Raw genomic sequence first — 54091 nt, 5'->3', positions numbered from 1 at the left:
CTCCAGCAGGGACACCAGCGAGGGGGACCCGGACTCCTCTTCGCCCTCGACGAACACCGTGACGCCGACCGGCGGATTCGCGTCATGGGCACGAAATGCGGCCAGGTGAGCGGCCAGGCCGGCCTTGTCATCGGCTGCGCCGCGCGCGTAGAGACGGTCGCCACGGCGGGTCGGCTCGAACGGGGGAGAGGTCCACAGGTTCGGGTCACCCGTCGGCTGCACGTCGTGGTGGGCGTACAGCAGCACGGTCGGCGCGCCGGGCGGTGCCGGGTGGTGGGCAATCACGGCGGGAGCGCCGCCGGCTTCCACGATCGACGTCTGCGCGAAACCTGCTTCGCGGAGCAACCGCTCGACCTCGCGTGCGCTGTGGTGCACGTCGTCGTGGTGCTCGGGCTGCGCCCACACCGACGGGATCCGCACCAGCTGCTCGAGATCGTCCAGCAGCGCGGGCATCAGGGCACGAACACGAGCAGCGAGGTCGTCGGAGCGGGTCGATTCAGCCATGGCCCCACTGTGCCCCAGCCCCGAGCCCGCTGAGGAGTCACGTAGGCCCGGTGACGAGTCACGGAGGACCATCGACGAGTCACGGAGAACCGGTGACGAGTCGTCGAAGTGACTCCTCGCCGGGTCTCCGTGACTCGTCAGCGAACCTCCGTGACTCGTCAGCGGTCAGGCGACGACCAGCCGAGCCGATCACCGGTCCGCCTCGCCCCACCTTCGAGGAACCGGCGGGGATCGAAGTCGTCCCAGCCCAGCCCCTTGATGTAGGCCGCGTGTGCGGTCAGTGACGCCACGCCCTGATCAAAGGTCTCAGTGACGTCGACGCCGTGAGTGGAGTGCGGTGAGGCGAAGGCCAGCACCGCGCCGACGCCTCCCCATGGCTGGAGGCCCTGCTCAGGATCAGAGCTCAGCTGCTCGGGGAAGACCCAGCGATTTCCGGCGTCGCGAACTGCATCGAGCACGGCCCGACCTGTGGCGATGTGATCGGCCTGGTTCAGGTTCTCGCCGTCCCAGGTGTCGCGGAAGTTGCCGGTGACGACGACATCGGGTCGGAAGCGGCGCACCGCCTCGGCGATGACGGCCCGCAGCGGTACGCCGTACTCCAGGACCCCGTCGCGCTCGCCGAGGAACTCCACGTGATCCACCCCCACGAGGTGGGCCGAGGTGATCTGCTCGGCCTCACGCAAGGGCCGGCACTCCTCGGGCGGGATGCCGTCGATGCCGGCCTCGCCGCTGGTGACCATGACGTAGCCGACGGTCTTGCCCTGGCCGGTCCATCGGGCCACCGCTGCCGCGGCGCCGAACTCCAGGTCGTCGGGGTGCGCCACGACGCACAGGACACGCTCGAAGTTCTCGGACAGAGGCTGCAGTGGCGTCGGCTCCATGACCTCATCATCGCCGCACACGACGAGACCCACATACCCGGTGGGCATGTGGGTCTCGGTGCACACTGGCGACCTCGACGGGACTCGAACCCGCGACCTCCGCCGTGACAGGGCGGCGCGCTAACCAACTGCGCCACGAGGCCAGATGTGCTGCGGCGAACCGCTGTGCAACTCTAGCGCACGCCTGCCGCCGGCGACAAAACGGCTCCCGGAAGACGCGCCCGCCGCACCCGGACACGTTGCCGATGTCGTAGGGGCGGGGCAGAATGTCCGAAGCCCTTGGGGCGACCCGAACTGACTGCCTACCTCACGCCTGTCTCCACGATCCACGAGGACCGCATGATCGAGTACCGCTCCATCGCCAAGACTTTTCCCGACGGCACCCAGGCCGTCGAAGACTTTTCCCTGCTGCTTCCGTCACGGTCCACCACCGTGTTCGTGGGCTCGTCGGGCTGCGGCAAGACGACGCTGCTGCGCATGGTCAACCGCATGGTCGACCCCACCGGCGGGCAGGTGCTGATCGACGATGTCGACATCGCCACCAAGAACAGGGTCGAGCTGCGCCGCAGCATCGGCTACGTCATGCAGCACGCCGGTCTGCTCCCGCACCGCACCGTGCTGGAGAACATCGGCACGGTGCTGCGCCTCAACGGCCTGTCCAAGAGCGAGGCGCGCGAGCGATCGCTCGCCATCCTCCCGACGGTCGGGCTGACCGAGAGCCAGGCCGACCGCTTCCCCGCCCAGCTGTCGGGCGGACAGCAGCAGCGCGTCGGGGTGGCCCGTGGTCTGGTGACCGACCCCAACATCTTGCTGATGGACGAGCCGTTCGGCGCCGTCGACCCGATCGTGCGCGACGAGCTGCAGCAGGAGCTGCTGCGCCTGCAGCGCGAGCTCGACAAGACCATCGTGTTCGTCACCCACGACATCGACGAGGCCTTCCTGCTCGGCGACCAGGTCGTGATCCTCAAGACCGGCGGCGAGGTCGCTCAGGTGGGGTCCCCGGCCGAGATCATGTCAGCTCCCGCCGACGACTTCGTGCGCAGCTTCGTCGGGCTCGAGAAGGGGGCCCGGTCCCTGCACGTCGAAGATCGTGACGGAGTCCAGGTCGTCATCGACGGCACCGGCAAGGCCGCTGGAGTCCTCGAGTCATGACCTGGTTCCTCGACAACCTCGACACGGTCGGTGAGCTGTTCTGGCGGCACGCGTGGATCAGTGTGGTCTCGATCCTCATCGGCTTCGTCGTCTCCCTGCCGATCGGTTGGTACGCCAACGAGCACCCGCGCCTGCGCGGGATCGCGGTGACTGCGGTCGGTGTGCTCTACACAGTTCCCTCGCTGGCCATCTTCGTGCTGCTGCCCGGCCTCCTCGGCACCGGTTTCCTCAGTGTCATCAACGTGGTGATCGCGCTGTCGACCTACGCGGCCGCAGTCATGGTGCGCACCACGGCCGACGCGTTCGGATCGGTGTCGCCCGCCGTGCTGGACGCGGCATCGGCGGCCGGCTTCTCGCGAGGCCAGCGGGTCTTTCGCGTCGAGCTCCCGCTGGCCGGGCCCGTGCTCCTGGCGGGCCTGCGCGTCGTGTCGGTCAGCACCGTCAGCATGTTGAGCGTCGCGACGCTCGTGGGCGTCAGCAACCTCGGGTCGCTGTTCACCGATGGCTTCCGCCGCGACTTCCAGACCGAGATCATCGTCGGCATCCTCGCCATCGTGGTGCTCGCCCTGCTGCTGGACCTGCTGCTGGTGCTGGCGGGCCGACTGTTGATGCCGTGGTCGAGAGCCCAGCAGGCACCGCGGCGCACCGGGCGGAAGGTCGCGGCATGAGCACCAGAGCGACGTCAGGAGCGCGCCGATGAGCGTCGTCTCGGACACCTACGACTTCCTGACCGCCGCCGACAACTACTCCGGCAGCGGCGCCATCCCCACCCGCATGCTCGAGCACGTCACCTACACCGCCGAGACGATCGCGATCGCCGGGGTCATCGCCATCCCGCTGGGCCTGTGGATCGGCCACACCGGACGCTTCCGCAGCGTCGCGGTGGCCCTCACCGGAGCGCTGCGCGCGCTGCCCACGCTCGGTCTGCTGACCGCGCTCGCCCTGGTGGTGGGCATCGGACTCACCGCGCCGCTGATCTCGCTGGTCATCCTGGCCGTCCCGCCGCTGCTCGCCGGCGCGTACTCCGGAGTCGAGTCCGTCGATCGCCAGACCGTCGACGCGGCCCGTGCCATGGGCATGACCGAGATGCAGATCCTGCGCAAGGTCGAGATCCCGCTCGCCCTGCCGATCATCGTGGGCGGCATCCGCTCCGGCGTCCTGCAGGTCGTGGCCACGGCCACCGTCGCCGCGTTCGTCGGCCTGGGTGGACTCGGCCGGTTCATCATCAACGGCCAGGCCATCAGCGACTACGCCCAGATGGCAGCGGGCTCCGTGCTCGTCGTCGTGCTGGCCCTCGTCCTCGATGGCATCTTCGCCGGCCTGCAGCAGTTGGCCACCGGACGCCGCCCCGCCCCCCAACCGTCCACCGCCTGAACCGATCACCTGACAAAGGACCAACCATGACCCCCACACGTACCGGCAAGAAGCTCGCGGCGATCGCCGCCGCCACGACGCTCGGGCTCGGCCTCGCCGCCTGCGGCGGAGACCCCACCGAGACGACCGGCGCCCCCGACAGCCAGTCCGGCGACGGCACCATCACGGTCGGATCGGCGGCCTTCCCCGAGAACCAGATCCTCGCCGAGATCTACGCCCAGGCCCTCGAGGCCACGGGCGTCACGGTCGAGAAGAAGCTCAACATCGGTGCCCGTGAGGTCTACGTCAAGGCGCTGCAGAACGGCGAGATCGACCTCGTGCCGGAGTACACGGGCAACCTGCTGACCTACTTCGACGCCGAGGCCACCGCCACGTCGGCCGAGGAGGTCGAGGACGCCCTCGACGACGCCCTGCCCGAGGGACTGGAGGTGCTGGACGCCGCTGCGGCCGAGGACAAGGACTCGCTGAACGTCACGAGCGATTTCGCGGAGGCCAACGACCTGACCACGATCGGTGACCTGGCCGACCTCGACACCGTCAAGCTCGGCGCCAACCCCGAGTTCGAGAGCCGCGCCTACGGCGTCCCCGGCATGGAGGAGGTCTACGGCATCGACGGCATCGAGTTCACCGCGATCAGCGACGGTGGCGGACCGGCGACGCTCAAGGCGCTGCTCGACGGCGACGTCGACGTGGCCGACATCTACTCCACGACCCCGTCGATCGTCGAGAACGACCTGGTCACCCTCGAGGACCCCGAGAACATGATCGCGGCCCAGCAGGTGGTGCCCCTCATCAACGAGGCGAAGGCCACCGACGAGGTCGAGGACGTGCTCGACGCGATCGCTGCGGAGCTGACCACCGAGGACCTCCTGGAGCTCAACGGCAAGAACCAGGGCGATGACAAGACCGATCCGGCGGTGCTGGCCGAGGAGTGGCTGACCGAGAAGGGCCTGATCTAATGTCCCTGGTCGCGGTCGACGGCGCGTCCATCCACGTGGAGGACACCGGGCCCCCGCCCGACGTCCCCGACGCGACGACGATCGTGTTCGGACACGGGCTGCTGTTCAGCGGCGAGATGTTCGCCGCCCAGGTCGCTCGCCTGCGGTCGCGGTACCGGTGCGTGACGATCGACTGGCGCGGCCAGGGTCGCTCCCCGGCCGCCGCGGACGGCTACGACATGGACACCCTGACCCGCGATGCGGTTGCTGTCATCACCGGCTTGGGGGTGGGGCCGGTGCACTACGTCGGCCTCTCGATGGGTGGCTTCGTCGGCATGCGGCTGGGTGCCCGCCACGGCGAGCTGCTCCGCTCGCTGACCCTGCTGGACACCAGTGCCGGCCCGGAGGACCCCGACAAGGTCGCGAAGTACCGGCTGCTGGCCAAGGTCTACCGGGTGGTGGGCATGGGTCCGGTGCGTTCGCAGGTGCTGCCGATCATGTTCGGCCCCACGTTTCTCGCCGACCCGACGGGCAAGCCGGCCATCGACGCCTTCCTCGCGCGGCTCAAGCAGGTCGACCGCGCCGGGATGAAGAACGCCATCTACGGCGTGGCCGACCGTGTGGCCGTCGTCGATCTGCTGCCGCAGATCGGCACCCCGACACTCGTGGTCGTGGGTGCCGACGACGCCGCCACCCCCGTCGCGAAGTCCGAGGCCATCGTGGCTGGAATCGCCGGGGCGAGGTTGGAGATCGTGTCGGACGCGGGCCACTCCAGCACCATCGAGCAACCCGAGGTCCTGTCAGACCTGATCGAGGGCTTCGTGAGCGCGAACTAGACGCTCAGGTGGTCGGCGGGGTGAATACCCATGGAGCTCGCGGCACGTCAGAAGGATCGAAGGCTGCGAGCATCTCGGCCAGGGTGTCGCCCGGGAGACCGAGCGAGGACGTGATGGCAGTCATCGCGTCCTGCCCGGTGTCGGCCAGGTCGCGCAGCGTCACCGCGCCGTCGCGCTTGGCGAGCCTCTGTCCGTCGGTGTTCAGCACCAGCGGCACGTGCGCGTAGACCGGCGGTGCGAGGTCCAGCAGGGTCGCCAGATACGCCTGTCTGGGAGAGGAGCCCAGCAGGTCGTCACCGCGCACCACCTGGTCCACGCCCAGGTCGGCGTCGTCGACGACGACGGCCAGGTTGTAGGCGATGATGCCGTCGCCACGGCGCAGCACCACGTCGTCGACAGGCCCGGTGAAGGCACCGTGCAGCTGGTCGTCGATGGTGAAGTCGCCGACGTCGGCGCGCAGACGCAGCGCGGCCGGACGGCCTCCCCGGCGTTCAGAGCGCTGGACCGCCGAGAGGTCTCGGCACGTGCCGGGGTACAGCCCGGGGGTCTGGTGCGGCGCCGAGGTCGCCTCTCGGATCTCCCGGCGCGTGCAGAAGCACTCGTAGACGAGCCCGAGCGCCCGCAGGTCGGCCAGGGCGTCGGCATACAGGTCGGACCGCTGGGACTGCCGCACGACCGGACCGTCCCAGTCGAGGCCGATCGCGGCCAGGTCGGCCAGCTGTCGCTCCTCGGAGCCGACCTTGACGCGGTCGAGATCCTCGATGCGCATCAGGAACCGGCGGCCCGTGCTGCGGGCGAACAGCCACGCCAGCGCGGCCGTGCGCAGATTTCCGATGTGCAGGTCACCGGACGGGGACGGGGCGTACCGGCCGGCGGTCATGGCGCGTCCACGTCACACCACCCAGATGAAGCCGACGACGGGTGCGATGGCTGCGATCGCGATCCAGGGCGACACGAGCCGGCCACCCAGGATGAGGCGCATGACGACATAGGTGATGGCCGAGACGATGGTGGCCATCACCAGCAGGCCGATCGCGTCGCCGCGGCGCCCGGGCTCGTCGACGATGATCGAGGCGGCCACGATCAGGCCGATGATGCCGTGCTCGGCCACCGCGAAGAACCCGATGGCCGCGACACGTCGTTGCACCCGGTTGAGAGCGAGGAGCTTCGTCGTTGAATCGGTCGACGTGGTCGGACCAGCAGATGACGCGTTCACGATGGCTCCGGAACCTCAGGGGAAGGAGGCTCCAGTGTCTCACTCAGGCGATGGGCGGATCAGTCGTCCTTGGGATCGGGGACGTCGGAGGCTGACGCCACGAGATCCACACCCTCGAGGTCGTCGGCGTCGTTCGTGGAGCCGGTGACCTTGCCGGCCGCGGTGCCGGCCTTCTCCCCGACCCTGTGGGCGGCGGTGCTGGCCTTCTCGGAGGCCGAGTCGGCCGCTGAGCGGGCCTTGTCCTTGACCACCGGCGCCTGCTGGGCCGCGTAGTCCTGCGCGTCCCCGGCGGCCTGCTGGACGCGGGGGTCGCGCCACACCTTGGTGGCCTGCGTCTTGATCTCCTCGTACCGTTCGCGGCCAGCGCGTGCTCCGAGCACGTAGCCTGCGGCTGCGGCGGCGAGGTAGGTGGCCTTCTTGATCATGTGAGCTCCCAGTGCGAGGTGGTGAAAACCTTGGTGTACCCGAGCCGCGGTGCGGCAAACCGGGTCAGTCGTGCTCGTCGAGGCGCTCGAGGTCGCGCAGCGCATCGCGCGCCCGGCTCAGGCGCGCATTCTGCTCGTCGTCCCACCATCGGATCCCGCGTTCTCCCAGGCCGTGCTTCGCGAGATCGACGCGCCGTCTCGCTCGTGTGACCGCTTCCTCGTCCTCGCGGCGCTTCGCCGAGCCCACACCCGAGCGGCCACGACCGAGGTGAGAGGTCAGCGCTTCGACCAGCTCGGTCGGAAGACATGGGTCGGTCTTGCGCCAGCGGCGCCCACCGATGACCATCCAGTGGTCGTCCTCGGTCGGGGGTGTGTCAGCCATGAGTGCATGGCACACCGACTCGCGCGGGATCGCAACTGGAGAGAACGTTCGGCGGGACATGACGCGCGAAGTGTAGGAGTACCCCCAACGGGATTCGAACCCGTGCTACCGCCGTGAAAGGGCGGCGTCCTAGGCCGCTAGACGATGGGGGCCGGGAACCCGATCATCATACGGGGTGCCATGGGGGAGGCCCGGGCGGAGGCCCATGAGGGAGGATGGCGGCATGGTCGAGGTCAGCGAGGATCGCTTCGCCGAGCTGGTCGAGAATGCCTTCGACGCAGTGCCCGACGAGCTGGTCGCCCTGCTCGACAACGTGGTCCTGTTCATCGAGGACGACGCGCCGCCGGAGGAGCCTGATCTGCTCGGTCTGTATGACGGCATCCCTCTCACCGAGCGCGACTCCATGTATGGCGGCGCGATGCCCGACCGGATCATGGTGTTTCGCAACCCGATCCTGGCCATGTGCGAGTCGGAGGCCGAGGTGACCGAGGAGATCGCCATCACCGTGGTGCACGAGATCGCCCACCACTTCGGCATCGACGACGACCGACTGCACGAGCTCGGCTATGCCTGAGCAGGGAGACGACCGGGTGATCGTCCGCTTTGCCGACCGGTACCTGACCGACGGCGACGACCTCACCACCCGGCACAGCTTTTCCTACGGCGCCCACTACGACCCCGCGAACGTCGGCTTCGGCCCGATCCTCGCGATCAACACCGAACGTCTCGCCCCTGGTGCCGGGTACGGCACGCACCGGCACAGCGATGTCGAGATCGTCACCTGGGTCGTCGAGGGCGCACTGCGTCACGCCGACTCGGCTGGTGGTGGCGGAGTGATCCGGCCCGGTACCGCCCAGCGGCTGAGCGCGGGAACCGGCGTCGAGCACACCGAGGTCAACGAATCGACCGAGTCGCCGTTGGAGTTCGTGCAGATGATGCTGGCCAGCACGCACGACGCGGCGCCGGAGTACGAGCAGGTCGAGGTCGCGGATGAGGCCGGCCGCCTGCTCGAGACGGTCACGGTTCGTGCGGGCGCGCGACTGTACGTGACGAGGCTCGAACCGGGCGATGTCGTCACGGTGCCGTCCGCGCCGCGCAGCCTGGTCCACGTGACGCGAGGCGTCGTTCGGCTCGACGACACCGTCCTGCTGGCCGGCGATGAGGCGCGACTGGGCTCCGTCGGCCCGTACGATCTGAGTGCCGTCTCCGGCAGTGCCAGTGTCGGGGGCGAAGCACTCGTCTGGCAGCTGGAGACCTGATGACCGTCCTCGTCCTGAACGGACCCAACCTCGGCCGCCTCGGTGTGCGCGAGCCCGATGTCTACGGCACCGCCACCTACGCCGACCTCGTGGCGCGGTGCGAGGACGTGGCAGCCGAGGTGGGACTCGAGGTCGAGGTGCGCCAGAGCGACGACGAGGCCGAGATGATCCGGTGGCTGCACGAGGCGGCCGATGCCGGCTCGTCGGTCGTGCTCAACGCCGGCGCGTGGACCCACACCTCGGTGGCGGTGCGCGATGCCGCCACCCAGCTGGCAGGGCCCCTGGTCGAAGTGCACCTGTCCAACGTGCACGCGCGTGAGCCGTTTCGGCACACGTCGTACCTGAGTGACATCGCCGCGGCGGTCGTGGTCGGCATGGGCCTGGAGGGCTACGCCGCCGCGCTTCGTTTCATCGCCCGGTCCTGACTCGTCCCCTCTGCTGGTGGAGGCGACAGGTGCTCTCCGGCGGCGGCATTTTCCCTCATGTCGCGACTGGACGCTGCGAACGGTTGCGAATTGCAACCGAGCCCGTGGCGTTGTGACCGCCGATACAGGGCTAACCTGAATTCGATGTTTACAGGTTGGGAAGCACACCGCGCGGCGGTCGACACGTTGGTGCAGTCGTATCGGGCGATCCCGCGAGGTGATCGGGTCCGATTGGCGAAGAAGACCTCCAACCTGTTCCGTCCACGAGCTGCATCGACCGGACCGGGGCTCGACGTCACCGGTCTCGACGGCGTGATCGCCATCGACATCGACGCGCGCACCGCTGACGTGCAGGGCGTCTGCACGTACGAGGACCTGGTCGACGCGGTCCTCCCGCACGATCTCATCCCGTACGTGGTGCCGCAGCTGCGCACCATCACCCTCGGGGGCGCGGTCACGGGTCTGGGCATCGAGTCGACGTCGTTCCGCAACGGCCTGCCCCACGAGTCGGTCCTCGAGATGGACATCCTCACCGGCGACGGCCAGATCGTGACCGCGACGCCGGACGGCCCCCACGCGGACCTGTTCGAGGCCTTCCCCAACTCCTACGGCAGCCTCGGGTACGCGACACGCCTGCGCATCAAGCTGGAGCACGTGCCGCAGCTGGTCACGCTCCGCCATGTCCAGATGGCCGACGCCGCTGCCGCCGTCGCGGCGATCGAGCAGATCTGCGAGACCGGCGAGTACCTGGGGCAGCGCGTCGACGGTCTCGACGGCACGGCCTTCACCCCCGACGAGATCTACCTGACGCTCGCGCACTTCACCGACGAGCCGCAGCACGTCAGCGACTACACGGGTCAGCAGGTCTACTACCGCTCGATCGCGCAGCGCGAGACCGACGCCCTCACGATGTACGACTACCTGTGGCGCTGGGACACCGACTGGTTCTGGTGCTCGGGTGCCTTCGGAGCCCAGCAGCCGCTGATCCGCCGCCTGTGGCCGAGGCGCTGGCGACGCAGCGACGTCTTCCACCAGATCGTCGGGCTCGACGAGCGCTTCGGCATCATCGCCACGCTCGACCGGCTCAAGAAGGTGCCCGGCCGCGAGCGCGTCATCCAGGACATCGAGGTCCCGGCTGACCGCCTGCCGGAGTTCCTGGAGTGGTTCGACGCGGAGATCGGCATGCGGCCGGTGTGGCTGTGCCCGCTGCGCACCACGGGCTCGTGGCCGGCCTATCCGTTGGCCACCGGCGAGACGTACATCAACGTCGGATTCTGGGGCACCGTCGTGGTTCCGGCCGACGCCCCGCCCGGGCTCGTCAACCGCAAGGTCGAGCAGGTCGTCTCGGGCCTCGGCGGGCACAAGTCCCTGTACTCCGAAGCCTTCTACGACCACGAGACCTTCGAGACCATGTACGGCGGCAAGGCGCTCGAGGACGTGCGTCGCCGCTACGACCCCGATGCTCGACTGAGCACCCTGTACGAGAAAGCTGTGAGGAACTCATGACCACCGATGTCGCGACCAAGTTGAACATCGCTCAAGCGCTCGAGCGTCTGATGAAGGACGGCTTGCCGTTCCGCTTCGAGGCGTTCGACGGCAGCACGGCCGGGCCCGAAGGTGCGCCGCTGACCCTGCGCCTCAAGAACGAGCGCGGCCTGGCCTACCTGATGACCGCTCCGGGCGATCTGGGCTTCGCTCGCGCCTACGTCTCGGGCGACCTCGAGGTCGAGGGCATCCACCCCGGCGACCCCTACGACGCCATGGTCCTGATCATGAGCCAGCTGCGCTTCAAGGTGCCCTCGGCCGCCGAGATGCTGCAGATCGTCCGCAGCCTCGGCTTCGGCAACCTCAAGCCGCCGACCCCGCCGGTCGAGGAGCACCTGCCACGCTGGCGCCGCGCCTTCGAAGGCCTGCGACACAACAAGAAGCGTGACGCCGAGGCCATCCAGCACCACTACGACGTCTCGAATCGCTTCTACGAGCTGGTCCTGGGTGAGTCCATGACCTACACCTGCGCGGTCTACCCCAGCCTCGAGGCCAGCCTGGAGGAGGCGCAGTTCGAGAAGTACGACCTGATCTGCCGCAAGCTCGACCTCAAGCCGGGGCAGCGTCTGCTCGACATCGGCTGCGGCTGGGGTGGCATGGTCCGTCACGCCGCCAAGCACTACGGCGTCAAGGTCATCGGCGTCACGCTCTCCCGCGAGCAGGCCGCGTGGGCCGCCGAGGAGATCAAGCGTCAGGGCCTCGAGCACCTGGCCGAGGCTCGCCACGGCGACTACCGCGACGTCCTGGAGACCGGTTTCGACGCGGTCAGCTCGATCGGTCTGACCGAGCACATCGGAGTGCGCAGCTACCCGTCGTACTTCGCCTTCATCGAGTCCAAGCTGAAGCCCGGCGGCCGGATGCTGAACCACTGCATCACCCGGCCCAACAACAAGACCACCACGACCGGTGCCTTCATCGACCGCTACGTGTTCCCCGACGGCGAGCTCACCGGAGTCGGCCGCATCACGGTCGCGGCGCAGGAGACTGGCCTGGAGGTGCGCCACGTCGAGAACCTGCGGGAGCACTACGCGATGACCTTGGCCGGCTGGTGCCGCAACCTCGTCGAGAACTGGGACGCGTGTCTCGAGGAGGTCACCGAGGGACGCGCCAAGGTGTGGGGCATCTACATGGCCGGATCGCGGCTGGCCTTCGAGCGCAACGAGATCGAGCTGCACCACGTGCTGGCCGTCAAGCCCGGCGCCGGCGGCGACGCCGCGTGGCCCCTGCGCCCGACCTGGCTCAGCTGAGGTCGAGGACGACGGGCGCGTGGTCGCTGGCGCCCTTGCCCTTGCGTTCTTCGCGGTCGATCCAGGCCCCGTCGACCCGCCGCGCGAGCGCGGGGGAGGACAGCGCGAAGTCGATGCGCATGCCTTCCTTCTTCGGGAAGCGCAGGCGCTGGTAGTCCCAGTACGTGTAGGTTCCGGGGCCCGGTGTGTGTGGGCGCACGACGTCGGCGTAGCCCTCCTCGACGATGGCGTGGAAGGCGGTGCGCTCCGGCTCGGACACGTGGGTGTGACCCTCGAAGGCAGCCATGTCCCACACGTCGTCGTCGGTGGGTGCCACGTTCCAGTCGCCGGTGAGGGTGATCTGGGCGTCGGGATCGTCGGCCAGCCACTGACGTGCTGAGCGACGCAGCGACTCCAGCCAGGCCAGCTTGTAGTCGTAGTGCGGGTCGCCGACCTCACGCCCGTTGGGCACGTAGAGACTCCACACCCGGACCCCGCCACACGTGGCGCCGATGGCTCGCGGCTCGAGGATCTCCGGATCGCCGAACAACGGCTGGTCCTCGGCGAACGAGGTGGCGACGTCGGCCAGGCCCACGCGCGAGACGAGGGCCACGCCGTTCCACTGGTTGACGCCGAAGTGGGCCACCTCGTAGCCCATCGCGTCGAGCTCCATCGTGGGGAACTGATCCTCGCGACACTTGGTCTCCTGAATCGCGAGGACGTCGACGTCGTGGCGCTCCAGAAAGCCGGTGACCCGGTCGATCCGGCTGCGGACGGAGTTGACGTTCCAGGTCGCGATACGCATCCGACGAATCTAGCCGATCGCCGACCTGCGCCAGGGCGCTGCCCCGGACACGGTGCAGATCCCGAGCCCCCGCTGTCATAGGTCGGCTTTCCGGGGTGATGGTTCCCCAGGTTACGTAGGTTTCCCCTCACTTCACCGGGCAAATTTGCCATGAGGAGTGATGCGTTCCCTACGTAACCTGGGGAACCATCACCCCGCGCCCAAGAAGCCTTGCACCCACGTGCCTGAGGCCGCGACACCTCGGCACCCGAGTGTTGTCCCGCTCGTTGTCGGTGTCGACGCCTACCGTGGTCCTGACCAGCGACGACGAAGTGAGGGTCCGTGAGAACCAACCAGCTCGAGGGCGCCTGCGACACCTGCTACACCCACGTGGTGGCCGGTAGCGGCCGGCTGATCGGTCATCCGGGTCGCTGGCGGGTGCTGTGCCTGACCTGCACGCCGCTACCGCCGTCCCGCGGTCTGCACCGCGGATGGTTCGAGCAAACCCTCGCCTCGCTGGACCTGGAGACCACCGGAGTCGACCCGCACACCGACCGGATCCTCAGCTACGCCCTCCTCGACACGGACGGCGAACGCGCTGGACTGGTGGCGGCAGGGGTCCCAATCCCGGCCGCGTCGCAGGCAGTGCACGGCATCAGCGAGCAGTCGTTGATCGGTGCGCCGCCGCCACGTATCGCCGTGGCGATGATCACCGACTGGATCCAGTCACTCATTGATCGACGCATCGGTCTGGTCGTGTTCAACGCCGCCTACGACCTCACCATGGTGCGCGCCGAGGCCGCACGGCACGGCGTCCGGCAGCCGGCGTGGGACCGACTCATGGTCGTGGACCCGCACGTCATCGACTGGGGCCTCGAACGCGGCGGTCTGGGTCCGCGCCGGCTCGCCGACGTCGCGTCCTACTACGGGGTGCTGCTGGACCAGGCGCACGACGCCACCGCGGACGCCCGAGCCGCCCGCGACATCGCGATCGAGATGGGCGCCCGACACCATGAAGCGGGCGCGTGCACGCTGGTCGAGCTCACGCTGCGCCAGCACCTGTGGCACTCCGAGCGGGCCGCCGACTGGAACGCCTACGCGGCGCGGGTCGGACGCGAGCTCGACGACCCCACCGGCTGGCCGCTGGTGGCGGCCCCGGCGCCCGCGGTCACCGCCACCGCCTGAGGCCGTCTCAGCGCCCGCGTGCGGCCCGGTCCGAGATGGCCTCGGCGAGCGCGTCGGGTGCCTCGTCAGGTATCCAGTGGGTCACGTCCTGCAGCTGGACGAAGCGGTAGTCGGCGTCGACGAAGTCACCACACATCTCGGCCCCCTCGCGCCCCAGCGCCCGGTCGCCGGTGCTCCACACGTAGGTCGTCGGCACCGTCACGGCGGGCAAGTCGTTCAGCCGCTTGTCCATCGCCCGGTAGTAGCTCAGCGCCGCGGTGAGCGTGGGGCGGTCGGTGAACAGGCGCTCGTACTCGGCCAGGGCGTCGGCCGGCACCTTGTCCTCGTAGAACTCGGTGATCCGGCTGCCCTCGTCGGCGAGCAGCACGTCCTCGGCCTTGCCCTCGATCCGGAACAGCTGCATGTAACGGCTCATGGCGCGTTGATCCTCCGATCCCTTCAGCGCGCGACCGAACGCCGCCAGGTGCGGCACCGACACGGCGGTGAGGCTGCGCAGCCGGTCCGCGTGGCGGCCGGCGGCGATCCACGCGATCACGGCGCCCCAGTCGTGGCCGACGAGGTGGAAGGTGTCCAGGCCGAGGGCGTCGGCGAGCTCGACGACGTCATCGGCCAGCAGGTCGTAGCCGTAGTGCTCGACCCCGACGGGGCGGGCACCGGGGGAGTAGCCGCGCTGGTCGGGGGCGATGACCCGATATCCCGCCTCCACGAGCGGGGGCACGACCGCAGCCCAGCTCAACGAGGTCTGCGGAAAGCCGTGCAGCATGATGATCGGCGGTCCGTCCTCGGGGCCGTCGACACGAACGTCCAGGCTGCCGACGCCGATGGTGGCGGAGATCTGTCGTCCCCAGCTCGCGGGATGGGTCATGAGGGTTCCTCTCGTGGTGGATTCTCATTCGAAGATGTCGCCGATGCGGGCGACGGCCGCACGATCGAGCTCTGCTGCGGTCGCGACATCCGGCGCGGTGCCGCCGCGGTCGTGCGGCAGCCACCACCGATCATCGTCGCTGCGGGGTGCATCGGGATAGGTGTCGATGGCGTCGTCGAGCAGCACGTCCATCGCAGCGCGCAGCCGTACGTTGAGGGCGTCGACGGTCTCGTGCGGCCCGGCCTCGAGTGGTGGCCCGACCATGATCGTGATGGGGATGCGGCGTCGCAAGGACCGTCGACCGTCGACGGTGAGCACCCGATGCCCACCCCACACGATGACGGGGATCAGCGGCACACGGCGATTGACGGCGATCCCGGCAGCACCACGCTTGAACGGCTTGAGCCGCCAGGACCGGCTGATGGTGGCCTCGGGGAAGAGGCCGACCAGCTCGCCCTCGTCGACCAGGTCGAGACACCGTCGGTAGGCGCGGGCGCCAGAGCGGCGCTCGACCGGGATGTGCCGCATGGCGCGCATCAGCCATCCGACGACCGGGATCTCGAAGACCGACGCCTTGGAGGCGAAGCGGACCAGGCGCCCCCGCTCCCGTGCGGCGTACCCGACGAAGGTGAAGTCGAGGAAGCCGATGTGATTGCCCGCCAGCACGCCGGGTCCCTCGGCCGGCAGGTGCTCGGCACCACGGACGTCGAAGCGATACCCCATCGATGCGAACAGCACGCCGAAGGTGGCCACGGCGAAGCGATAGATGCCGTTGCGCCCAGCGGGACGTGGCCGGTTCGCGGGCATGTCCTCACCGTAGTGGTGAGCGGCCGGAGCCGGCGGTGCTGGCCTCAGGCCTCAGCAGTTCCGACGGGGGGATTGCTGCGTGGTGACAGGATCGCGTTCGGCATCGTCGGGGCCGGAATGCGGTCGGTCTCGCCGAGGTACCCCTCGACCGTGCCGAAACGGTCGCTGGCGTCCTGCCACTGCTCACGCATCTGCACGATCTCGTGGTGGGTGCGGCCCACGAAGTTCCACCACATGACGATCTCCTCGGTGAACGGGGGACCGCCCAGCACGATGAGGCGTGCAGGCTGATCGGTGGGGTTGTGGACCGTCAGCGTGCTCGACCCGTGGCCCTGGTAGCCCATCTCGCCGCGCTCGACCGCCCAGCCACCCACGCGGGCGACCGAGGTGTCGACCAGAACGCCGTGCTCGAACTCCGGATCGACGTCCAGGTCCAGCGTCGCCTGCGGATCGAGCACGATCTCGGCACCCAGCAACGGGGTGAAGGTCTGCACCGGGGACGTGGCTCCGACCAGGGAGCCCAGGAAGACCCGCACGATGGCTCCGTCGACCTGCACCGGCGACGGCTCGTGATGCTGGAACGCGCGATCGGCATGGCGGTGCTCCTCGGGCAGGACGACCCACAGCTGCACGCCGTGCAGGATCGAGGTGTCGAGCGTGGACACCTCCGAGTGACAGATGCCCGATCCGCCCGTCATCAGGTTCATCTCGCCGGGGCGCACGGTGGCCACGTTGCCGGCACTGTCGCGGTGCTCGATCTGACCGGCGAACAGCCAGCTGACGGTCTGCAGTCCCGTGTGCGGGTGCGGGGCGACGTCCATGCCACCGGTCGCGGCGACGTCGTCGGGACCGTAGTGATCGGCGAAGCACCAGGCCCCCACGAAGGACCGGCTGCGCTGCGGCAGGGTGCGCCGCACGGTCATGGCCCGCAGACCACCGAGTGGAACCTCGCGCGTGGACAACACGTCGATCCTGCTCATGGGGTCATCCTAGGTCGGCCACGGGTACGTCTACACGCCCAGCTCTGCGTTGAGGCGCTTGGCGAATCCGTTGCCCATGGATGCGATGACGGCCTTCATGGCGGTGGTGACGGCCGGAGAGGTCATCTTCGGAAGGGGGAGATCGACCGAGATCTCCAGGCGGATGCTCACCTGGGTGCCGCCGTCGACGTCGACGAGGTCGTAGCGGCCCTCCACCCCGGCGCGCTCGCTGCTGCCGGCCGGCGGATCGTGGGTGAACTCGATGCGCGAGCCCTCATCGAAGGTCATCTTCTCGGTGAAGGTGGGGACGAGGCGCTCGCTGAGCACCTCGATGGTCTTGAGGTGCCACACCCAGTGATCCCCGGAGGCCTCGATGCGCTCGAGCAGCGGTGTCAGCCGGGCCAACACATCGGGATCGGTCAGGATCGCCCAGATGGCGGCCCGATCGGCCGCCACGACGGCAGTGGACTCGCGCTCGGCGGTGAACCAGGTCATGGGTGGTGCTCTCCAGTCTGTCGGGGGGACGGGCGAGGTGCTGTGGGCAGTCGATGCGTCACAGGTCGAGGCTGTGCCGTTGAGCCTTGGCGGCATACATCGCCCGGTCGGCCTCCACGAAGGCGTCGGCGACGCTGACGGCGCCGGGTCGGGAGGCTGCGAAGCCGCAGGACGCCGAGATGTTGGCCTTCTCGAGGGCTCGGGCGAACGTTGCGAAGTGACGGGGGAGATCATCGGCTGCGACGTTGTTGCTCAAGATGACGAACTCGTCGCCGCCGTAGCGTGCCACCTGATCTCCCTCTCCCGCGCACGCGAGCAGAGTGGCGGCCGTGCGGACGATGAGCTCGTCCCCGGCGGCGTGGCCGAGGGTGTCGTTGATCGGCTTGACCTGGTCGAGATCGATCACGGCCACGGCCACCTGGTCGCCGTAGGCGTCGAGGCGCTGCTGGGCGTCCTGGGTGAGCGCGTTCCAGCCGCGCCGATTGGTCAGCCCGGTGAGGGCATCGGTCTGGGCGAGCGCTGCGGCGATCCTGACCTCGTGTCGATTGCGGTCGGCAGTGCGCGCCGTGGCCAGATGGGTCGACAGCAGAGCACCCAGCAGCACCAGGAGATCGGCGTCGACGTCGTCGACGCTGTCGAGCGGATCGGTGCCGAATCCGCACAGCGCACCGAACAGCTCCCCCTGGTCGTCGGTGAGTCGGATCCCGGCGCAGGAGCGGATCGTCTCGGAATGCTCGACGTCGGCGTAGGCCGGATCGGCCAGGGTGTCGACCACCACCACCGGTGCCGCGCCGTTGATCATGCGCATGCAGAAGTTGTCGGGATGGCTCGCCAGGAGGCCGGGCTCGAGCACCTTCTCCTCGCGCACGTGCACATGAACCTGCTCGTGGCCCGAGACCCGGCTGACGGACCAGTCGGTCAGCGGCGTGTGCGTCTTCAGGTACTCGATGACCCGCTGGGCCGATTCGGAGAAGTGGTCGGAGCCGAACTTGGAGAGATCGGCGGCCACCTGCTCATTGTGGAGCAGATGGCCGCGCCGCGCACCCTGCCGTGGTCGCGTCCCGGACGGGCGTCCTCAGCTTCCGCGGGTGATCCACTCATCGAGCGACGGCTTCTCATCACCGATGCGGGTGTCGTCCCCGTGCCCGGTGTGCACCGTGGTGTCGTCGGGCAGGGTGAACAGCGCTGTGGCGATCGACTCGATGATGGTGTCGAAGTCCGAGTAGGACCGACCCGTGGCGCCGGGGCCGCCGTTGAAGAGCGTGTCGCCGCTGAAGACCACGCCCAGGTCCTCCGAATACAGGCAGGTGCTGCCCGGGGAGTGCCCGGGAGTCGAGATCGCGCGCAGCGTGCTGCCTGCGATCTCGAACGTGCTGCCGCCGACCAGGTCGTGGTCTGGGGGACTCGTGTGCTCGACGTCCCACAACATGCGATCGGCCGAGGGGAACCAGATGGCGGCACCCGTGCTCGCTGCCAGCTCGACGGCGGCGTTCACGTGGTCGTTGTGCCCGTGGGTCAGCACGATGGCCGACACGGCGCGGTCGCCGATGGCCGCCGCGATGGCAGGTGCGTCGTGCGGGGCGTCGATGACGATGACCTCGGCGTCGTCGCCGACGATCCAGACGTTGTTGTCCACGTCCCACTCGCCGCCGTCGAGGGCGAACGTGCCCGACGTGACGACCTTTTCGATGCGGGCGCTCACAGCAGAACCCTCGTGGAGAGCGAAGAGTACGGGGCTCCTGCTGTGATGATCTGATGGCTCACTCGCTGGCGCTCGCTCATGTCAGAGCTCCACGACGGAGCGCAGGACCGTGCCGTCGTGCATCTTGCCGAAGGCGGCCTCGACGTCGTCGATGCCGATCTTCTCGGTGACGAAGGCGTCGAGGTCGAGGCGGCCCTGCTGGTACAGGTCGGTCAACATCGGGAAGTCGCGGCTGGGCAGGCAGTCGCCGTACCAGCTGGACTTGAGCGATCCGCCGCGTCCGAACACGTCGATCAGCGGCAGCTCGAGCATCAGGTCGGGCGTGGGCACGCCGACCAGCACGACGGTGCCGGCCAGATCGCGGGCGTAGAAGGCCTGCTTCCACGTCTCCGGGCGGCCGACCGCGTCGATCACGACGTCGGCGCCGAACCCGTCGGTCAGAGCCTGCACGGCCTCGACCACGTCGCCGCCACTCGCATTGATGGTGTGCGTGGCGCCCTGGTTGGTCGCCCACTCGAGCTTCTGGGGATCGAGATCGATCGCGATGATCTTCGCTGCGCCGGCCAGACGCGCGCCGGCGACTGCCGCTGCGCCGACCCCGCCGCAGCCGATGACGGCCACGGAGTCGCCACGCTGCACGTTGCCGGTGTTGATCGCTGCGCCGAGGCCCGCCATCACGCCGCAACCCAGCAGGCCGACGGCGGCGGGGGAGGCCGACGGGTCGACCTTGGTGCACTGACCGGCGGCGACCAGGGTCTTGTCGGCGAACGCCCCGATGCCCAGCGCGGGCGACAGCTCGGTGCCGTCCTCGAGGGTCATCTTCTGCTCGGCGTTGTGCGTGTCGAAGCAGTACCACGGGCGGCCGCGGTCGCAGGCGCGGCAGTTGCCGCACACCGCACGCCAGTTCAGCACCACGAAGTCGCCGGGTGCGACGTCGGTGACACCCTCACCGACGGACTCGACGATGCCGGCGGCCTCGTGACCGAGCAGGAACGGGAACTCGTCGTTGATGCCGCCCTCGCGGTAGTGCAGGTCGGTGTGGCAGACACCGCACGCCTGGATGTCGACCACGGCCTCGCCGGGCCCCGGGTCGGGGATCACGATGTTCTCGACGGTGACGGGCGCGCCCTTGCTGCGCGCGATCACTCCTCGGACGGTCTGGGGCATGGGTGTCCTCCTCAAGACGGCTGCTTGTCATGAGACAACCACATCGGCGGTCGCCCGCAGATCGGCGGCCTCGCCCGGACCGCGCCGCGAGCCGGGCCCCGCCGGGGTGCATCACATGTCGGTGACGGCCTCCGCGACCCGCGGCTTCACCTCGGTGCCGAGCAGCTCGATGCTGCGCAGCATGGCGTCCGGCGACATGATCGCGTTGGTCATCTGCATCGTGAAGCGCGAGATCCCGCCGAGCTCGGGCGAGACGGCAGCGATCTTGCGTGCCACCGTCTCCGGGCTGCCGATGAAGTAGGCGCCGTGCTCGCCGAGGGTCGCCTGGTAGTCACGCCGCCGCGGCGGAGGGAAGCCACGCTCGCGACCCATCTGCGTGAAGGCCTGCTCATAACCCGGCCAGAAGGTGTCGGCAGCAGTCGTGTCGTCGTCGGCGACGAAACCGAAGCAGTGGATCCCGACCTGGAGCGTCTCGGGGGAGTGGCCGGCCTCGGCACCGGCCTGGCGGTAGAGGTCGATGAGCGGCTTGAACTGGCGGGGCTCGCCGCCGATGATGGCGACCATCAGGGGCATGCCCAGACGGCCGGCGCGCACGAACGACTCGGGCGTGCCGCCGACGCCCAGCCACATCGGCAGCCTCTGCTGCACCGGTCGCGGGTAGACCCCCTGCCCGGACAGGGGTGCGCGGTGGCGCCCCGACCAGTGGGGATGGGCCTCGTCGCGCAGCTGCAGCAGCAGGTCGAGCTTGCTGGTGAACAGGGAGTCGTAGTCGGCGAGGTCGAGCCCGAACAGCGGGAACGCCTCGACGAAGGATCCGCGGCCCACGACCATCTCCGCGCGGCCGCCGGAGATGAGGTCGAGCGTGGAGAAGGCCTCGAACACGCGGACGGGGTCGTCGGCGCTCAGCACGGTGACGGCGCTGCGCAGGCGGATGCGCTCGGTTAGGGCAGCGGCGGCCGACAGGATCACCACCGGGGCCGAGTCCAGGTAGTTCTCGCGATGGTGCTCGCCCACGCCGAAGGTGTCGACGCCGGCTCGGTCCGCCGCGACCACCTCGGCCAGGAACTGGCTCATCCGATCGGCGGAGGAGTACTTGGTTCCGGTGTTCGGGTCGGTGACCTCGGACACGAAGCTGTCGATACCGATTTCCATATCGGCCTCAACCCTCGCCGACGTGGGCCCATTCCCGAGGTGCGTCAGGCCGTGACCGAGGCGCTTTGTGGATCGACGAGGATCTTGGCGTGCTGGCCGGGATCGGCCAGCTGCTCGAAGGCGGTGGCGACCCCATCGAGGCCGACGGTTCCAGTCAGCAGGGGGGACGGGTCGACAGCGCCGCTGGCGATCATCGTGAGGCTGCGATGGAACTCGGCCGGGTCGTACCCGAAGGCGAACCGCAGCTCGACCTCCTTGTTGATCGCCATCGCGGGGCGGAACGTGTCCGGCTCCATGCACACGCCCACCACGACGATCCGCGACAGCAGCGGCGCGGCGGTGATGATCTGCTCGAGGATGCCGGGCACGCCCACGCACTCGAACACGACCGGGCCGCGTGGCCCGGCGCCGAGCTTCTGGGCGGTCTCCAGCAGGGGACGCCATGGCAGGAACGGCACGGCGCGCAGCTGCTTCATCGATCCCAGCGCCAAGTCGAACAGGGCTGGTGCGGTGGTGAGATAGCGGGAGTCCTCGAACGTCGACCACGGCGAGTCGGTGGCCGGATCGACGACCACGTCGGCGCCGACCTGCTCGGCCATCGCGCGTCGGCCGGCGGAGTAGTCGCTGGCCACGACGGTGCGCACGCCCGAGGCCTTGAGCATCGCGATGACGGCCAGTCCGATGGGTCCGCAGCCGATGACGACACAGGTGTCCTTGGCCTTGACGTCGCCGCGGTTGACCGCGTGCAGGGCGACGGCCAGCGGTTCGGTGGTGGCTGCGTGGTCGGGAGTGACGCCCTCGGGCACCTCGAAGGTGAGCGACTCGCTGGCCAGCACCTGCTCGGCGTATCCGCCCGGCGCCTGCACGGACAGTCCCGTCAGGTGGATGCCGGTGGGCGTCTGCAGGATCGGCATCGCCACGACCGGTGCGCCGATGTCCCAGCGACGTCTGGTCCCGGGCCCGTAGCCGGCGATGGTGCCGGTGAACTCGTGCCCCATCACGACGCGCTGCCCGGAGCGCATGAAGGCGTCGTAGCCGATCTCCGCGGCGCTGTCGGCCGTGGCGTCGCCGTGCGTGCGCGCGTGCAGGTCCGATCCGCAGATGCCGCACCGGGTGACGTCGATCAGCACCTGTCCGTGATCGGGGGACGGGTTTGCCACGTCCTCGACGGTCAGCTGTCCCTGGTGCACGGTCACGGCTCGCATGGGGGCGACGGTAGCGGGAATGCCAACCGGGAATTGCAGTGAGGGGCGTCACGTTGCACCTGTCATGACCGAATCGATGATCGCCGTGACCGGATCGAGTGGGGCCGTCGGTGGCCACGTGGCCCTTCAGCTGGCCGAGGCCGGTCTCGGTCAGCGGCTCCTCGCACGCGACGTCACCCGTGCACCCGACCTGGTTGGGGCCGTGGCGTACCCGTGCTCCTATGCCGACCGGGACGCTTCCGTCGCGGCTCTCGAGGGCGTGGACACCCTGTTCATGGTGTCGGCGGCGGAGAACGAGCACCGGTTGGACGAGCACCGCACCTTCATCGATGCGGCGCGCGAGGCCGGCGTCAGGCACGTGGTCTACACGTCGTTCCTCGGTGCTGCCGAGGACGCCGAGTTCACCCTGGGCCGCGATCACTGGGCGACCGAGGAGCGCCTCAAGGCATCGGGCATGGACTGGACGTTCCTGCGTGACTCCTTCTACGCCGACATCATGGAGATGTTCGCCGACGACGAGGGTGTGATTCGCGGACCGGCCGGTGACGGTCGTGTCTCGGTGGTCACCCAGCTCGACGTGGCTCGGAGTGCGGTCGCGGTGCTGCAGGACGTGGCAGCACATCGCGGCGCCACCTACGACATCACCGGGCCCGAGGCGCTGACGCTCACCGAGGTGGCCGCGACCATCGCCCGTGCACGCGACGCCGACGTGACCTTCCACGACGAGACCGTCGAGGAGGCGTGGGCGTCGCGCGCCTCCTACGGCGTGCCGGACTGGCAGATGGAGGCGTGGGTCAGCACCTACACCGCGATCCGGGCCGGGGAGGTCGCTGCGGTCACCGATCACGTCGAGCGCCTGACCGGCATCCGCGCCACGTCGCTGGCCGACCTGCTGGCCCAGCCCGACGCATGACGGGCGACGCATCATGAGTGTTCTGGTCCGCAGCTTTGAGTCGGACGACTGGCCAGCCGTGCGGGCGATCGTCGACGAGGTCGTCGCCGCCGGCGAGACCTACGCGATGCCGGTGCTCGACGACGCCGAGGCCCGTGGCTTCTGGCTCGGCACCCCGGGCCACGTGCTGGTGGCGGTGGTCGACGGCGTGGTGGTGGGTTCGGCCCGGATGGGGCCCAACCGCCCGGCCCAGGGCGCGCACGTGGGCACGGCCTCGTTCATGGTCGGCACCGCGGCCCGCGGCCGCGGGGTGGGTCGGGCGCTCGGCGAGCACGCGGTGGGCTGGCTGAGCGAGCACGGATTCGCCGCGGTGCAGTTCAACGCGGTGGTCGAGTCGAACACGGTCGCAGTCGATCTGTGGCGATCGCTGGGCTTCGCCGTCGTCGGCACTGTCCCGCGCGCCTTCCGCCTCCCTTCCGGGGAGCTGGTCGGCCTGCACGTCATGCACCTCGATCTGTCCGGTGATGGTTCGGCTCGGTGAGACGTTGGCCGCAGCCACATGAGTCATTCGGTGCCCGGAGGCGGTGATCACGCTCGAGGCGGGGACTCGCCGGGTCGGTATCGGTGGTTGCGTTGCCAGTGTTGGTGGCCGGGGAGTCGCATCTCGACGTGGCCGTCGTGGGGTGAGGTTCGTAGCTGCCAGCCGTGGTCGTGGACGACGTGGTGGTGGAACGGGCACAGCAGCGCCCCATCCGAGAGGTCAGTGGGTCCGCCGTCGGACCACGCGGTGATGTGGTGCGCTTCAGTCCATGGTGGGGGTCGGTCGCAGCCAGGAAACACGCAGCCGCCGTCTCGCATCGCCAGCGCTGTGCGTTGTGCGGGGCTGAACAGGCGTTGGGTGCGACCGAGGTCGAGCGGGAGTGACGCGCCGCCGAGAACTGCGGGCAGGATGCGGGCGCGGCAGGCGAGCTGGCGAGCCTGGGAGGCGCTGACTCTCGTGCCCGTGCTGAGGGTCGCGGCCCGCAGCTTCCCGCGCAGCGCCGCGAGGTCAAGCGTCACAGTCACCGTGGCGCCGGCCCCACCGGCCGATGGGAGCCCGTCGGTGGGGAGGTGGTCGCACAGGTCGGCGAAGGCCATGCCCATCCGGTGGGCGGTGTCGGTAGGCCTGGCGTCTTCGTCAGCGAGGTGGGCCCGGCGGGGAGCGGCGATCGCGTCGACGGCGGCCTTGAGGCGGTCGGCCTGCGCCTCGGGGATCTTGAAGTCTCCCGAGCAGGTGCCGTCACGGTTGTCCCACATGCGGAACCTCGCCGACGCCCGCGCGCGGCGCTCGCGCTCCTGGATGGTCTCGTTCTCGGCGGCGTCGGCCTCGTCCTTCGGGGCATAGGTGTCGCGGACCCGATCGGCTCGGCGTCGTAGGTCCTTCAGTGACAGGGTGCGTGCCTCACCCAACAACCTGGCTTCGGCGAGCTGGCGGTGCTGCTCGGGGACGCCCGCCAGGGTGCGGCCGATGATTTGGGCCTGGGGGAACGAGATGTCACCGGCGGCCAGGGCGGCCTGCGTGGCGGACTCCGGTGCAACCTGCCGGCTGGCCCGCACGAACGCATCGGCGCTGGCTCGGTCGCCACCGAAGTCGCCGGCCAGCAGGTCGCCGGTGGACGTCTTGCCGGCCTTGCGTGCCGCGCCTGAGGACTCCAGCTTGGCTGCCCCGCGCAGCTGCTGGGCCTGCACCCGCGCCTGCACGCGCGACAGGTCGGCGACCAGCGAGCGGACGGTGGTGTCGTCGAGGTCGTCCCACGAGGCGGTGCCCATGTCGTCGAGCACCCGATGCAGCGAATCCGTGCACGCCACCACCAGGTGCGGCTCCACGACCTCTGCTGCCATCGTCTTTCCCATCGTTCGAACGTGTGTTCGAGTCTATCGCGACGGGCTGACAGAATCAAGAGGCAGACCACAGGTCAGGAGGATTTCCTTCGCGGCCGGGCTACCCCTCGAGGGCGTCGGCGACCGCGTCGCGGAACGAGGTGGCTCCGCGCGGAGGAGCGCCGACCAGGTCCTCCAGGTCGGTCTCCTTCGCGATCATGTCGTGCTGCAGCGACTCCAGGAGCGCCGAGACCAGGGGCGCGGGCCGCGGTGCGACGATGCCGGCCCACAGTGCGGTGAACCTGGGCAGGAGGATGGGAACGGTCAGGATGGGGCGGGGTCGTCGGCCGGCCGCCGCGGCGTAGGTCTGCAACAGGTCGCGGTACCGCAGGACGTCCGGGCCCCCGATGTCGAACCAGCGGGAAACGTCCGGCGCGAGATCGGCCGAGGCGATCAGGTAGTGCAGGGTGTCGGCGATCGCGATCGGTTGCACGCGGTTGTTCAACCAGTCGGGTCCGACGATCACGGGCAGACGAGCCGCGGTGCGCATGAGGTCGTAGGACGCCGATCCCTGGCCGACGACCATGCCCGCGCGCAGGGCGGCCACCGGTACGCCGGATTCGATCAGGGTCTGACCGACGACGTTGCGCGAGTCCAGGTGCACCGAGGTCTCGCCGTCGGGGCCGAGACCGCCGAGGTAGACGATCCGGGACACGCCGCTGTCGACGCAAGCGGCGCCGAACTTCTCGGCGATGGTGCGTTCGGTCTCCGCGTAGTCGTAGCTGCCGTTCATCGAGTGCATCAGGAACCACGCGACGTCGACGTCCGCGGTGGCCTTGTCCAGCACGCCCGCATCCTCGGCCGCGCCGATCACGACCTCGACGTCGCCGGCCCAGGGGTGTCGGGCGAGGCTGGCCGGATCACGCGTCAGGACGCGTACGGTCCATCCGGCATCGAGCAGCAGGGGTGTCAGCGCGGCGCCGACGTAACCGGTGGCGCCGGTGACCAGGGCGAGTCGGGAGGAGGGCACCCTCAACGGTCACACGGATGGGAGCCTGCCGCTCAGGAGCACGCTGCCGGAGGCGGCGCTAGGAACACAGATTCTGCGTCGCGTTGCGGGTGGTCGCCGTGACCGGGGGTGGCTCTGACGTCTCGAGCCCGGTGGCGGCCTGGTCGGATCCGATCACCAGCTGGACGCCAGCGATGTCACCCTCGACGATCTCGGCCGAGAGGTCGAACTTCTTCTTGAGCGCCTTGGCCGTGGCGGCAGCCTCGGGGGTGCCGTCGACCGTGATCGTGGTGTCGGTCGACGTGGGGGCGGTACCGAGGCCGGCCACCACGAAGTCATTGCTCTGCAGCGCCGTCTGCGCCGGGGTCGCGACGTCGGAGACGCCTGCACCGTTGAGGATCGTCACGGGGGTGGACTTGCTGTCGTCGGACGACTGGTCCGGGGTCGTGGTCGGATCGTCGGACGTGACGGTCAGCTCCTGATCTTTCGCCATCTCGTCGAAGATGATCTCGGCGTCGGGCGTGGCGACCACGCGGTTGGGGTCCGTGGGGGCTGCGCCCGTGGGCATCGTGACGAAGGTGATCGCCTTGTCCGGCACCACGCGGGCCCGGTTGGCCAGCCCGGCCAGGCTGCGGATCGAGGAGATCCCCTCGTCGACGGTGATCGAGGAGGTGACGGCGTTGAGGAACGAGAACAGACGATCGGGTCGGCTCAGCACCTCGATGCTGCGCGCGCGCCCGATGATGGACGACATGACGGCCTGTTGATGCCCGAGGCGGCCGATGTCGCTGCCGTCACCGATGGCCTTGCGGGAGCGGGCCAGCGCGAGCGCGTCCTTGCCGTCGAGTCTCTGGTCGCCGGCGGCAAGGTCGAGCTTGGCGTCGGCGTCGACCAGGGGTTCGTCGATGCACACGTCGACGCCGCCGAGCGCGTTGACCATGGAGGCGAAGCCGTCGAAGTCGAGCTGGACGAAGTGGTCGATGCGCACGTCGCTGAGCTGTTCGACCGCGCTGACCGAACACGCGGGACCGCCCTCGAGCGCCTCGTTGATCATGGTGTCCGGGCCGCCCTCGAAGCTGCCCTTGCCGCTTTCGGCGCACGGTTTGAGATCGACCAACGTGTCGCGCGGAATCTGCACGGCGTCGATGCGGGAGTTGTCGGCGGAGAAGTGCACGAGCATGAGCGCATCGCTGCGCTGGTCGTCCTCAGTCGTGGAGCTGCCGTACTCCTCGGTGTCGAGGTCGCGTGAGTCCGAGCCGATGAACAGCACGTTCATCGCTCCCTCGGGCGTCTTCTGAGCGACGGTCGAGTCCGACAACGTGACCGTGTCGATGTTGCCCTGCAGCTTCCAGACCGCCGCGCCGGCCACGATGCCGAGGATCGCGACCAGGACGCCGGACCCCATCAGCACGCGTCGCAGCCGGCGGCGCGGTGTGCGGCGCCAGCCGGGCTTGCGTTCGGGCGAGGTCACAGATCATCTCCAGGTGGTGGACAGAACTCCCAGTCTCTGCGATGAACCTGAAATGAGGCTGGGAAACAGCGAGAACCAGCATGTGCCATGCGCCACGCGTGGGTCGAGGTGGGCCCCGTGGGACTTGAACCCACAACCCGCGGATTAAAAGTCCGCTGCTCTGCCAATTGAGCTAGAGGCCCGAGACGTGGGGCTCGGTCGAAGGAATCTCCGGCGAATCACGCTTCGCCCGCCATTGTCGCAGAAAGGTCTCCCGCGCTCCTCACCTCGCCACCGATCTCGGCGCGATCGTGTCCAGATCGCCCGGGGTGGGTGGCGGCGCCGTCCGGTCCTGCTCTGCCCCTTCGTTACGGTCGACCCATGATCTTCATCGACGGTGAACGGGCGGACCCGTCGTGACCGCCGCACCGCCGTCCGGCTCAGCCCGGCCGGCCGAGATCGTCGCGCAGGCTGCCCGTCGGCGCACCTTCGCGGTCATCTCGCACCCGGACGCGGGCAAGTCGACCCTGACCGAAGCGCTGGCACTCCATGCCCACGCGATCTCCGAGGCTGGCGCCACGCACGGCAAGGCTGGACGCAAGGCCACCGTCTCGGACTGGATGGAGATGGAGCAGGCGCGAGGCATCTCCATCTCATCGACGGCACTGCAGCTGGAGTACGAGGACGTGGTCTTCAACCTGGTCGACACCCCGGGCCACGCAGACTTCTCCGAGGACACCTACCGGGTGCTCTCGGCCGTCGACTTCGCCGTGATGCTCCTCGACGGAGGCAAGGGGCTGGAGCCGCAGACCCTCAAGCTCTTCGACGTCTGTCGGCGCAGCGGCATCCCGGTCATCACGGTGGTCAACAAGTGGGATCGTCCCGGCCTCGACGCCCTCGAGCTGATGGACCAGATCGAGCAGCGCATCTCGCTGCGTCCGACCCCCCTGACGTGGCCGGTCGGCATCGCCGGTGAGTTCCACGGGGTCCTCGACCGGCGGGACGGCAGCTGCATCGAGTACCTGCGCACCGCGGGTGGCGCGACGATCGCCCCCCAGGTGGTCCGCTCACCTGCCGAGGCGGAGGAGCGGTTCGGCGATGCGTGGGCCTCCGCGCAGGAGGAGGTCGAGCTGCTCGATGCCTCAGGTGGCACCCATGACGACGAGTCCTTCCTGGCCGGTCGCTCGACCCCGGTCCTGTTTGCGGCCGCGGCCCTCAACTTCGGCGTCGACCAGCTGCTCGACGTCATGCTCTCGCTGGCGCCCCGGCCAGGCGCGCGACCGGGGGTGGACGGGCAGCCTCGCCCGGTCGACGCCGAGTTCAGCGCCTTCGTGTTCAAGATCCAGGCCGGGATGAACCTGGCGCACCGCGATCACGTGGCGTTCGCCCGCGTCTGCTCGGGCGTGTTCCACCGGGGGGACGTCCTGACCCATGCTCAGAGCGGACGCCCGTTCGCGACCAAGTACGCGCAGAGCATGTTCGGACGTCAGCGCGAGACCGCCGAGATCGCCTACCCCGGCGATGTCATCGGACTCGTCAACGCCTCCCAGCTCGCCATCGGCGACACCCTCTTCGCCGGGTCGGCCGTGCAGTTCCCTCCGATCCCGAGCTTCGCCCCGGAGCACTTCGCCGTCATCCGAGCCCGCGACGCCGGTCGGCACAAGCAGTTCCGACGAGGCATCGACCAGCTCGATCGTGAAGGTGTGGTGCAGGTGCTGCGCTCTGACCTGAGGGGCGACCAGGCGCCGGTGCTCGCCGCCGTCGGCCCCATGCAGTTCGAGGTCGTGGTGGACCGCCTGCGGCGGGAGTTCTCCACCGAGGTCAGCCTCGACCAGCTCGACTATCACCTGGCGCTCGGGGTCGACGCCGCAGGCATCGACATCGTCAACTCCCAGTCCGGCGCCGAGGTGCTCACCCGGTCCGATGGCACGTTGCTGGCCGTGTTCGTCGACCGCTGGCGTGTGCGGCGCATCCTGAGCGACCATCCCACGCTCCAGCTGGAGTCCCTCGCAGCAGACGCCGCCTGATCGAGGAGTGTCCGCCGTCGCTCAGGCAGTGGCGACGAGGTCGCTCGCCTGGGCGACGGGGTCGCGCAGCACGTCCGCCAGGTGGCCCAGCGAGCCGGGCACCACGGAGTAGAAGGCCCACGTGCCGCGCTGGTCGCGGGCGAGCAGTCCGGCCTCGACCAGGATCTTCAGGTGGTGGGAGATCGTCGGCTGGCTGAGCCCGATGGGCTCGGTGATGTCGCAGACGCATGCCTCCCCGCCATCGTGCGCTGCCACCAGCGACAACAACCGGATGCGCGTGGGGTCGGCCAGGGCCTTGAACTTGCGGGCCAGCCCGGTGGCATCGGGCTTGTCGATCGGCGCGGCGGTCAGGGGAACGCAGCACACGGTTGCCTGCGCGGCGGAGTCGGCCATGTGGTCAGTATGACGTATCGATGGATGTCGAACCGATCAGATGATCAGCGACTCCTGCCTCGCCGTCGACGATCGATGCGTTCATCGATCGTTCATCGAGCCCCGGTCGGGCCGGGGGTGAAATCCGCGCGGGAGGTCGCTATGCTCCTCATTAGATAGACAGACATCAATGTATCGGGCTGGTCCCGGCAGAGGAGCACCTCGTGAACTCCGCACCACCCACCACCGGCCAGCTGGCCAACTCGGACGTCGTGGGCGGGCTGTCGCGCCTCGACCGCTTCCTGCCCGTGTGGATCATCGTCGCGATGGTCGTCGGCCTCGTCCTCGGGCGGACCGTCGACGGCCTCGACGACGCCCTCGACTCGGTCACGATCGGCTCGGTCTCCCTGCCCATCGCGATCGGACTGCTCGTGATGATGTACCCGGTGCTGGCCAAGGTCCGCTACAGCGAGACCGGCCGCGTCACCGGCGACCGCAAGCTGCTGGGCGCCTCGCTGTTCATGAACTGGATCATCGGACCGGCCCTGATGTTCGCGCTGGCCTGGCTGCTCCTGCCCGACCTGCCGGAGTTTCGGACCGGACTCATCATCGTGGGTCTGGCGCGCTGCATCGCCATGGTGCTGATCTGGAACGACCTGGCCTGCGGTGACCGCGAGGCCGCAGCCGTCCTGGTGGCCATCAACTCGGTCTTCCAGGTGTTCGCGTTCGCCGCCCTCGGCTGGTTCTACCTCCAGACCCTGCCCGGCTGGCTCGGACTCGAGACGACGTCCGCCGAGTTCTCCATCTGGTCCATCACCGTCAGCGTGCTGGTGTTCCTCGGCATCCCCCTGCTGGCCGGCTACCTGACCCGCACCATCGGCGAGAAGGCCAAGGGGCGCGACTGGTACGAGGGCGTCTTCCTGCCGCGTCTCGGACCCTGGGCCCTGTACGGGCTGCTGTTCACGATCGTCGTCCTGTTCGCCCTGCAAGGTGAGGCCATCACGAGCCAGCCGCTGGACGTCGTGCGCATCGCGGTGCCGTTGCTGATCTACTTCGCGATCACGTTCGCCCTCGGCATGGTGCTGGGCAAGATGCTCGACCTCGGGTACGCCAAGACCGCCACGCTGGCCTTCACCGCCGCCGGCAACAACTTCGAGCTGGCCATCGCCGTGGCCATCGGCACCTTCGGTGTCACCTCCGGGCAGGCGCTGGCTGGAGTCGTCGGACCCCTCATCGAGGTGCCCGTGCTGGTCGGTCTCGTCTACGTGTCGCTGTGGGCCCGCAAGTTCTTCCCTCTCACCGAAGGAGTCCGGTCATGAGTACTGACAACCGGCAACCGTTCGACGCGGACGTCATCATCGAGGAGCTGACGTACTCCTTCGACGGCGTGTTCACCCGTTCGGAGATCGAGGAGGCCGTCGCCAACGCCCGACGGGCCCTCGAACCTCAGGCCACGGTGCACACCTTCCTGCCCGTGCTCGTCAGGAGGTACGCAGCCGAGCTCCTGAGCGCGAGCGCCCAGGCTGACGGCCGGATCGCCAAGACAGTTCCGGAGCTGTTGTTCGTCTGCGTCCAGAACGCCGGCCGGTCGCAGATCGCGGCCGCCCTGGCCGAACACCTCGCCCCGGGCAAGGTGCACGTGCGATCCGCCGGATCAGCGCCCAGCGGCACGATCAACCAGATGGCCGTCGACGTCCTCGCCGAACGCGGCATCGCGTTGACCAACGCCTACCCCAAGCCCCTGTCCAACAGTGTGCTGCACGCAGCTGACGTCATCATCACGATGGGTTGCGGCGACGAGTGCCCCTACTTCCCGGGCAAGCGATACGAGGACTGGGGCGTCGCCGACCCCGACGGCAAGACCCTCGATCAGGTCCGCGACATCCGTGACGACATCCAGGCACGCATGACCGCCCTGCTGCGCGACCTCAACCTCTGACTCGAGGAGTCCACCATGATCGACACCAAGCACTCCGTCCTGTTCGTCTGCGTCCACAACGCCGGTCGCTCCCAGATGGCTGCAGGGTTCCTGACCGCACTGGCCGGTGACCGCATCGACGTGCTGTCAGCGGGCTCCATGCCCGGCGACCAGATCAACCCGACCGCCGTCGCGGCGATGGCCGAGGTCGGCATCGACATCGCCGGCGAGCAGCCGAAGAAGCTCACCGAGGAGGCCGTCGTGGCCTCTGACGTCGTGATCACCATGGGCTGCGGGGACGAGTGCCCCTACGTCCCCGGCAAGCGCTACGAGGACTGGGAGCTCGACGACCCGGCCGGGCAGGGCATCGATGCGGTCCGTCCCATCCGTGACGAGATCAAGACCCGCATCGAGGCACTGATCGCCTCACTCCCGCAGGCCTGAGCGCCGATGAACCCGGATCACCAGGAGAACCCCATGGACCAGTCCCACCCCGCCGCCCTGCCCGTCGCCGTCATCGGTGCGGGCCCCGCGGGCCTCGCCGCGGCCGCTCATCTTCGCTCGCGTGGAGCCGAGGTGGCGGTGCTCGAGTCCGGCGCCCGCGCCGGCGCCGCCGTGAGCGAGTGGGGCCACGTGCGGCTGTTCTCCCCGTGGTCGGAGCTGATCGATCCGGTCGCCGCCGATCTGTTGACCGACGTCGGCTGGGTCGCTCCGGACCCGGAGCGCTATCCGACCGGTGCAGAGTGGGTCGCCGGCTACCTGCAACCACTGGCCGACGTGCTGGGCGACTCGGTGCAGTACGGAACGACCGTCACTTCGGTGGCGCGTCAGGCTCGCGACCGCCTGGTGAGCTCGGGTCGTGACGACGCCCCCTTCGTGCTCCACGTCGCCACGGCCGAGGGTGCCGAGCACGTCGTGGCCCGGGCCGTCATCGATGCCTCCGGCACCTGGAGTGGCCCCAATCCGCTGGGAGGCGACGGCGTCCTGGCGATCGGCGAGGTCGAGGCCGCCGCACGCATCAGCCACAGCATCCCCGACCTGCGCGACCCCGCCACGCGCGAGCGGTTCGCCGGCAAGCACGTCGTCGTGGCCGGGACCGGGGCCTCGGCCAAGGGTGCGCTCATCGGCCTGACCGCGCTCGCCGCCGACGAACCGACCACCCGGATCAGCTGGCTGGTGCGTCGCGCCAGCGTGGGCGAGGCCTTCGCCGGAAGCGGCCAGGACGAGCTGCCCGAGCGCGGCGCACTGGGTCAGCAGGCGCAGGCGGCGGTCGAGGCCGGCCCGGTCGTGACGCTCAACGGGTTCAGGACGTCGAGGGTCATGGTCGGTGACAAGAGGCGCTTGAGCATCGAGTCCTTCGACGGCCAGGTCGTCGACGACGTGGACGAGGTCGTCGTGCTCACGGGATTCCGCCCCGATCTGCAGATGCTGTCCGAGGTGCGGCTCGACCTCGACCCGGTGCTGCAGGCCCCCCGCGAGCTGGCTCCGCTCATCGATCCCAACGAGCACTCCTGCGGCACGGTCTACCCGCACGGCGCCCAGGAGCTCGCCCAGCCCGAGACCGACTTCTACCTCGTCGGCATGAAGTCCTACGGCCGAGCCACCTCGTTCCTCGCGCTCACCGGCTTCGAGCAGACGCGCTCGGTCGCGGCTGCCCTGGTCGGCGACCACGAGGCCGCGGCCCGGGTCGAGCTGACGCTGCCCGACACCGGCGTGTGTGGCGGGGCGGGCCTGTTCGATGACGAGTCGGCCGAGGGCGGCGGATGCTGTGGCGCTCCCGCCTCTGGTCCTGCAGAGCCCGAGCTGATCTCGCTCGGTCGTTCCTCCATCCTGTGACGGCGACGGCGCAGCCCGGGGCGCTCGACGCCGCCGGGCTTCGTCGTGTCGTGGTGGTGCTGTCCATCACCGAGATCACGAGCTGGGGAGTCCTGTACTACGCGTTCGCGGTGCTGTCGTCGAGCATCGTCGCCGACACCGGGTGGAGTGCCAGGTCCGTGACGGGCGCCTTCTCCGCCAGCCTCGTCATCTCGGGCCTGGTCGGCATCGTGCTCGGTCGGCGCCTCGACGTGTTCGGCCCGAGGCGACTCATGACGGCCTGCTCGTTGCTGGCCGTCGTGGCGGTGGTGGCGATCGCCCTCGCACCGTCCTACCCGGCGTTCCTCGCGGCCTGGATGGTGGCCGGCATCGCCATGGCCGGCGTCCTGTACGCCCCCGCGTTCGCAGCGCTCACGCGCTGGGCCGGAGACCGCCGGGTGGCTGCTCTGACCACGTTGACGCTCGTGGCGGGGCTCGCCAGCACGGTCTTCGCCCCGATGGCCGCCGGACTGCAGGCTCTGACGGACTGGCGCGCGACCTACCTGATCCTCGCGGTGGTGCTCGCGGTCGTGACGGTCCCCTTGCACTGGTGGGGCCTCGCTCGGACGTGGGAAGCAGGCCCCGAGACCTCGCCAGACGGCGCGGCGCCCGGAGGCGAGACCGGGTCGCGCCCGTTCGTGGCTCTCGTGCTGGCGGCCACCGTCGCGGCTTTCGTGGTGTACGCGGTCGTCCTCAACCTCGTGCCCCTGCTCATCGAGCGTGGTCTGAGTCCGGCGGAGGCTGCGTTCGGGCTGGCCGTCGGGGGAGTTGGCCAGGTGGCGGGCCGTCTCGGCTACGCACGGTTCGCTGCGGTGACGACCCCGACGTCGCGGTTGGTCGTGACGACGGTCGCCGTCGCACTCACCACCGTCCTCGTGGCCACGGCCCCGCCCACCGTCGCGGTGCTCCTGGCCGCGTCGGTGGTCGTCGGAGTTGCTCGAGGGATCTTCACCCTGATCCAGGCCACGGCTGTCAGCGACCGCTGGGGCACCGCCCGGTTCGGTCACCTCAACGGCATCCTCTCGGCTCCCGTGCTCCTGGCATCGGCCGTCGCGCCGTTCGCCGGGGCCGCGTTGGCCGACTCGGCAGGACAGCAGCAGGCCTTTGTCGTCCTGGCCGTGATCGCCCTGATGGCGGTGGGCCCGGCGCTGCTGACCGGCACGCGGCGCCGGGAGGTCGCGTGAAGCAGGACGACGTGTCCATCCTCGTCATCGGGGGAGGCCAGGCAGGACTCGCCTGCGGCTACTACCTGCAGCGGTCGGGCCAGCGGCCCGGACGTGACTTCCTCATCCTGGATGCCGAGCAGCACCCGGGGGGAGCGTGGCAGCACGCGTGGTCCTCGTTGACTCTCTTCTCTCCGTCCGGCTACTCCTCGTTGCCCGGCGCGATGATGCCCCCATGGACGGACGGGTTCCCGCCGGCGTCCCACGTCCGCAGCTACCTCGAGCGCTACGAGAGCCGGTACGACCTGGGTGTCGTCCGACCGGTCCGGGTGGTCGGGGTGCGCCGCAGCCACGGGAAGCGGCGCCGGTACGCGGTGCACACGACCGCCGGCATCGTGCACGCCGACGTCGTCGTCTCTGCAACCGGCACCTGGAACCGACCGTTCTGGCCCACCTACCCGGGGCAGCGCGAGTTCGGCGGCACGCAGATCCACACCGCGGACTACCGGTCGCCTGACAGGTTCGCTGGTCAACGCGTCATCGTGGTGGGAGGTGGTAATTCGGCGGCCCAGCTGCTGGCCGAGATCTCGACCGTCGCCGAGACGACGTGGGTCACCCCGCGGCCTCCGCGCTTCCTGCCCGACGACGTCGACGGCCGGGTCCTGTTCGCGGTCGCGAGCGACAGGTCTGCGGCCCTGGCTCGTGGCGAGCGCGACGACGGAGGAGTCGCGAGCCTGGGCGACATCGTGATGGTGCCTTCGGTCCTGCAGGCGCGGGCGCGAGGCGTGCTGCACGCGGTCCCACCGTTCGAGCGTCTGACCACCGGTGGTGTGGTGTGGTGTGACGGTACGACGGCTCGGGCCGATGCCATCGTCTGGTGCACCGGTTTCCGCCCGGAGCTGACCCACCTCGCGCCCCTCGGCCTCACCCGACGCGACGGCCATCCGGTCGTGCGCGGCACCGAGAGCGTGGACGCTCCTGGGGTGTACCTGGTCGGCTACGGCGACTGGACCGGCGACGCCTCCGCGACCCTGATCGGAGCCGGGCGGTCAGCCAGGACGCTGGTGCGTCCGGAGCCCCACGGTCCCTGACCGGCCGGCGACCCGACTGCATCTAGCAGCAGTCGCACGTCGCGGGAGCGCTCGACGGAGCGCAACAACCCCGGCCCTGCCAGGCCTCGAACCCCTCGCGCGCCGCCACCGCGGCGATCACGAGACCGGCGATGGGATCGGCCCAGGACCAGCCCAACGACGCGTTCGCGACGAGTCCGACCAGCAGCACCGCCGACAGGTAGGTGCACAGCAGCGTCTGGGTGGAGTCGGCGACGACTGCATTCGAGCCCAGCGCTCGGCCGGTGCGGCGTTGGGCCCACGACAGGAACGGCATGACGGCCAGCGACACGGCGGCCAGGACGATCCCGATCGTCGAGGGCTCCGGCTCGTGCCCGCTGGCCAAGGCCCGGACGGACTCGAACGAGACGTAGGCGGCGAGCGCGAAGAACGACACGGCCATGAGCTTGAGGGCCTGCTGCTCGCGCGACTCGGGGAGGCGGTGGCTGAACTGCCACAGGATGATCAGGCCGCTGGAGACCTCGACGACCGAGTCCAGACCGAACCCCACGAGTGCCACTGAGCCAGCAGCCAGGCCGGCCGAGACGGCGATGACGGCCTCGACGACGTTGTACGCCACGGACGTGCCAGCCAGCAGCTTGGCTCGACGACCGAGCCGCGCCCGGTCGGACTCGGGCAGGGCCGTGGTGGAGGTGCTCATCGGACAGCCGCCGCGTCGGTGCCGTAGGTCGCGCACAGGGTGACGGCATCGCCGGTCAGCGCAAGCATCTGCTCCGTGGCTGCCAGCAGCGTCAGGGTCGCGTCCGGATGAGCCAGGGAGTAGACGGAGGCGCGACCCTGGGTGCGCACGTCGACGATGCCGCAGTCCAAGAGGCAGGCAAGGTGCTTCGAGACCGTCGACTGCGCCAGCCCGAGGTGTCCGACGAGGTCGACCACCCGGTGCTCGCCGGAGAGCAGGTGCTGGACGATCGACAACCTGGAGCGGTCGCTGAACCCGTTGAACAGACATGCGGCGGCGCTCAGCGCAGTCAGCTCAGCACTCTCACTGGCATCGCCTCGGGACACTGTCATCGTCATCTGACGATACTGGCAGGTGCGCGTCGGCCCTGCAAGCCGCCCGCGCGCCACGAGCCTCGAGTGCCCTGATGGCGGTCAGGACGTCGGCCGTCCCTACCCTGATGATCCGGTCTGGTGTTCCAGCCTCGGCGTCAGGATCGACAGAAGGGGGACCGGACGGTGTGCTTCTCCCCGGAGGCCGACCTCGTGGCCGGCGTCGTGCTGCTGCCGGTGGGCGTGGCGGCTTTGCGCGAGGTGCGGCACGTGCGCGAGGTGCCGTTCGCGGCCCTGCCGCTGCTGTTCGCGCTGCACCAGCTGGTCGAGTCGCTGGTGTGGTTCGGCGAGTCCGGTGACGTGTCGACCTGCACGGCGCAGGCGGCGACGACGGCCTACGTGCTGTTCGCGCTCCCGGTCCTGCCGCTCCTCGTGCCCCTCGCCGTGGTGCTCATCGAGCCGCCGGGAGCACGCCTCAGGGTGGCTCCCTTCGTGGCGCTCGGAGCCGTGGTCTCGATGTACATGGGGTGGGCCGTGCTCGACGGGCCCATCACGGTGCGCGCCGAGGCTCACGCTCTCGTGTACGGCGTGAGCATGGACGACCGGGTGCTGTGGTCGCTCCTCTACGTCGTGGCGGTGATCGGACCCTCGCTGCTCTCGGGGTCCCCCTCGATCGTCTGGTTCGGGACCCTCAACCTGGTCGGGCTGGTGGTCGTGGGCCTGCTGTACCTGTCTGCCTTCGCGTCGCTGTGGTGCCTGTTCGCAGCCGCCAGCTCGGTGCTGATCCTGGTGCACATGCGATCACTCCGGTCGCATCCTCGCGGGAAGCAGCTTGTGGGTGCCGTCGCACCACGGGCTGATCGCTGACGACCCGCACCGGCACACCGCAGTCACCGGACGGGTCGTGGCGTGCTCGACGCCGTCCTTGTCCTCGACGACGTGGTCGCCGCGCAGCAGCAACGGGCCACCCGGACACACGACGCCGTCGGGAAGGCCGCAGCCCGTGCTGTCGGTCACGGCTGCCACCGGTCGAGAACGACGGTGGCGTACTGGGCCTCGAGGTCCAGGCAGGTGAACGCCCCGAACAGCACGTCCTCACGCAGGTGGGGCTCGTCGTCGAGCAGGGCGCCGCAGATGGACCGTGTCGCGAGCTGCTCGTGCACGGCGTCGGCCTCGACGTGCTCGTCGTAGTACGCCGACATCGGTCCGTCGAGCTCGAGACGCTGGAGTCCCTGGGAGAGCATCCGCGACGGGACCGAGCTCGTCACCTCGAACGCGGCCAGGTGTCCGAGCGCCGCACCTCGAAGTCGACGGTGCAGACCGAACAGCGACATGGCGTTGTTCTGGCGGAGGATCTCGCGCGGCGCGTCGTTGATGTAGGCCCCGTACTCCGAGCTGAGGCCCACGTCGTCCATGCCCTCGGCGAACAACCGCGAGTGGTGCCGGGTCGCGTCCCCGTGTCCGTACTCGTCGTACTCCAGCTCCATCAGGGCGGTCTGGGAGCGGCGCCCCAGCCGAGGCATCACCCACATCGTGGAGTCCGATTCCTTGAGGTGGTAGATCGACCGGTGACGCAGGAGCTCCAGGGTGTCGTCGCGGGTCGCCTGGCGGCGCACGAACGCCGCCAAGGAGGGACCGTCATGGTCGGCGGCGAGGGTGAAGAGCTCCTCGCCGATGTCGGTGTCGGCGTCCGCGGGGGACGTGAAGCGGCTGCGCAGCTCGGTCTCGAGGTCGCGCTCGAGGTGGGCACGAAGGGCCAGGAGCGCCGGACTCCACTCCAACGAGTCTTCCACGTCCTCGAAGCCCCCGTAGTGCAGCTCGTACAGGGCCCACAGCGAGATGTCGGCGTCGTCGGCCGACTCGAGCAGGTCCGTGCCTGCTGGGGCGGGGGAGTCGGTGCGCATGGCCTCGAACAGTGTCTCGCTGAAAGCGCCTCGCGCCTTGGGTGTCAGCACGAGTGCGGGGACGGGGTGGCGGGGGTGGTGGGCATGGTGCTCCGATCCTGACGCGGAGAACATCTCCTGCTGGTGCACGTGTACCCGCGCCGGGCGGGTCGGAAACGGTTGAGGCCGGGGCCGAGGGGTAAGTACCAGGTGTGAACTCAGACACCAGAAGCGAGCCCCAGGCCGAGGCGGTCGAGCGGTCCATGACCTTCGACGGCCTCGAGATCCTCTACGACCGACGAGTCCTCGAACCCCGTGTGTGGACGGCGCGACAGTCCCGGTGGGCCGAGGAGCTGCTGGTCGACGCGCCGGCGGGAGACGTGCTCGAGCTGTGCTCGGGCGCCGGGCACATCGGGTTGCGCGCTGTGGCGGGCACCGACCGACGCCTCGTGATGGTCGACGTCGACCCCGTGGCGTGCTCGTACGCCCGCCGCAACGCCACCGCTGCCGGAACGGCAGGGCGAGTCGAGGTGCGGGAGGCGGCTCTGGAGACCGCCCTCCGACCGACCGAACGGTTCTCGCTGGTCATCGCTGACCCCCCGTGGGTGCACAGCGATGCCACGCAGACGTTCCCCGACGACCCGCTGCTCGCGATCGACGGGGGCGTCGACGGCCTCGGCGTGGCTCGCACCTGTCTCGAGGTTGCCGAGTCCCATCTGCTCGACGGAGCAGGCGTGCTCATCCAGCTCGGGTCCGCCCAGCAGGCCGAGGCACTGTGTGTCGGAACCTCTTTCGAGCTGCGCGAGCTGCTGATGGAGGAGGGACGAGGAGTCGTGGCGCATCTGGTGCGCCACGACCGCTGACGCACGACCGCGCTCTGCTCTCGGTTTTGCACCTCGCTCCGGGGGTACACCACGGTCCTATCGAGGAGGCGCGATGAAGGCAGTGACGTGGCAGGGCAAGCGCGATGTGAGGGTCGAGGACGTCCCCGATCCGACGATCGAGCAGGACACGGACGTGATCATCGAGGTCACCAGCTCAGGACTGTGCGGTTCGGACCTACATCTGTACGAGGTGCTGGGTCCGTTCATGAACGCCGGCGACGTGCTGGGGCACGAGCCGATGGGCAACGTCGTCGCGACGGGTGCCGCGGTCACCGACGTGGCCGCGGGTGACCGCGTGGTGATCCCGTTCCAGATCGCCTGCGGATCGTGCTGGATGTGCGACCGGGGACTGCAGACCCAGTGCGAGACGACCCAGATGAGGAAGACGGGCATGGGAGCGCCGCTGTTCGGCTACAGCAACCTCTACGGCGCGGTTCCCGGTGCGCAGGCGGAGTTCCTGCGCGTGCCCCACGGGGACTACGGGCCGATCAAGATCGAGTCCGACCTCAGCGACGATCACTTCATCTACCTGTCCGACGTGCTCCCGACAGCCTTCCAGGCACTCGAGTACGCGAACGTCCAGGAGGGCGACACCCTGCTCGTCATCGGGCTCGGCCCGATCGGCGACATGGCGGCCCGACTCGCCCAGCATCGCGGTATCCGGGTGATCGGCACCGACCTGGTGGCCGCCCGTCTGGCCCGGTCGCAGGCGCGCGGCGTCGAGGTGCTGGACGTCACCGAGGTCGATGTGGGCGAGACCGTGCGAGAGCTGACGGGCGGGCGCGGCGCCGACGGCGTCATCGATGCGGTGGGGCTCGAGGCGCACGGTGCCGGCGCGGCCAAGGCTGCCCAGACCTTGGTCGGCTTCCTGCCGGACTTCATCGCCCGCAGGGCGTTGATGAACGCGAGCGTCGATCGGATGGGCGCGATCTACCTGGCCATCGACGCTGTGCGCCGCGGCGGAACCATCTCCCTGAGTGGCCTGTACGCCGGCACGTCGGACCCCATGCCCCTGCAGACCATGTTCGACAAGCAGGTGCAGCTGCGGATGGGCCAGGCCAACGTCAAGCACTGGGTCGACCAGATCCTTCCCCTGGCGCACGAGACCGGCGACCCGTTGGGACTGGCGGACTTCGCCACGCACCGGGTGCCTCTGGCGGAGGCGCCCGAGGCCTATCGCACCTTCCAGGGCAAGACCGACGAGACGGTCAAGGTCCTGTTCAAGCCGGGACTGTGAACGCCGAGGAGGGCGTTGCGGCCCGCACAGTGAGCGTCCGTCGGCACCGTGTCGATCGTGCACGATATGTGATGGGTGATTCTGGTGTCCGGTCCCGAGGATGAGGCAGGTCGTGCGCGCCAGCGCTACGCCCGGGCGCGCATGCTGATCGCCGACGAGAAGCCGGCCGACGACCTCGCCACACCTGATGTTCTCGATTGGATCTGCAGCGGTCTGACCGAGGATCTCGACATCGCCGGCGTCGCGGTCAGCCTGATGTCCACCGAGGGCTCGCACGGGGTGGCGGCGGCATCGCAGGGCTGGATCCGCGATGTGGACGATCTGCAGTTCACGGTCGGCGAGGGTCCGTGCCACGACGCGTTCCGGCTCAGACGTCCGGTCCTGACTCCCGATCTGCATCACGTGCCGGGCAACCCCTGGCCCGGGTACGCCGAGTCTGCTCTCGCGGCGGGGGTTCAAGCCGTCTTCGCCTTCCCGCTGTTCGTCGGTGCCGCCGGATTCGGGGTGATGGACGTGTACAGCGCCCAGCCAGGATCGTTGAGCGATGGCCAGCAGGCGACCGCGTTGACGTTCGCGCAGATCGCCACCGAGACGCTGGTGGACGGGGGTCTGATCAGGTCCGATGGTGAGCCTGGCACCAGCCTTGAGACCGCCCTGAGCTACCGCTCTGAGATCTACCAGGCGCAGGGCATGCTCATGGTCGACCTCGGGTTGCCCGCCGCCGATGCGATGGCCAGTCTGCGCGGCCACGCCTTTGCCCACGACCGTCCGCTCATCGAGCTGGCGCGCGACATCATCGAAGGCGCCACGCTCTCGTGAGTGCCTAGACTTGACCGAGAGAGGAGCGTGGTGACGATGGTTTCGACCGAACGACTTGCGACGATGTTCGTCGAGGTGGCTGACACGCTGGTTGATGAGTTCGATCTGGTGGACTTCCTCCACGATCTGGCTGATCGCGTGGCGGACATCACCGGAGCATCGTCGGTGGGACTCACTCTGGCCGATCACAACGGCGGCCTGCACTACATGGCGTCCTCGTCGAACTCGGCCAGGCACCTGGAGCTGATCCAGCTCCAGCACGATCAGGGGCCGTGCCTGGAGTGCTACCAGACCGGCGCGCCCGTCATCGTCGACGAGGTGCAGGGCCACGGGAGCAGATGGCCGTCCTTCGCGGCAAAGGCACAGGAGCTGGGAGTGCGGTCAGTTCACGCGTTCCCCATGCGTCTGCGCGGCACCGTGCTGGGTGCGCTCAACGTCTTCGGTGAGACCCGCCTGCCGTTGGAGGAAGGGGACGTCAAGATCGTGCAGGCGATGGCAGACGTCGCCTCCATCGCGATCCTCCAGGAGCGCGCCCTGTCCAACGCAGAGGTCCTCACCGAGCAGCTCCAGGGTGCGCTGAACAGCCGCGTCGTGATCGAGCAGGCCAAGGGCGTGGTGGCGCGTCAGTTCGACATCGGGGTCGAGGAGGCGTTCACCATGATCAGGTCGCGCGCTCGCGGAGAACGTCGCCCGATGGTCGATCTCGCGGCCGATGTCGTCACCGGATCGATCAACTTGTCGCACCCGTGATCATGGGTGCGCGGCCGAGGCCGAGTCCATGCTGATGCTGTCGACCCCGTTGGTGACCACGCGCTCGGCGATCATGAACAGCTTGATGTTCTGGCCCTGGGAGATGCGGACCAGGACCGCGAAGGCCTCGGCCGCACTGACCCCGTACCGCTGCATGATCATCCCCTGCGCTTGACCGATCTCCGACCGGTGCTGCAGGGCGAGGTCCCGGTGCTCGAGGGCACGGTCAGCCGCCATGGCGACACTGACGTGCGCGGCCAGCGCCGCCGCGGCGGTGATCGGATCCTCGACCAGTTCGGACGAGCGATTTCCGTAGATGTTGAGGTTTCCCAGGACGACGCGCCCGAGGCGGAGGGGCAGCACCAAGGCGCTCCTGATGTCGAGCTCGCCCACTGCAGCGGCGGACCAGTCCGGCCACGGCGTCGGTCCGTGCAGGTCGGTCGCGTGGACGGGACGCCCGGTGGCCGCAGCGGCGCGGATCGGACCCTCGTTGAACTTGCTCTGCAGGAAGTCCGCCCGCAGAGCCAGATCGTCCGAGCAGGCGTGGGTCGTGATCTGGTGCGCGCCGTCGATCTCGCAGATGCTGGCGAAGTCACAGGACTCCAGCAGCTCGACGGCGGCTTGTGTGGCATGGCGCATGACGGGGAGCCACCCGGTCTCGGCGCTCAGTGTCTGCGCCAGTTGGCCGAACAGCTCGACCTGTTGGTCGTCGCACGTACTCATCCTCGGACCTCCCAATGACGGGTGATGGTCGTCGAGGTCTGGGACGACGTACATGACTGAATCTAGAACACCATCTTCATCGCGGCAAGAAGTGAAGGCAGCCGCCTCGATCCGAAAGGAGGGACGGAGAGGCGGCCGCCAGCTGGGGAGCTCAGCCCGCAGGGGCGTTCACGCCGCCTGCCACCCTCGCGTGCGCCAGACAGAATGGGTCCTGCGGGCACCGCGGTCGAGCGAGGTGACGACCCGTTGGGCGCGCACCGTGTCGATGAGTCGGTCGCTCGCCACGACGATCAGGTGCGCGTCGTCCAGCCTCTCGGCCGACACCGCGACCCCTGACCGGTCGATGCGGTGCATGGTGGCGAGGATGCGCCGCTGAGCGGCGCCGCTGGAGACCCGGAAGACGTCAAGCGACTGATCGATGGTGTCCGTGCGTGCCTGATCGGCAGAAATCGTCATGAGCATGCCCGTCGTGGAGGGTGGATCACCGCCGGGGTCCGGGGCAGCTCAAGAGATTCCAGTGAAGCATCGTCGCGCTGGTGTCGCAACGTGGGCGCGGCTGGGTCTCAGTCCGAGCTGCCCACGAGAGGGGCAGACCCCAGGGGCAGCGCTAGGACGAACGTTGAGCGGCGTGTCGAACACTCCGAGGTAGCCGTCCATCGACTCGGCGAGCCGGCCGCGCGCCCTCATCGGCCACCAGCAGCTGGAGGGTGGAGTCGCCCACGCGGGGGCAGTCAGGCCACTTCGTGGTCGATGGCGACGCCAGGTCCAGAGTTTCCGTCCACCCCCGCGGGGTACATCTGAGATATGGCGACGACGAATGTGCCCCGTCCACTGCAGCGGCCCCCTGGTGTGCCGGTGCTGGCCTGGGCCGTGCTGGCGGCGGCCGTCCTGCAGGTGGTTGCCCCCCTGGTGACCTTCGGCGCGACCGGTGGCACACCGGGCACCGACTCGGGGGCTGACCTGCTGATCAGTCCCGTGGGCTGGGCGTTCGCGATCTGGGGCGTCATTTACACGCTGGCGATCGCGCAGGCGATCGCCGTGCTGGTCCGTGGGGCGCACGAGGTCTCGCGTCGTCAGCAGATCGGCCTGATCGTCCTGTATCTCGGTGGCACGTTGTGGATCGGTATGTCCGAGACGGGCAACAGCCTGGCCACGGCCGCGGCTCTGCTGGTGATGCTCATCGCGGCCGTCGACGCCGTGCTCACGGTCGCCGATGAGTCGATCGCGCCCCGCTGGCTCTCTGTCCTCACGCGCGCGGCGGTCGGGCTCTACGCAGGCTGGGTCACTGCAGCGTTCTTCCTGAACGTCTCGACCGCGCTCGTCGACTTCGGCCCCGTCGAGGTCGACGAGCTGGCGTGGCAGATCGTGGTGCTGGTTCTCGCGGTCGTCGCGTTGGTGGCGATCACGGTTCGGACGCGCGGGATCCTCACGTATGCGGCCGCTGGTGCCTGGGCATTGGTCGGCATCGCCGTGACGGGACGTTCGGACGGCACCACCGCCGTGACGGTGCTGGCCCTGGTGGCGATCGTTCTCGTGGTGGTCGCTGCGGCTGCCGCCCGGCTGGCGGGCCGACGCGCCGCGGCACCTGTTTGACCTGCAACGGCGGGACGCTCGGCTCCGGTCGACAGACTTGATGTACATCGATTCTCTGGAGGAACCACATGACCACCATCGCCATCGTCGGAGCCGGCCGCGGACTGGGTGCGGCCGTCGCGCGCACGTTCGGTGCGCAGGGTTACAGCGTCGGGCTGATCTCACGCAACCAGAGCCGTCTGGACGCGCTGGCCGCCGATCTCACCGCGGACGGCGTGCAGGCGCTCGGTGTTGCCGCTGACGTGCGTGACCCGGCCTCGCTGTCGGCCGCGCTCGAGCAGATCACCGAGACCCTGGGCGCGATCCAGGTGCTGCAGTACAGCCCGTTGCCGCAGAAGGACTTCATGCGTCCGGTCATGGAGACACGGCCCGAGGACATGAAGGGACCGATCGAGTTCTCGATCTACGGACCGATCGCCGCAGTGCACCAGGTGGTGCCGGGCATGCGCTTCCTGCCCGAGGGCGGCGGCTCGATCCTGTTCATCAACGGCGGCTCGGCGGTCAAGCCGGGTGTGAAGTTCACCGGCACCTCGATCGCCTTCGCCGGGCAGGCCGCCTATGCGCAGCTGCTGCACGACGAGCTGGGCGAGCAGGGCATCCACGTCGCGCAGCTGATCATCCCCGGTGCGATCGAGGAGGGTCACGCCAAGAAGGACCCCAAGGTGCTGGCCGACACCCTCTGGGCGATGCACACCGACCGCAAGGAGTTCCGCGTCTACGCGGACGACATCGACACCGAGTGATCGCTGAGGAGTCACGGAGACCCGCTGAGGAGTCACGTAGACCGGGTGAGGAGTCACTCGAGGTCTGCTGAGCTCGCCCTCCGTGACTCGTCAGCGGGCGTACGTGACTCGTCGGCGGGTCTACGTGACTCGTCGGCGGGGGGCGGGGGCGGGCCATCTGCCCGATGTGGTGTCACGGCCTAGCGTGTCTGGGGTGGCCACCTCCCCGACACCCGAGCTGACGTCAGAGGAACGATCCCGTCGCTGGAAGGCCCTCGCCATCTGCCTGGGGGCCGGTTCCATGACGTTGCTCGACGTCAGCATCGTCAACGTCGCCCTGCCCTCGATGCGCGAAGGTCTCGACGCCGGCAATGGCACGATCCAGTGGGTCGTGGCCGGCTACGCCCTGGCGTTCGGCATCGTGCTCGTGCCGGCGGGACGCCTGGGTGATGCACGCAGTCGGCGCACCGTGTTCATCGCCGGAGTCGGTGTGTTCACCCTGGCGAGTGCGTTGTGCGGCGCCGCGCCGAGCGCGGTCTGGCTCGGCGCGGCCCGCGTGCTGCAGGGCATCGGCGGCGGCATGATCGCACCGCAGGTCTCCGGGTTCATCCAGAATCTGTTCAAGGGCCCCGAGCGGGGCCGGGCCTTCGGCCTGTTCGGCACCACGATCGGGATCTCGACGGCCATCGGCCCCCTCCTCGGCGGACTGCTGGTCCAGCTGGGCGGACCGGAGCTCGGCTGGCGCCTGGTCTTCTACGTCAACGTCCCGATCGGGATCGCGCTGATGATCCTCGCCCATCGCTATCTGCCAGCGGCGGAGGAAGGGCGCAAGCAGTCGCTCGATCCGATCGGGGTCGCGTTGTTCGGAGCTGCGATGTTGTTCATCCTGCTCCCGCTGGTCGAGACCGGGCAGAGCGGGACGCTGTCGGAGCGGCCGTGGTGGCTGCTGGGCATCGCAGCCGCTCTGCTGGTGGCCTTCGGCCTGTGGGAGCGGTGGTGGACCGCAGGCGGCCGCGACGGCCTGCTCGACCTCGCGTTGTTGAAGGTCGGCTCCTTCATGTTGGGGCTCGGGCTCGGCACGGCCTACTTCGCTGGATTCACCTCGATCTTCATCGTCCTGACGCTGTACCTGCAGCAGGGTCTGGAGTACACGGCGCTCCAGGCGGGGCTCGCGCAGATGCCCTTCGCCATCGGGTCCGCCATCGCCGCGTGGCAGGCGGGCCGCTTCACCCAACGCTTCGGCCGCGCGATGGTGGTGACCGGGCTGGTGCTGATCATCGGAGCTCTTGTCGCAGTCGACGTCGCGGTGCCGATGCTGGACAGCAACGTGGCCCTGTGGCTGGCCGTCCCCCTGTTCGTCGCCGGAGTGGGCGGCGGCATGGTGATCTCGCCGAACATCACACTGGCCCTCGAGGAGGTCGACCCGATTCGCGCCGGCGCCGGTGGCGGGCTGCTGCAGACGGCCCAGCGGGTGGGTTCGGCCCTGGGCGTCGCGATCGTCCTCGCGCTGTTCTTCCAGCGGGTGGCGAGCTCGGACGGTGACTACGCCGATGCACTGTCCTCCAGCCTGCACGTCACGATCGGGTTCATCGTCGTGGCACTGGTCATGGGCCTGATCGACACCGTCCGACGGGCTCGCGGCAGGACCGCGCGCCCCACGTGACGCCGGCCCCCACGCTGTCCCTAGTCCTTCCGGGTCATATCGGCTGGCCCGGCCGTGACGTGTGGTGACGGCGCATATGGTGGTGTCCGGTCGTCCATCGTCGGCCCTTCGACGTGCTGGGAGCAGTGCATGCAGAACCCCCACGAGGCTTCGTTCCTCGACGGTGCGGCGCTCGACGAGATCGAGCTGACCAGCCAGCTGATGATCGCCGCGACCGACTGTGTCGATCATCTGACCCAGTGCGAGGTCGACCGGATCCTGGGTGTCACCACCGTCAGATGAACGGCAGGTGACTGACCGCTGACGCGAGCGCGACGGTTGGCTCTAGCATTGGCTTGGCCTTTCCAGCACTGACAGGAGCACCTGGTGCGATTTCGCATTCGACCGGTGGAAACCTCGTTCTACGACCTGTTCACCCAGATGGCGAATCAGCTGGTCAGCGGAGCGGATCTCCTCGCCGTGCTGCTCGACCCGCAGGCAGATCGTGGCGAGCTCGGCGAGAAGATGCGAGAGGCCGAGCACGCTGCCGACGAGACCACCCACGAGATCGTGCGACGGGCGAACTCCACCTTCATCACCCCGTTCGACCGTGAGGACATCTACAAGCTCGCCAGCTCGCTGGACGACGTCATGGACTTCATGGAGGAGACTGTCGACCTCGTGGGCCTCTACGAGCTGGAGCAGCTCCCGGCCGAGATCGCCGAGCAGGTCGAGGTCTTGCAGCGAGCGACGGTGGTCACCGCCGAGGCCATGCCCCGGTTGCGCACCATGAAGGACCTCGACGAGTACTGGATCGAGATCAATCGCCTCGAGAACCAGGGGGACCGCTCCTATCGTCGGATCGTGGCCAGCCTGTTCAGCGGCACGTACAAGACGCTCGAGGTCATGAAGCTCAAGGACGTCGTCGACTCGCTCGAGCACGCGATCGACGCCCTGGAGTCCGTCGCCAACACGGTGGAACAGATCGCGGTCAAGGAGTCCTGAGGGTGGACCTCGTCTTCACGGTGCTCGTGATCACCGTTGGCATCGCACTGTTCTTCGACTACACCAACGGCTTCCACGACGCCGCGAACGCCATCGCCACCTCGGTGTCGACGCGGGCGCTGACCCCGCGCCTGGCGCTCACGATGGCTGCGGTCCTCAACTTCGTCGGTGCCCTCCTCGGGGTCGAGGTGGCCAAGACGATCGCGGAGATCCTGTCGGGCTTCGACGGCATCAGCTCGCCCGAGCACGCCCTCACCGTGGTGCTGTCGGCGCTCGTCGGTGCCATCACCTGGAACCTCATCACCTGGTACTTCGGCATCCCGTCATCGTCGTCACATGCGTTGATCGGCGGCCTGATCGGCGTCGGTGTCGTGGCCGGTGTCACGGTCGACTGGGACAAGGTCATCGACAAGGTCGCGATCCCGATGGTGCTCAGCCCGCTGATCGGTTTCACCGGGGCGTTCATCGTGATGACCTCGATCATGTGGGCCATGCGTCGCTGCAACCCGCATTCGGTGAATCGCGGATTCCGCCGTTCGCAGGTGTTCTCGGCTGCTGCGTTGTCTCTGGGGCACGGGCTGCAGGATGCGCAGAAGACCATGGGCGTCATCGTGCTCGCCCTGATCGCTGCCGGCGAGCACACGACCGCCAACGACGACATCCCGTTGTGGGTCATCTTGTCGGCTGCCACCGCGATCAGCCTCGGCACGTTCTCCGGCGGCATGCGCATCATGCGCACCATGGGTCGGCGCATCATCGCCCTCGACCCGCCGCGCGGGTTCGCGGCCGAGTCCACCGCAGCCGTCGTGCTCTACGGCATGGCCATCTACGCCCAGGCCCCGGTCTCGACGACCCACACCATGACGTCCGCAGTGATGGGAGCCGGTGCGACCAAGCGGTTCAGCGCCGTGCGCTGGGGTGTGGCCCGCAGCATCATCACCGCCTGGATCATCACCATCCCGGCCGCGGCTTCTGTCGCGGCCCTGTCCTACCTGCTGCTGCGCAACATCATCCCCGGCAACTGAACCGAGCTCGCAGGGTCTGGAAGGAGGTCGGGGCCCACCCATGGCGGCTCGGGCGTGGAGAGGTGGGTCTGCGTTCCTTCACCACCCCTGATGGGACGCAAACCCACCGCCCACGGCTCGGATCGGACGCTAAGTCACCGCCCATGCCGCGGCGGGTGACGGTCTAGCCGAACCGTCCCTGGATGTAGGCCTCGGTGGCCTCTTCCTTGGGGTTGGAGAAGATCTGCTGGGTGGGGCCGACCTCGATGAGGCGCCCCGGCTTGCCGACCGCCGACAGGTTGAAGAACGCCGTCTCGTCCGAGACACGTGACGCCTGCTGCATGTTGTGCGTCACGATCACGATCGTGTACTGCTCCTTGAGCTCGTGGATCAGGTCCTCGATGACACTGGTCGAGATCGGGTCGAGGGCCGAGCACGGCTCGTCCATCAGCAGGACCTCGGGCTCGACCGAGATCGCTCGGGCGATGCACAGGCGCTGCTGCTGACCACCGGACAGGCTCGAGCCGGGCTGGGCGAGACGATCCTTGACCTCGCCCCAGAGACCGGCAGCGCGCAGCGAGTTCTCCACGATGCCGTCGGACTCGGACTTCTTCATCCGCTTGCTGTTGAGCTTCTGCCCGGCCAGCACGTTGTCGTAGATCGACATGGTGGGGAAGGGATTGGGCCGCTGGAAGACCATGCCGACCATGCGGCGCACGTTCACCGGATCCATCTCGGGTGCGTAGAGGTCCTCGCCGTCGATGAGAACCTTGCCCTCGACCCGAGCACCGCGGATGACCTCGTGCATGCGGTTCAGGGACCGCAGGAATGTGGACTTTCCGCAGCCGGAGGGGCCGATGAACGCGGTGACTGATCGCGCGGGGATCGGGATGGTGACACCCTCGACGGCGAGGAAGTCGCTGTAGTAGATGTCGAGGTCTGAGACGTCGATGCTCTTGGCCATGTGCTTGATCCTGTCCTGAGCGCGGTCAGCGCTCACCCTTGGGGGAGAAGTAGTACGAGACGAGACGTGCCACGAGGTTGAGCACCATCACGATGAGCAGCAGCACGAAGGCCGCCCCCCAGGCCCGGTCGATGCCGAACTCGGGCGGGATGCCGGGGTTGCGCTGCTGGGCATAGGCGAAGACCGGCAGCGTGGCCATGCGGCCGTCGAACAGATTGAAGTTCACCGAGTCGGTGGCGCCGGCGATGATCAGCAACGGCGCGGTCTCCCCGATAACACGGGCCACCGACAGCGTGATTCCGGTGACGATGCCGGCCAGCGAGGTCGGCAGCACGACCTTGGCGATCGTGCGCCACTTGGGCACGCCCAGCGCGTAGGAGGCCTCGCGCAGCTCGTTGGGCACCAGCTTGAGCATCTCCTCGCTGGACCGGACCACGATCGGGATCATCAGGACCGACAGGGCCACCGAACCGCCGATGCCCATGCGGACGCCGGGACCGAAGAAGATCACGAACAGGGCGTAGGCGAACAGGCCGGCGACGATCGAGGGGATGCCGGTCATCACGTCGACCAGGAAGCGCAGCCACTTCGACAGCCGACCGTCCTCGGCGTACTCGACCAGGTAGATCGCCGCGAACAGGCCGATCGGGATCGAGATGACGGCCGCGGCGCCGGTGATCAGCAGGGTGCCGATCATGGTGTGGTAGACGCCGCCTCCCTCCCCGACGACGTTGCGCATGGAGAAGGTCAGGAAGTCGATGCCCATGGCGTTCAGGCCGCGGTTCAGCACCGTGAACAAGATGCTGACCAGCGGCACCATGGCCAGCGCGAAGGCAGTACCGACCAGCAGGGTCACCAGGCGGTCGGTGGCCTTGCGGCTGCCTTCGACCAGCACCGACCAGGCCGGGATGGCGAAGCACAGCACCCACGCGACCAACGCGCCCCGGAAGGCGCTGTCGGTCAGCAGGTAGACGCCGACGCCGGCCAGCAGTGCGACGGCGAGCACCAGGCGAGGGCCGAATCGCGGGAGCTGGCGCCCCTTGAGCTGGTGCTCAGGAGCCGGCGGCCGGGGCGAGGGGCGAGATTGCGTCAGTGTCGTCATCAGTTGGCTCCGGAGAAGTCCTTGCGGCGGTCCACGATGGCCCGTGCCGCGAAGTTGACGAGGAAGGTGATCACGAACAGCACCAGGCCGGTCGCGATCAGCACGTTGACCGTCTTGCCACTGGCCTCTGCGAAGCTCAGCGCGATGTTGGCGGCGATCGTGCTGGGATTGGTGCTGCTGATCAGGTTTGCGGTGACGACGCCGGCCGTGGCCGACAGCACCATGGCCACGGCGAGGGTCTCGCCGAGCGCCCGACCGAGTCCGAGCATCGCCGCTGACACCATGCCAGAGCGGGCGTACGGGAAGACGGTCATGCGCACCATCTCCCAGCGGGTGGCGCCGAGGGCCAACGCGGCCTCCTCGTGCAGGCGCGGCGTCTGCAGGAAGATCTCGCGGCAGATGGCGGTCATGATCGGCAGGATCATGACGGCCAGGACGATGCAGGCGGTCAGCAGGGTGCGTCCGGTGGTGGAGGCGGGGCCGGCGAAGATCGGGATGAATCCGAGGTTGTCGGCAAGCCAGGTGTAGACCGGCCCCATCGTGGGCGCGAGGACGAAGATGCCCCAGAGGCCGTAGACGACGCTGGGAACGGCGGCCAGCAGGTCGACCAGGTAGCCGAGCGACTGGCCGAGCTTGCGCGGCGCGTAGTGCGAGATGAACAGAGCGACGCCGATGGCGACCGGTGTCGCGATGATCAGGGCGACCACGGCGGCGATCAGGGTGCCGAGCAGCAGGGGGCCCACGTAGGGAAGGAAGCTCTGGCCGCTCTTGACCTCGTCGGGGGCGGCCGTCATGCCGGGGATGCCCTCGACGGTGAGGAAGATGGCCACACCAGCGAGGGTGGCGAGGATCAGCAGACCAGCGCCAGTCGAGAGGCCCGCGAAGATGCGGTCACCGGGCCGCGTGGGCGGCTTGGTGGACGGTTTCTGCGAGGTCGTGCTGCTCACAGGGGCTGCCTTTCGCATGATGGAATCGTAGGGGTGGGAACGTGAGTGCGGGCCGCCCGGTGATGACCGGACGACCCGCAGCCGTGATCAGGCGCCGGCGATCGTCTCGATAGCGGCGTTGACCTGCTCGGAGAAGTCCGGCGACAGCGGGGCCGAACCGGCCGTGTCGGCGGAGGCCTGCTGGCCCTCTTCGCTGGCGACGTAGGTCAGCCAACCCTTGACGAGCTCGGCCTCGGCCGCATCCTCGTAGGTCTGGCAGGCCAACTGGTAGGAGACCAGGACGATCGGGTAGACGCCGGCCTCGGTGGAGGTGCGGTTCAGGTCGAGCGCGAGGTCGGTCTCGCCGCGTCCCTCGACCGGGTTGGCAGCGTCCAGCGACAGCGCTGCAGCCTCCGGCGTGGGCTCGGTGAACTCCTCACCGACCTGCACCTTGACCGTGCCGAGCTCGCCGGCCTGGCTCGCGTCGGCGTAGCCGATCGTGCCGTCGCCGTTGCCGACCGCGGCCACGACTCCCGAGGTGCCCTGGGCTGCCTCGCCGCCGTCGATGGGCCAGGTCTCGATCGCACCCTCGGACCAGCCGCCGTCGGAGGCCTCGTCGAGGTAGGCGGTGAAGTTCTCGGTGGTGCCCGAGTCGTCCGAACGGTGGACCGGCGTGATGTTGGTCGACGGCAGGTCGGCGTCGGGGTTCGTCTCGGCGATCGCCGGGTCGTCCCAGCTGGTGATGTCGCCCTGGAAGATGGCGCCGATGGTCTGGGCGTCGAGGTTGAGCTCGTCGACTCCCTCGAGCTGGTAGATGACGGCGATCGGGCTGACGTAGACCGGGACTTCGACGACGTCGCTGCCGCAACGCTCGGCGGCGGTGGTCAGCTCCTCGTCGTCGAGGTAGGCGTCGGAGCCGGCGAAGGCCACGCCGCCGGCGAGGAACTGTTCACGACCAGCGCCGGATCCGGCGGGGTCGTAGTTGACGGTGACCTCGGGGTTGTTGGTCTGGAAGCCGGCCTGCCACGCGGAGACTGCGGCCTCCTGCGAGCTTGCGCCGGCACCAGCCAGGGTCCCGGTCAGCGAGGAGTCGGAGCCTGAAGAGCTCGGCTCCTCGTTGCCGGCGCCACACGCGCTCAGCGAGAGGGCGAGGGCGAAGGCGGTCACCGCGGGGGCGGTGGTGCGCAAAGACGTGCGGTTCACGGGGGTACCTCTCGTGGATGTTCATTGATGACTCAGTGAACGTAGGTCTGTGAGGTGTATGGGTGTTCGGCGGAAGATGAACGCACGGTGAACGCGAGTCCAACGTTGCCCTGTCGTGACGTGACCACGGTCTCACGTCCTCGTGTTGAGCCGCAGCGACTCGGTGTGCAGCACCAGACCCTTGCGGTGGTGCACCACGACGCCCTCACCGGGCGCCAGATCCACTGCTGCGGTCCCGGCCGCCTCGAGCACCCACGGCAGGGTCGGTCCATGGCTGCACAGTGCGGCCGGCTTCTTGCGGCCCATCAGGTCGTGGACCACGTCGCCGGCGCGTCGCCGCCCCGTGTCCTCGGACAGCGCATCGAGGAGCTGGACGTCGGACTCGAGCAGGTCGACGTAGGGGGCGAGAGTCCCGACGCAGCGTACGGCGGGGCTGCTGACCACACGGCGCACACCGTAGGCGC

At 69.0% G+C, this 54091-nt stretch carries 62 protein-coding genes and 3 tRNA genes (2 of these 65 running past the window's edge); 31 read left to right on the top strand and 34 right to left on the bottom strand.

All coding sequences use genetic code 11. From position 1 onward, the window contains the following. The 3 genes from ACHAA3_RS03460 to ACHAA3_RS03450 all read right to left on the bottom strand — a co-directional run. On the bottom strand, nt 1–504 hold the 5' end (the start) of the coding sequence (locus ACHAA3_RS03460) for a dipeptidase (protein ID WP_435707544.1). 852 nt of this gene lie to the left of the window's left edge; 504 of the gene's 1356 nt are visible here — the first part of the coding sequence; its start codon is at nt 502–504; its stop codon lies beyond the left edge, outside the window. A gap of 158 nt (nt 505–662) precedes the next feature. Then, on the bottom strand, nt 663–1385 hold the full coding sequence (locus tag ACHAA3_RS03455) for a PIG-L deacetylase family protein (RefSeq protein ID WP_435707543.1): 723 nt from the start codon (nt 1383–1385) through the stop codon (nt 663–665). A gap of 66 nt (nt 1386–1451) precedes the next feature. After that, nucleotides 1452–1528: transfer RNA gene (locus ACHAA3_RS03450), tRNA-Asp, on the bottom strand. Between the two features lie 196 nt (nt 1529–1724). Here ACHAA3_RS03450 and ACHAA3_RS03445 point away from each other — a divergent pair. From ACHAA3_RS03445 to ACHAA3_RS03425, 5 genes are read left to right on the top strand one after another with little or no spacing between them, the layout of a single operon-like run. Beyond that, a complete protein-coding gene (locus tag ACHAA3_RS03445; RefSeq protein ID WP_435707542.1) occupies nt 1725–2537 on the top strand; it encodes an ABC transporter ATP-binding protein in 813 nt (270 codons plus the stop codon). Further along, nucleotides 2534–3205, top strand: coding sequence for an ABC transporter permease (locus tag ACHAA3_RS03440; protein WP_435707541.1), 672 nt, complete (start codon nt 2534–2536; stop codon nt 3203–3205). Before ACHAA3_RS03445 ends, ACHAA3_RS03440 begins: the two co-directional genes overlap by 4 nt. A gap of 28 nt (nt 3206–3233) precedes the next feature. Further along, nucleotides 3234–3911 (top strand): ABC transporter permease, encoded by a 678-nt coding sequence (locus ACHAA3_RS03435; protein ID WP_435707540.1) that lies wholly within the window; start codon nt 3234–3236, stop codon nt 3909–3911. Nucleotides 3912–3937: 26 nt separating this feature from the next. Then, the gene (locus tag ACHAA3_RS03430; protein WP_435707539.1) at nt 3938–4870 is read left to right on the top strand and encodes an ABC transporter substrate-binding protein; all 933 of its coding nucleotides are present in this window, start codon (nt 3938–3940) and stop codon (nt 4868–4870) included. Next, entirely contained in the window at nt 4870–5685 is an 816-nt protein-coding gene (locus ACHAA3_RS03425; RefSeq protein WP_435707538.1) for an alpha/beta fold hydrolase, read from the top strand. The genes ACHAA3_RS03430 and ACHAA3_RS03425 overlap by 1 nt, the downstream gene beginning before the upstream one ends. A 4-nt stretch (nt 5686–5689) precedes the next feature. Here ACHAA3_RS03425 and gluQRS read toward each other — a convergent pair whose 3' ends face one another. The 5 genes from gluQRS to ACHAA3_RS03400 all read right to left on the bottom strand — a co-directional run bounded on the left by gluQRS (nt 5690) and on the right by ACHAA3_RS03400 (nt 7860). Then, a complete protein-coding gene (gluQRS, locus tag ACHAA3_RS03420) occupies nt 5690–6565 on the bottom strand; it encodes a tRNA glutamyl-Q(34) synthetase GluQRS (protein WP_435707537.1) in 876 nt (291 codons plus the stop codon). Nucleotides 6566–6577: 12 nt separating this feature from the next. Then, nucleotides 6578–6901, bottom strand: a complete 324-nt coding sequence (locus tag ACHAA3_RS03415) for a hypothetical protein (RefSeq protein ID WP_435707536.1) — start codon at nt 6899–6901, stop codon at nt 6578–6580. Nucleotides 6902–6960: 59 nt separating this feature from the next. Then, nucleotides 6961–7326 (bottom strand): hypothetical protein, encoded by a 366-nt coding sequence (locus ACHAA3_RS03410; protein ID WP_435707535.1) that lies wholly within the window; start codon nt 7324–7326, stop codon nt 6961–6963. Nucleotides 7327–7390: 64 nt separating this feature from the next. Beyond that, entirely contained in the window at nt 7391–7708 is a 318-nt protein-coding gene (locus ACHAA3_RS03405; protein WP_435707534.1) for a hypothetical protein, read from the bottom strand. Nucleotides 7709–7787: 79 nt separating this feature from the next. After that, a tRNA-Glu gene (locus tag ACHAA3_RS03400) sits at nt 7788–7860 on the bottom strand. A 71-nt stretch (nt 7861–7931) separates the two neighbouring features. On the opposite strand from ACHAA3_RS03400, the gene ACHAA3_RS03395 reads away from it, so the two are divergent. The 5 genes from ACHAA3_RS03395 (at nt 7932) to ACHAA3_RS03375 (ending at nt 12184) form a co-directional block, all read left to right on the top strand. After that, the gene (locus tag ACHAA3_RS03395; RefSeq protein WP_435707533.1) at nt 7932–8282 is read left to right on the top strand and encodes a metallopeptidase family protein; all 351 of its coding nucleotides are present in this window, start codon (nt 7932–7934) and stop codon (nt 8280–8282) included. Next, the gene (locus ACHAA3_RS03390; RefSeq protein WP_435707532.1) at nt 8275–8967 is read left to right on the top strand and encodes a pirin family protein; all 693 of its coding nucleotides are present in this window, start codon (nt 8275–8277) and stop codon (nt 8965–8967) included. Before ACHAA3_RS03395 ends, ACHAA3_RS03390 begins: the two co-directional genes overlap by 8 nt. Beyond that, nucleotides 8967–9392 (top strand): type II 3-dehydroquinate dehydratase, encoded by a 426-nt coding sequence (aroQ, locus tag ACHAA3_RS03385; RefSeq protein WP_435707531.1) that lies wholly within the window; start codon nt 8967–8969, stop codon nt 9390–9392. Before ACHAA3_RS03390 ends, aroQ begins: the two co-directional genes overlap by 1 nt. Before the next feature lie 144 nt (nt 9393–9536). Beyond that, nucleotides 9537–10898, top strand: a complete 1362-nt coding sequence (locus ACHAA3_RS03380; protein WP_435707530.1) for an FAD-binding protein — start codon at nt 9537–9539, stop codon at nt 10896–10898. Continuing rightward, nucleotides 10895–12184 (top strand): class I SAM-dependent methyltransferase, encoded by a 1290-nt coding sequence (locus ACHAA3_RS03375; protein ID WP_435707529.1) that lies wholly within the window; start codon nt 10895–10897, stop codon nt 12182–12184. Before ACHAA3_RS03380 ends, ACHAA3_RS03375 begins: the two co-directional genes overlap by 4 nt. Here ACHAA3_RS03375 and ACHAA3_RS03370 read toward each other — a convergent pair. Beyond that, complete coding sequence (locus ACHAA3_RS03370; protein ID WP_435707528.1) at nt 12177–12968, bottom strand: exodeoxyribonuclease III; 792 nt, start codon at nt 12966–12968, stop codon at nt 12177–12179. The two genes, ACHAA3_RS03375 and ACHAA3_RS03370, sit on opposite strands and share 8 nt — an antisense overlap. 321 nt (nt 12969–13289) lie before the next feature. Between ACHAA3_RS03370 and ACHAA3_RS03365 the strand changes: the two genes are divergently transcribed. Beyond that, nucleotides 13290–14132 (top strand): exonuclease domain-containing protein, encoded by an 843-nt coding sequence (locus ACHAA3_RS03365; protein WP_435707527.1) that lies wholly within the window; start codon nt 13290–13292, stop codon nt 14130–14132. Nucleotides 14133–14139: 7 nt separating this feature from the next. On the opposite strand, the gene ACHAA3_RS03360 is transcribed toward ACHAA3_RS03365, so the two are convergent. The 9 genes from ACHAA3_RS03360 to ACHAA3_RS03320 form a co-directional block, all read right to left on the bottom strand. Next, complete coding sequence (locus ACHAA3_RS03360; RefSeq protein ID WP_435707526.1) at nt 14140–14997, bottom strand: alpha/beta fold hydrolase; 858 nt, start codon at nt 14995–14997, stop codon at nt 14140–14142. 24 nt (nt 14998–15021) lie between these two features. Then, nucleotides 15022–15804 (bottom strand): lysophospholipid acyltransferase family protein, encoded by a 783-nt coding sequence (locus tag ACHAA3_RS03355; RefSeq protein ID WP_435707525.1) that lies wholly within the window; start codon nt 15802–15804, stop codon nt 15022–15024. Between the two features lie 44 nt (nt 15805–15848). Beyond that, the gene (locus ACHAA3_RS03350) at nt 15849–16784 is read right to left on the bottom strand and encodes a pirin family protein (protein WP_435707524.1); all 936 of its coding nucleotides are present in this window, start codon (nt 16782–16784) and stop codon (nt 15849–15851) included. A gap of 30 nt (nt 16785–16814) precedes the next feature. Continuing rightward, nucleotides 16815–17279, bottom strand: a complete 465-nt coding sequence (locus ACHAA3_RS03345) for an SRPBCC family protein (protein ID WP_435707523.1) — start codon at nt 17277–17279, stop codon at nt 16815–16817. Between the two features lie 58 nt (nt 17280–17337). Then, a complete protein-coding gene (locus tag ACHAA3_RS03340; RefSeq protein ID WP_435707522.1) occupies nt 17338–18288 on the bottom strand; it encodes a GGDEF domain-containing protein in 951 nt (316 codons plus the stop codon). Nucleotides 18289–18354: 66 nt separating this feature from the next. Further along, a complete protein-coding gene (locus ACHAA3_RS03335) occupies nt 18355–18981 on the bottom strand; it encodes an MBL fold metallo-hydrolase (RefSeq protein ID WP_435707521.1) in 627 nt (208 codons plus the stop codon). A gap of 81 nt (nt 18982–19062) precedes the next feature. After that, nucleotides 19063–20148: an S-(hydroxymethyl)mycothiol dehydrogenase gene (locus tag ACHAA3_RS03330; protein ID WP_435707520.1), complete on the bottom strand. Its 1086-nt coding sequence runs from the start codon at nt 20146–20148 to the stop codon at nt 19063–19065. 111 nt (nt 20149–20259) lie between these two features. Further along, a complete protein-coding gene (locus ACHAA3_RS03325; RefSeq protein WP_435707519.1) occupies nt 20260–21300 on the bottom strand; it encodes an LLM class flavin-dependent oxidoreductase in 1041 nt (346 codons plus the stop codon). A 44-nt stretch (nt 21301–21344) separates the two neighbouring features. Further along, nucleotides 21345–22505 (bottom strand): zinc-binding dehydrogenase, encoded by a 1161-nt coding sequence (locus ACHAA3_RS03320; protein WP_435707518.1) that lies wholly within the window; start codon nt 22503–22505, stop codon nt 21345–21347. A 64-nt stretch (nt 22506–22569) separates the two neighbouring features. Between ACHAA3_RS03320 and ACHAA3_RS03315 the strand changes: the two genes are divergently transcribed. Continuing rightward, nucleotides 22570–23418, top strand: a complete 849-nt coding sequence (locus ACHAA3_RS03315; protein ID WP_435707517.1) for an SDR family oxidoreductase — start codon at nt 22570–22572, stop codon at nt 23416–23418. A gap of 13 nt (nt 23419–23431) precedes the next feature. Beyond that, nucleotides 23432–23938 (top strand): N-acetyltransferase family protein, encoded by a 507-nt coding sequence (locus tag ACHAA3_RS03310; RefSeq protein ID WP_435707516.1) that lies wholly within the window; start codon nt 23432–23434, stop codon nt 23936–23938. A 47-nt stretch (nt 23939–23985) separates the two neighbouring features. On the opposite strand, the gene ACHAA3_RS03305 is transcribed toward ACHAA3_RS03310, so the two are convergent. The 4 genes from ACHAA3_RS03305 to ACHAA3_RS03290 all read right to left on the bottom strand — a co-directional run bounded on the left by ACHAA3_RS03305 (nt 23986) and on the right by ACHAA3_RS03290 (nt 27919). After that, entirely contained in the window at nt 23986–25290 is a 1305-nt protein-coding gene (locus ACHAA3_RS03305; protein WP_435707515.1) for a DUF222 domain-containing protein, read from the bottom strand. 88 nt (nt 25291–25378) lie between these two features. Then, nucleotides 25379–26287 (bottom strand): NAD(P)H-binding protein, encoded by a 909-nt coding sequence (locus tag ACHAA3_RS03300; protein WP_435707514.1) that lies wholly within the window; start codon nt 26285–26287, stop codon nt 25379–25381. Nucleotides 26288–26345: 58 nt separating this feature from the next. After that, the gene (locus ACHAA3_RS03295; RefSeq protein WP_435707513.1) at nt 26346–27737 is read right to left on the bottom strand and encodes an LCP family protein; all 1392 of its coding nucleotides are present in this window, start codon (nt 27735–27737) and stop codon (nt 26346–26348) included. 109 nt (nt 27738–27846) lie between these two features. Then, a tRNA-Lys gene (locus ACHAA3_RS03290) sits at nt 27847–27919 on the bottom strand. A 213-nt stretch (nt 27920–28132) separates the two neighbouring features. On the opposite strand from ACHAA3_RS03290, the gene ACHAA3_RS03285 reads away from it, so the two are divergent. Continuing rightward, nucleotides 28133–29743: a peptide chain release factor 3 gene (locus ACHAA3_RS03285; RefSeq protein WP_435707512.1), complete on the top strand. Its 1611-nt coding sequence runs from the start codon at nt 28133–28135 to the stop codon at nt 29741–29743. Between the two features lie 21 nt (nt 29744–29764). Here ACHAA3_RS03285 and ACHAA3_RS03280 read toward each other — a convergent pair whose 3' ends face one another. Then, the gene (locus ACHAA3_RS03280; RefSeq protein ID WP_435707511.1) at nt 29765–30136 is read right to left on the bottom strand and encodes an ArsR/SmtB family transcription factor; all 372 of its coding nucleotides are present in this window, start codon (nt 30134–30136) and stop codon (nt 29765–29767) included. A 203-nt stretch (nt 30137–30339) separates the two neighbouring features. On the opposite strand from ACHAA3_RS03280, the gene arsB reads away from it, so the two are divergent. Genes arsB through ACHAA3_RS03250 form a run of 6 tightly spaced genes read left to right on the top strand, consistent with a single transcriptional unit; the run spans nt 30340 to nt 36141 of the window. Beyond that, nucleotides 30340–31434 carry an ACR3 family arsenite efflux transporter gene (gene arsB / locus ACHAA3_RS03275; protein WP_435707510.1) on the top strand — a complete coding sequence of 365 codons (1095 nt, stop codon included), beginning with the start codon at nt 30340–30342 and terminating at the stop codon, nt 31432–31434. Continuing rightward, nucleotides 31431–32054, top strand: coding sequence for an arsenate reductase ArsC (locus ACHAA3_RS03270; protein WP_435707509.1), 624 nt, complete (start codon nt 31431–31433; stop codon nt 32052–32054). The genes arsB and ACHAA3_RS03270 overlap by 4 nt, the downstream gene beginning before the upstream one ends. 15 nt (nt 32055–32069) lie before the next feature. Beyond that, on the top strand, nt 32070–32477 hold the full coding sequence (locus tag ACHAA3_RS03265) for an arsenate reductase ArsC (RefSeq protein WP_435707508.1): 408 nt from the start codon (nt 32070–32072) through the stop codon (nt 32475–32477). Nucleotides 32478–32510: 33 nt separating this feature from the next. Next, a complete protein-coding gene (locus ACHAA3_RS03260; protein WP_435707507.1) occupies nt 32511–33869 on the top strand; it encodes an NAD(P)-binding domain-containing protein in 1359 nt (452 codons plus the stop codon). Further along, the gene (locus tag ACHAA3_RS03255) at nt 33866–35071 is read left to right on the top strand and encodes an MFS transporter (RefSeq protein WP_435707506.1); all 1206 of its coding nucleotides are present in this window, start codon (nt 33866–33868) and stop codon (nt 35069–35071) included. The genes ACHAA3_RS03260 and ACHAA3_RS03255 overlap by 4 nt, the downstream gene beginning before the upstream one ends. After that, nucleotides 35068–36141: an ArsO family NAD(P)H-dependent flavin-containing monooxygenase gene (locus ACHAA3_RS03250; RefSeq protein WP_435707505.1), complete on the top strand. Its 1074-nt coding sequence runs from the start codon at nt 35068–35070 to the stop codon at nt 36139–36141. Before ACHAA3_RS03255 ends, ACHAA3_RS03250 begins: the two co-directional genes overlap by 4 nt. Before the next feature lie 22 nt (nt 36142–36163). On the opposite strand, the gene ACHAA3_RS03245 is transcribed toward ACHAA3_RS03250, so the two are convergent. Both ACHAA3_RS03245 and ACHAA3_RS03240 read right to left on the bottom strand, forming a co-directional pair. After that, nucleotides 36164–36820, bottom strand: coding sequence for a cation diffusion facilitator family transporter (locus tag ACHAA3_RS03245; RefSeq protein ID WP_435707504.1), 657 nt, complete (start codon nt 36818–36820; stop codon nt 36164–36166). Next, nucleotides 36817–37191, bottom strand: coding sequence for an ArsR/SmtB family transcription factor (locus ACHAA3_RS03240; RefSeq protein WP_435707503.1), 375 nt, complete (start codon nt 37189–37191; stop codon nt 36817–36819). Before ACHAA3_RS03240 ends, ACHAA3_RS03245 begins: the two co-directional genes overlap by 4 nt. A gap of 120 nt (nt 37192–37311) precedes the next feature. Between ACHAA3_RS03240 and ACHAA3_RS03235 the strand changes: the two genes are divergently transcribed. Continuing rightward, on the top strand, nt 37312–38037 hold the full coding sequence (locus tag ACHAA3_RS03235; RefSeq protein WP_435707502.1) for a DUF6629 family protein: 726 nt from the start codon (nt 37312–37314) through the stop codon (nt 38035–38037). On the opposite strand, the gene ACHAA3_RS03230 is transcribed toward ACHAA3_RS03235, so the two are convergent. After that, nucleotides 37972–38187 carry a CDGSH iron-sulfur domain-containing protein gene (locus tag ACHAA3_RS03230; protein ID WP_435707501.1) on the bottom strand — a complete coding sequence of 72 codons (216 nt, stop codon included), beginning with the start codon at nt 38185–38187 and terminating at the stop codon, nt 37972–37974. The two genes, ACHAA3_RS03235 and ACHAA3_RS03230, sit on opposite strands and share 66 nt — an antisense overlap. Further along, nucleotides 38184–39188 carry an iron-containing redox enzyme family protein gene (locus ACHAA3_RS03225; protein WP_435707500.1) on the bottom strand — a complete coding sequence of 335 codons (1005 nt, stop codon included), beginning with the start codon at nt 39186–39188 and terminating at the stop codon, nt 38184–38186. Before ACHAA3_RS03225 ends, ACHAA3_RS03230 begins: the two co-directional genes overlap by 4 nt. Nucleotides 39189–39265: 77 nt before the next feature. Here ACHAA3_RS03225 and ACHAA3_RS03220 point away from each other — a divergent pair, with 77 nt between their 5' ends. The 4 genes from ACHAA3_RS03220 (at nt 39266) to ACHAA3_RS03205 (ending at nt 42743) form a co-directional block, all read left to right on the top strand. Then, complete coding sequence (locus tag ACHAA3_RS03220; protein ID WP_435707499.1) at nt 39266–39916, top strand: RsmD family RNA methyltransferase; 651 nt, start codon at nt 39266–39268, stop codon at nt 39914–39916. Between the two features lie 73 nt (nt 39917–39989). Continuing rightward, the gene (locus tag ACHAA3_RS03215; RefSeq protein ID WP_435707498.1) at nt 39990–41174 is read left to right on the top strand and encodes an alcohol dehydrogenase catalytic domain-containing protein; all 1185 of its coding nucleotides are present in this window, start codon (nt 39990–39992) and stop codon (nt 41172–41174) included. An 84-nt stretch (nt 41175–41258) separates the two neighbouring features. After that, on the top strand, nt 41259–41993 hold the full coding sequence (locus ACHAA3_RS03210) for a GAF and ANTAR domain-containing protein (RefSeq protein WP_435707497.1): 735 nt from the start codon (nt 41259–41261) through the stop codon (nt 41991–41993). A 36-nt stretch (nt 41994–42029) separates the two neighbouring features. Next, nucleotides 42030–42743 carry an ANTAR domain-containing protein gene (locus ACHAA3_RS03205; RefSeq protein ID WP_435707496.1) on the top strand — a complete coding sequence of 238 codons (714 nt, stop codon included), beginning with the start codon at nt 42030–42032 and terminating at the stop codon, nt 42741–42743. On the opposite strand, the gene ACHAA3_RS03200 is transcribed toward ACHAA3_RS03205, so the two are convergent. Further along, nucleotides 42744–43466: a GAF and ANTAR domain-containing protein gene (locus tag ACHAA3_RS03200; protein ID WP_435707495.1), complete on the bottom strand. Its 723-nt coding sequence runs from the start codon at nt 43464–43466 to the stop codon at nt 42744–42746. A 168-nt stretch (nt 43467–43634) separates the two neighbouring features. Next, the gene (locus ACHAA3_RS03195) at nt 43635–43922 is read right to left on the bottom strand and encodes a hypothetical protein (RefSeq protein ID WP_435707494.1); all 288 of its coding nucleotides are present in this window, start codon (nt 43920–43922) and stop codon (nt 43635–43637) included. Between the two features lie 348 nt (nt 43923–44270). On the opposite strand from ACHAA3_RS03195, the gene ACHAA3_RS03190 reads away from it, so the two are divergent. The 6 genes from ACHAA3_RS03190 (at nt 44271) to ACHAA3_RS03165 (ending at nt 49453) form a co-directional block, all read left to right on the top strand. Next, nucleotides 44271–45059: a hypothetical protein gene (locus ACHAA3_RS03190; RefSeq protein WP_435707493.1), complete on the top strand. Its 789-nt coding sequence runs from the start codon at nt 44271–44273 to the stop codon at nt 45057–45059. 68 nt (nt 45060–45127) lie between these two features. After that, complete coding sequence (locus ACHAA3_RS03185; protein WP_435707492.1) at nt 45128–45802, top strand: SDR family NAD(P)-dependent oxidoreductase; 675 nt, start codon at nt 45128–45130, stop codon at nt 45800–45802. Nucleotides 45803–45995: 193 nt separating this feature from the next. Beyond that, nucleotides 45996–47444: an MFS transporter gene (locus ACHAA3_RS03180; protein ID WP_435707491.1), complete on the top strand. Its 1449-nt coding sequence runs from the start codon at nt 45996–45998 to the stop codon at nt 47442–47444. A 129-nt stretch (nt 47445–47573) separates the two neighbouring features. Continuing rightward, the gene (locus ACHAA3_RS03175; RefSeq protein ID WP_435707490.1) at nt 47574–47726 is read left to right on the top strand and encodes a hypothetical protein; all 153 of its coding nucleotides are present in this window, start codon (nt 47574–47576) and stop codon (nt 47724–47726) included. A gap of 84 nt (nt 47727–47810) precedes the next feature. Then, nucleotides 47811–48428, top strand: coding sequence for a DUF47 domain-containing protein (locus ACHAA3_RS03170; protein WP_435707489.1), 618 nt, complete (start codon nt 47811–47813; stop codon nt 48426–48428). Nucleotides 48429–48430: 2 nt separating this feature from the next. Then, nucleotides 48431–49453, top strand: coding sequence for an inorganic phosphate transporter (locus tag ACHAA3_RS03165; RefSeq protein ID WP_435707488.1), 1023 nt, complete (start codon nt 48431–48433; stop codon nt 49451–49453). Nucleotides 49454–49616: 163 nt separating this feature from the next. Here the strand turns inward: ACHAA3_RS03165 and pstB are convergent, their stop codons facing one another. The 5 genes from pstB to ACHAA3_RS03140 form a co-directional block, all read right to left on the bottom strand. Next, nucleotides 49617–50396 carry a phosphate ABC transporter ATP-binding protein PstB gene (gene pstB, locus ACHAA3_RS03160; protein ID WP_435707487.1) on the bottom strand — a complete coding sequence of 260 codons (780 nt, stop codon included), beginning with the start codon at nt 50394–50396 and terminating at the stop codon, nt 49617–49619. A gap of 25 nt (nt 50397–50421) precedes the next feature. Continuing rightward, complete coding sequence (gene pstA, locus ACHAA3_RS03155) at nt 50422–51498, bottom strand: phosphate ABC transporter permease PstA (RefSeq protein ID WP_435707486.1); 1077 nt, start codon at nt 51496–51498, stop codon at nt 50422–50424. Then, nucleotides 51498–52445 carry a phosphate ABC transporter permease subunit PstC gene (pstC, locus tag ACHAA3_RS03150; protein ID WP_435707485.1) on the bottom strand — a complete coding sequence of 316 codons (948 nt, stop codon included), beginning with the start codon at nt 52443–52445 and terminating at the stop codon, nt 51498–51500. Before pstC ends, pstA begins: the two co-directional genes overlap by 1 nt. A gap of 87 nt (nt 52446–52532) precedes the next feature. Beyond that, the gene (gene pstS / locus ACHAA3_RS03145; RefSeq protein ID WP_435707484.1) at nt 52533–53627 is read right to left on the bottom strand and encodes a phosphate ABC transporter substrate-binding protein PstS; all 1095 of its coding nucleotides are present in this window, start codon (nt 53625–53627) and stop codon (nt 52533–52535) included. Nucleotides 53628–53759: 132 nt separating this feature from the next. After that, nucleotides 53760–54091: the final stretch of an NUDIX hydrolase gene (locus ACHAA3_RS03140; protein WP_435707483.1), read on the bottom strand. It continues 568 nt past the right edge of the window; the window shows 332 of its 900 coding nt (coding positions 569–900); its start codon lies off the right edge, out of view — the gene reads right to left on this strand; it ends in the stop codon at nt 53760–53762.

The sequence above is a fragment of the Aeromicrobium sp. CF3.5 genome (assembly GCF_051262695.1).
GTDB lineage: Bacteria > Actinomycetota > Actinomycetes > Propionibacteriales > Nocardioidaceae > Aeromicrobium.
Note: the sequence above shows the minus strand (reverse complement) of the source record. Positions and strands in the feature narration are given on the sequence as shown.

What these genes read in the sequence shown, in the direction of transcription:
- ACHAA3_RS03455 (WP_435707543.1), bottom strand. Translation starts at nt 1,385, where the DNA reads ATGGAGCCGACGCCACTGCAGCCTCTGTCCGAGAACTTCGAGCGTGTC.
- ACHAA3_RS03445 (WP_435707542.1), top strand. Translation starts at nt 1,725, where the DNA reads ATGATCGAGTACCGCTCCATCGCCAAGACTTTTCCCGACGGCACCCAG.
- ACHAA3_RS03440 (WP_435707541.1), top strand. Translation starts at nt 2,534, where the DNA reads ATGACCTGGTTCCTCGACAACCTCGACACGGTCGGTGAGCTGTTCTGG.
- ACHAA3_RS03435 (WP_435707540.1), top strand. Translation starts at nt 3,234, where the DNA reads ATGAGCGTCGTCTCGGACACCTACGACTTCCTGACCGCCGCCGACAAC.
- ACHAA3_RS03430 (WP_435707539.1), top strand. Translation starts at nt 3,938, where the DNA reads ATGACCCCCACACGTACCGGCAAGAAGCTCGCGGCGATCGCCGCCGCC.
- ACHAA3_RS03425 (WP_435707538.1), top strand. Translation starts at nt 4,870, where the DNA reads ATGTCCCTGGTCGCGGTCGACGGCGCGTCCATCCACGTGGAGGACACC.
- gluQRS (WP_435707537.1), bottom strand. Translation starts at nt 6,565, where the DNA reads ATGACCGCCGGCCGGTACGCCCCGTCCCCGTCCGGTGACCTGCACATC.
- ACHAA3_RS03410 (WP_435707535.1), bottom strand. Translation starts at nt 7,326, where the DNA reads ATGATCAAGAAGGCCACCTACCTCGCCGCCGCAGCCGCAGGCTACGTG.
- ACHAA3_RS03405 (WP_435707534.1), bottom strand. Translation starts at nt 7,708, where the DNA reads ATGGCTGACACACCCCCGACCGAGGACGACCACTGGATGGTCATCGGT.
- ACHAA3_RS03395 (WP_435707533.1), top strand. Translation starts at nt 7,932, where the DNA reads ATGGTCGAGGTCAGCGAGGATCGCTTCGCCGAGCTGGTCGAGAATGCC.
- ACHAA3_RS03390 (WP_435707532.1), top strand. Translation starts at nt 8,275, where the DNA reads ATGCCTGAGCAGGGAGACGACCGGGTGATCGTCCGCTTTGCCGACCGG.
- aroQ (WP_435707531.1), top strand. Translation starts at nt 8,967, where the DNA reads ATGACCGTCCTCGTCCTGAACGGACCCAACCTCGGCCGCCTCGGTGTG.
- ACHAA3_RS03380 (WP_435707530.1), top strand. Translation starts at nt 9,537, where the DNA reads ATGTTTACAGGTTGGGAAGCACACCGCGCGGCGGTCGACACGTTGGTG.
- ACHAA3_RS03375 (WP_435707529.1), top strand. Translation starts at nt 10,895, where the DNA reads ATGACCACCGATGTCGCGACCAAGTTGAACATCGCTCAAGCGCTCGAG.
- ACHAA3_RS03370 (WP_435707528.1), bottom strand. Translation starts at nt 12,968, where the DNA reads ATGCGTATCGCGACCTGGAACGTCAACTCCGTCCGCAGCCGGATCGAC.
- ACHAA3_RS03360 (WP_435707526.1), bottom strand. Translation starts at nt 14,997, where the DNA reads ATGACCCATCCCGCGAGCTGGGGACGACAGATCTCCGCCACCATCGGC.
- ACHAA3_RS03355 (WP_435707525.1), bottom strand. Translation starts at nt 15,804, where the DNA reads ATGCCCGCGAACCGGCCACGTCCCGCTGGGCGCAACGGCATCTATCGC.
- ACHAA3_RS03350 (WP_435707524.1), bottom strand. Translation starts at nt 16,784, where the DNA reads ATGAGCAGGATCGACGTGTTGTCCACGCGCGAGGTTCCACTCGGTGGT.
- ACHAA3_RS03345 (WP_435707523.1), bottom strand. Translation starts at nt 17,279, where the DNA reads ATGACCTGGTTCACCGCCGAGCGCGAGTCCACTGCCGTCGTGGCGGCC.
- ACHAA3_RS03330 (WP_435707520.1), bottom strand. Translation starts at nt 20,148, where the DNA reads ATGCCCCAGACCGTCCGAGGAGTGATCGCGCGCAGCAAGGGCGCGCCC.
- ACHAA3_RS03325 (WP_435707519.1), bottom strand. Translation starts at nt 21,300, where the DNA reads ATGGAAATCGGTATCGACAGCTTCGTGTCCGAGGTCACCGACCCGAAC.
- ACHAA3_RS03320 (WP_435707518.1), bottom strand. Translation starts at nt 22,505, where the DNA reads ATGCGAGCCGTGACCGTGCACCAGGGACAGCTGACCGTCGAGGACGTG.
- ACHAA3_RS03315 (WP_435707517.1), top strand. Translation starts at nt 22,570, where the DNA reads ATGACCGAATCGATGATCGCCGTGACCGGATCGAGTGGGGCCGTCGGT.
- ACHAA3_RS03310 (WP_435707516.1), top strand. Translation starts at nt 23,432, where the DNA reads ATGAGTGTTCTGGTCCGCAGCTTTGAGTCGGACGACTGGCCAGCCGTG.
- ACHAA3_RS03305 (WP_435707515.1), bottom strand. Translation starts at nt 25,290, where the DNA reads ATGGGAAAGACGATGGCAGCAGAGGTCGTGGAGCCGCACCTGGTGGTG.
- ACHAA3_RS03280 (WP_435707511.1), bottom strand. Translation starts at nt 30,136, where the DNA reads ATGGCCGACTCCGCCGCGCAGGCAACCGTGTGCTGCGTTCCCCTGACC.
- ACHAA3_RS03270 (WP_435707509.1), top strand. Translation starts at nt 31,431, where the DNA reads ATGAGTACTGACAACCGGCAACCGTTCGACGCGGACGTCATCATCGAG.
- ACHAA3_RS03265 (WP_435707508.1), top strand. Translation starts at nt 32,070, where the DNA reads ATGATCGACACCAAGCACTCCGTCCTGTTCGTCTGCGTCCACAACGCC.
- ACHAA3_RS03260 (WP_435707507.1), top strand. Translation starts at nt 32,511, where the DNA reads ATGGACCAGTCCCACCCCGCCGCCCTGCCCGTCGCCGTCATCGGTGCG.
- ACHAA3_RS03245 (WP_435707504.1), bottom strand. Translation starts at nt 36,820, where the DNA reads ATGAGCACCTCCACCACGGCCCTGCCCGAGTCCGACCGGGCGCGGCTC.
- ACHAA3_RS03240 (WP_435707503.1), bottom strand. Translation starts at nt 37,191, where the DNA reads ATGACAGTGTCCCGAGGCGATGCCAGTGAGAGTGCTGAGCTGACTGCG.
- ACHAA3_RS03225 (WP_435707500.1), bottom strand. Translation starts at nt 39,188, where the DNA reads ATGTTCTCCGCGTCAGGATCGGAGCACCATGCCCACCACCCCCGCCAC.
- ACHAA3_RS03215 (WP_435707498.1), top strand. Translation starts at nt 39,990, where the DNA reads ATGAAGGCAGTGACGTGGCAGGGCAAGCGCGATGTGAGGGTCGAGGAC.
- ACHAA3_RS03205 (WP_435707496.1), top strand. Translation starts at nt 42,030, where the DNA reads ATGGTTTCGACCGAACGACTTGCGACGATGTTCGTCGAGGTGGCTGAC.
- ACHAA3_RS03200 (WP_435707495.1), bottom strand. Translation starts at nt 43,466, where the DNA reads ATGAGTACGTGCGACGACCAACAGGTCGAGCTGTTCGGCCAACTGGCG.
- ACHAA3_RS03195 (WP_435707494.1), bottom strand. Translation starts at nt 43,922, where the DNA reads ATGACGATTTCTGCCGATCAGGCACGCACGGACACCATCGATCAGTCG.
- ACHAA3_RS03190 (WP_435707493.1), top strand. Translation starts at nt 44,271, where the DNA reads ATGGCGACGACGAATGTGCCCCGTCCACTGCAGCGGCCCCCTGGTGTG.
- ACHAA3_RS03185 (WP_435707492.1), top strand. Translation starts at nt 45,128, where the DNA reads ATGACCACCATCGCCATCGTCGGAGCCGGCCGCGGACTGGGTGCGGCC.
- ACHAA3_RS03175 (WP_435707490.1), top strand. Translation starts at nt 47,574, where the DNA reads ATGCAGAACCCCCACGAGGCTTCGTTCCTCGACGGTGCGGCGCTCGAC.
- pstB (WP_435707487.1), bottom strand. Translation starts at nt 50,396, where the DNA reads ATGGCCAAGAGCATCGACGTCTCAGACCTCGACATCTACTACAGCGAC.
- pstA (WP_435707486.1), bottom strand. Translation starts at nt 51,498, where the DNA reads ATGACGACACTGACGCAATCTCGCCCCTCGCCCCGGCCGCCGGCTCCT.